The following is a 56,591-nucleotide window of genomic DNA, read 5'->3' as shown; positions in this document are numbered from 1 at the left end:
GGTGGTCACGGTGACCGTGGACAGCCCGAGGAGCTGTTGCAGGGGACCGCGCTTGGTGTCCACGGTCTGGATGCGCGAGACCGGCGCGATGCGCCACTCCTGGTTCAGCCAGCCGGCCAGCGTGTACACCGCGTCCGGGGTGGCCTCCCAGCGGTGCACCCGGTACCGCCACCGCGGCATGACCAGGGTGTGCGCGGTGCCGAGCACGAGGGTCGCGATCGCGGCGGTCACCTGCCACGGCGAGGCGGCGAAGATCAGCGCGACCAGTTGCGGCACGAGCAGCACCGCCCAGCCGATCAGCGCGTGCAGGGTCCAGAGGGTGATCGACTTGCGGCTCACCTGGTGCCGCGGCGCACGCAGGCGCAACACTTCGTTGCTCACGCCGTCCACTGTGCCTCAAGGCCGAGCCCGCGTGCGCGCGAACCCGGCCTCGGGACCGATCAGCTACGGCTGCGGTGCGTAGGGCGCCTGGAACACCCTGGCCGTGGCGCTCTCGCCCTGGACGGCCACGGCGGCGGGCACACCCACGACGACCGCGAGACCGGCGCAGACGGCGAGCGCAGCCATGATCTTGTGCAGGGAGTGCACAACCATCGTCGAACTCCGTTCGATCGTAGCGGCTTGTCGGCAGGGGGGAGCCGGACCAGATCCGCGGACAACGCCCGGAAGCGTCCAAGCGGAGCATGGCACAGGGGGGTCCTCACGGTCATCACCCACTTCTGCCCCTGCCCACTAGGCAATACCCACGGGACGGCGGCCCCGATCGTCGGGGACATCCCACCATTACGGGTAACGAGCCGGAAACCCGGAGGTGACTCAGTCGAGCAGCGGTCGTGCCCGGGTCTCCTCGTCCAGGTCCACCCACCAGACCGCCGCGCCCGCCCGGTCGCGCACGCCGATCGTCCGGTAGATCCGCTGGAGGTGGTTCTGCACGGTCTTCGGCGACAACGACAGCTCGGCCGCGATCGCCGCGGTGCTCTCACCGGCGGCCACGCGCCGCAGCACCTCGATGCCCCGCTTGGTCAGCCCGGACCCCAGCGCCCGCGCGATCCGCCGGTGGTCCTGCTCGGCGGTGGCCGAGCTGCGCAGCGGGTCCGGCGCCGCCCGCTGCTCCCGGCGCAGCCCGAACGTGCGCTCGGCCAGCTGGTCGACCAGCCTGGCGGACAGGTCGTGCTCCCGCATCCGCAGCAGGTCCCGGCCTTCCTGGAGCTCCCACAGCCGGTACTGCTCCAGCTGGGACCTGGCGTGCCGCAGCGCGGAGTCGAGCTTCCCGGCCCGCTCGTGGGCCACGCTCAGCGCGCCGTGCGCCCGCACCGCGACCTCCCGCGCCAGCACGCCCATCGCCAGCTCCGCCGCACGGGTCAGCAGCCGCACCTGGTCGTCGTGCCGCTCCCGCACCCCGCTGATCCGGGCCCGGGCCATCAGCAGCTCGGCCCGCAGCACGGGCCGGTCCTGCCCGGCGAGCAGCCGGTCGGCCCGCTGGCACGAGCGCAGCGCCCGGTCCACGTCGCCCAGGTCCAGCCGCACGTGCGTGAGCAGCAGGTTCAGCCGGGCCATCCGCAACGGCTGGTCGAGGTGCTTCCACCGGTCGCGGGCCTGCGCGCACAACGCCTCCGCGCGCCGCAGCTTGCGCGTGCACGGCTCGCCGTCCGGGCTGCACCGGCTCGCCGCCGTGCGCACCATGCAGTGCTCGTGGTACTGCGTGCGCAGGACGCCGGCCTGCTCGTACAGGATCGAGCCGATCAGCTCGACGTCCTTGGTCAGCTCGGCCAGGCCGAGGGCGCGCGCCAGCGAGTGCAGCGACCGCTCCCGCGAGTCCAGCCGCAGCTCGACCACGGCCTGCGAGAAGCTGCACCACGCCTGGAGCCCGACGTGCCGGTTGGCCGCCGCGATCGCCTGCACCCGGTCGATGGTGTCCAGCGCGCCCGGCAGCAGCCCGCGCTTGCCGAGCGCCACGGACTGGGCCAGCACGCTGTGCGCCACGCCTTCGGCGTCGTCCAGCCACGAGAACGCGGCCACCGCCTTCTCGGCGGCCTCCAGCGCGTCGCCGGGGCGGCCCTCGTCCAACGCCATCCGCGCCTCGCGCAGGTTGGACACCGCGGCCTCGCGCGGGTCGGCCGCCCGCTGGACGGGAATCGTCATCAGTCTGCCCCCGCTGGAGAGGGTACTCACCCCAACTCGCGCTTCAGCACCTTTCCCGTCTCATTGCGCGGCAGGGCGTCGAGGAAGACCACCTCCCTCGGCACGGAGAACCTGGCCAGGTTGCCGCGCACGTGGTCGAGCACCGCCTCCTCGTCCACCGCGCCCGGCTCCTCGGGCACGACGTACGCGGCGAGCCGTTGGCCGAACTGCTCGTCCGGCACGCCGACCACGGCGACCTCGCGCACCCCGGCCAGCCCCGCCAGCAGGTCCTCGACCTCGCGCGGGTACACGTTCTCCCCGCCGGAGACGATCATCTCGTCGTCGCGGCCCGCGACGAACAGCAGGCCGTCCCGGTCGCGGTAGCCGAGGTCGCCGGTCGACATGAGGCCGTCGCGGACCTCCTTGCCCGCGCCGTTGGTGTAGCCGTCGAACAGCATGTCGTTGGCCACGAAGATGCGGCCGGTCGTGCCGGCCGGCACCGGGTCGCCCGCGTCGTCCAGGATCGCGAGCCGGGTGCCGTGCGGCGGCAGGCCCGCCGTGTCCGGGCGCCGGGCCAGCTCCTCGGGCCGGGCGATGGTCACCCACGACACCTCGGTGGAGCCGTAGAGGTTGTAGAGCACCGGGCCGAACTCCTCCAGGCACCGCCGCGCCACCGGCGGCGGCAGCGCCGAGCCGCTGGAGGCGATCACGCGCAGCTTCGGCAGGTGCGGGCGCCCGGTCAGCTCCAGGATGCGTTGCAGCATCACGGGAACGGCGAACAGCGCGTCGCTGCCGTGGTCGCGCGCGTCGGCCAGCGTGAGCGCCGGGTCGAACTTGCGGCGCAGTACGAACGTCGCGCCGAGCACGAGCCCGATCTGGAACGCGGCCAGGCCCCAGGTGTGGAACAGCGGCGCCGGCACGGAGAACCGGTCGCCCGCCCGGAACGGGATGCGGGACAACAGCGCGGCGGCCGGCGCGAGGCTCGCCGGCTCCGGTCGCCTGGCACCCTTGGGCGCGCCCGTGGTGCCCGACGTCAGCACGATCATCCGGCCGCGCGGCGGGCGCCGGGGCAGCGGTGTGGCGGGTGAGCCCTCGATCAGCTGCTCCAGCGTCCTGCTCTTGGTGACGCCGTCGACCCACGCCATCACCCGGCGGACCTTGCGCGGCGCGTTGGCCAGCAGGCCGCGGAACTCGGTGTCGGCGACGACCACGGACACGTCCTGCTCGCGCAGGACCGCGGCGACCTGGGCCGCGCTCAACCCGGTGTTGACCAGCACGGTGTGCGCGCCGAGCTTCACGCACGCCGCCACGGTCTCCACGAAGCCGCGGTGGTTGCGGCACAGCACCGCGACCTTCGACCCCGACCGCACGCCGAGGTCGTGCAGGCCGTGCGCGAGCCGGGTGGTGCGTTCGTCGACCTCGGCGTAGGTGAGCGTGCCCGCGTCGTCGATGATCGCCGGTCGGTCGGGGTGGCGCGCCGCGCCGGTGGCGAACCCGAACGCGACCGTGATGTCCCACTGGAGGAAGGCGTCGACGACGCCGAGCAGCCGGCCGGGGCCCATCGGCCGCACGACGCCGGCGCGCACCAGCGTCGCCAAGGCGCGCAGCGCTCCCAGGACCCGGTTCACCGCGTCGCCCGCAGGACGAGGCGGGTGACGCCCGCGGCGACGGCGGCCAGCGGCGGCGTGTGCGGCGTGCCCCGCTCCGGCATGGCCCGGTAAGCGAGGTGCACCAGCGACCGCACGTGCTTCGGCGCGGTCTTGCGGGCGAGTTCGGCCAGCAGCCCGGACGGGAGGTTGACCTCCTCGGGACGGCGCTCCAGCGCGTGGACGACCCACCGCGCCGCGCGCTCGGGCGTCGCCGCCGGGAACGCGTCGTAGGCCTTCGTCGGCCCGATCATGGGTGTTCGCACCAGCGGCATCCGCACGGAGGTAAACGTGACACCGTCCGCCACCGTCTCGCCGGCCGCCACCCGGCTGAACGCGTCCAGCGCGCTCTTGGAGGCCAAGTAGGCGGAGAAGCGAGGCGTGTTGAGCTGCACGCCCATGCTGGAGATGTTCACGATGTGCCCGGACCTCCGTTCCCTCATGTGCGGCAGCAGGCCGAGGACCAGCCGCAGCGGCGCGAAGTAGTTCAGCGCCATGGTGCGCTCGTAGTCGTGCAACCGGTCGACGGACAGGTGCACGCTGCGCCGGATCGACCGGCCCGCGTTGTTGACCAGCGCGTCGATGCCGTCGTGCTCCGCGAGGACCTGCTTGAGCAGCGCGCCGACGGCTTCCGCGTCCGTCAGGTCGCACGGGTAGGTGTGCGCCGTGCCGCCCTCCGCGCGGATCCGCTCGGCGACCTGCTCCAACTCCTCGGCACGGCGCGCGACCAGCAGCGGCACGGCTCCCTCCCGGGCCACGGCGAGCGCGGTGGCCGCGCCGATGCCCGACGACGCGCCGGTGATCAGCACGGTCCGCCCGGCCAGGCCGTGCTTGCGCGCGGCGCGCAACGGGTCCAGGTGCGCCGACCAGTACTCCCACAGCACGTGCGCGTAGCCGGCGAAGTCGGGCGGTTCCAGGCCGGTGACCGTGCGGGTGGCGGTCGAGTCGAACTCGGCGTGCACCGCGAGGTGCGGCACGACCTGCGGCGGGATGCCCAGCTCGGTGAGCACGCCGGTGACGATCGCGCTCGTCGGCGCGGCGGGCAGCGGCAGTGGCAGGGTGAACCGGACCTTCGGGGCGCCGGCGGCGGCGGCCAGCGCGTTGTGGACCTCGTCCAGCGGCTGCGAGCGGCGCGCGGTGAGGTGGAACGTGCTGCCGGACGGCACGTCGGCGTGGATCAACCGGTCCAGCGCCGCCACCACGTAGTCGACCGGGACCAGGTTCGCGGCCCCGAAGTGCGGCGCGACCAGCGGCAGCAGGCGCGGCAGGCGGGCGAGCGCGGCCAGCGCCGGGAAGAAGTAGTACGGGCCGTCGACCTTGTCGACCTCGCCCGTGCGCGAGTCGCCGACCACGGCGCCCGGCCGGTACACGCGCCACGGCGTGCCCTGGTCCCGGACGATCCGCTCGGCCGCGTGCTTGGTCACGTGGTAGGGCGAGGGCAGGTGCTGGCCGAGGTCGAAGTCGTCCTCGGTGAACGGGCCCCGGTGCTCGCCCGCGACCGCGATGGACGACACGTGGTGCAGCACCCCGCAACCGGTGCGCCCGGCGTACTCCACGACCCGCCGGGTGCCCTCGACGTTGACGGCGTGGTGCGCGTCGGCGGACGCGGTGAAGTCGTAGACGGCGGCCAGGTGGACGACGTGGTCGACCCGGTCGGCGTCGATCGGGGAGCCGAGGTCGCCCAGCACCGGCGTCAGCTTGCCGTGCCGGCCCAGCTTGTCCGCGGACTGCGGCCTGACCAGCGCGAACACCCGTTCGCAGTCCGGTCGCCGCAGGAGCTCGGCGACCAGGCGCCTGCCGATGAAACCCGTCGCGCCGGTGACGAAGTAGGTACTCACGCCCCGATACTGACACTACCTACCCGTGAGTAGGAAGAGCGCGGGGTGAAATCGGAACGCCTGTGATCAGTTTTCCGGGGTGCCGGACGCGTTCACCACCGCGTCGCGCAAGGCCGCGCGCAGGCGGCCCACCTCCAACGGCGTCAGCACGGCCGCCTCACCCGGCGGCACCGTCACCACGACGTGGCCCTGGCTGACGAAAACGGTCATGTCACGGCGACGTGACGCGATGTCGCGGCAGGAGATCTGCCACTCCTTGCCTGTGCTCACGGCCCCCAACCTCCAGGTGTCTCGACACGGGGTGCTCGGACCAATCCGGGCGCTCGTGGGGATGAGACGCACGCGGGTTGGTGCCATGACGGGGCAATCCGCCGGGCGACCGCGCCGAGCTGTCGCTAGCGTCGCATGTGGCTGTCGTCGCAGTCACCTGAAGGGGTGAGAAAATGGCTGAACCGCAACGGATCGTGATAATCGGGTCCGGTCTGGCCGGCGCCTCGGCGGCCGGGGCGTTGCGCGAGCGCGGTCACACCGGTGACGTGGTCGTCTTCGGCCGCGAACGGCACCGGCCCTACGAGCTGCCGGCGTTGTCCAAGCAGGTGCTGCTGGGCGACGCCGAGGAGCCGGTCCGCGTGCACGAGCCCGATTTCTACGACGAGCGCCGGATCGAGCTGCGGCTCGGCGTCGAGGTCGTCGGGGTGGACGTCGACCGGCACGTGGTCGAGGACTCCGGCGGTGGGTCGCACTCGTACGATCGGCTGATCCTGGCAACGGGTTCGACGCCGCGCCGGTTGCCGGTGCCGGGCGGAGAGCTCCCAGGTCTGCGGACGTTGCGCACCGTCGAGGACTCGCTGGCGTTGCGGCGGGAGCTGACCGACGGCCGCGAGGTGGTCGTCGTCGGCGCGGGGTGGATCGGCTGCGAGGTCGCCGCCGCGGCCCGGCGGCACGGCGCGTCGGTGACGGTCGTCGACCCGGTCGACCTGCCGCTGCGGCGGGTGCTCGGGCCGCGGATGGGCGAGGTGTTCCGCGACCTGCACGCCGCGCACGGCGTGCGGTGGCGGCTCGGCGTCGGCGTGGACGGCTTCACCGAGCACGGCGTCCGGCTCGCCGACGGCGGTTCGCTGACCGGTGACGTCGTGGTGGTCGCGGTGGGCGCCGCGCCGGACCTCCGGCTCGCGCGGGACGCCGGCCTGGCGTTGGCCGACGGTGGGGTGGCGGTGGACGCCGCGCTGCGCACCTCCGCGCCGGACGTCTTCGCCATCGGCGACATCGCCGCGCACGAGCACCCCCGCTACGGGCGGCGGGTCCGGGTCGAGCACTGGGCGAACGCCAAGGGCCAGGGCGAGCACGTGGCCGGCACGGTCCTCGGGCACGACGAGCCGTACGAGGCGTCGCCGTACTTCTTCACCGACCAGTACGACCTGGGCATGGAGTACCGGGGGCTCGCCGACGCCGAGCACGACGAGCTGGTGGTGCGCGGTGACGTGGACGCGCGCGAGTTCACCGCGTTCTGGCTGCGCGACGGGCGCGTGCAGGCGGCGATGAACGTCAACCAGTGGGACGACGGCGAGGCGTTGCAGCTGCTGGTCGACGCGCGGGCCGAGGTGGCGCCGGACCGGCTGCGCGGCGGCGACCTGGCCTAGGCGGTCACAGGCAGGAGCCGCTGTCCGGCCCGTGGTCGGCCGCGATCAGGCGCTCCAGCAGGTCGTGCAGGGCGCGGGCCTCCTCCGGCGCGAGCTCGGCGGTGAACTCCCGCTCCACCTGGACGTGCAGCTTCTCGACCTCGCGCTGGACGGCCCGGCCCTGCTCGGTGATCACCGGCACGCGCACGCGCCGGTCGTTGGGGTCGGGCTTGCGCATGATCAGCCCCGCGCGTTCCAGCCGGTCCAGCTCCGCGGTCAGCGTGGTCTTGTCGACGCCGAGCGCGTGGCCGAGGGCGAGCTGGGTGCGCTGGAACTCCTCGCTGATCAACGCGGTCAGCACGATCTGCCCCCGCGTGGTGATGCCGTGCCGCACCGCCGCTTCCTGCGCGACCGTGCCCAGTTTCTGCGCCGCGCGGTGCAGCAGCCAGTTCAGGCCCGCACGGCTCGTGCAGCCGAGGCTGGGGGCGAGGTCCATGCCCGGGATCATACGCCGGCTGTGAGATATTCTTGAGTAAGAACGTCTTGACTCATAACGACTCTGCCCATATGTTCCGAACCGAGAACTTCCGAGAGGGGACTATGGTGCACCTGTTGCACATCGACACCAGCCTGCGGTTCGAGGGTTCGGTGTCGCGCGAGGTCAGCGGCGCTTTCGCCGAGGCGTGGCGGGCCGCGCGCCCGGACGGCGGGTACACCTACCGCGACCTGGCCGCCGAGCCGTTGCCGCACGTCGACCCGGCGGCGCTGGCCACCCGGGAGGCCGACGGCGACCGGCCGTTGGAGCAGCGGCTGATCGCCGAGGTGAAGGCGGCGGACACGATCCTGCTCGGCGTGCCGATGTACAACTACGGCCTGCCGTCGAGCCTCAAGGCGTGGCTGGACTGGATCATCGTGCCGGAGCTGATGGCCGACCAGCAGACCGGCGAAGGCGTGCTGACCGGCAAGCGGGTCGTGGTCGTCACCGCGCGGGGCGGCTCCTACGCGCCCGGCACGCCCCGGCACTCGTTCGACTTCCAGGAGCCGTACCTGCGCGCGGTGTTCGGCATGCTGGGCCTGGACCGGGACCTGGAGTTCGTGCACGCCGAGCTGACGTTGGCCGGCGTCGTGCCGCACATGGCCCAGTTCCGCGACCTGGCGGTCGCCTCGTTGGAGGACGCGCACCGCGTGGTGCGCGAGTTGGCCGTCGCCTGAGGGGGAGATCGGGTGACGGGCCGTGGTCGAGGGGGCGGCCCGTCACCCGATAGTGCAGGCGTCGTCGGCCTGCGACCATGTGGGCCATGTCGGAGTCGATCGCCGCGGTCGTGGTGCGTGCCGCCGAGCTGACCGCCCGCGGGTTGCCGCGCAAGGCGATCGAGCTGCTCCAGCCGGCCCTCGCGGCCAACCCGCTGCACGGTGAGGCGTGGTGCCGACTGGCCGCCGCCTACCTCGACGCGGGCGAGCCCGACCCGGCGCTGAGCGCGGCCAAGCGGGCCCTGGTGCTCGACGGCGACCCGGCGTGGGCGCAGCGGCTGACCGCGCTGGCGTTGAGCGAACTCGGCCGGCACGCCGAGGCGGTCGTCGCGGCGCGGGAGTGCGTGCGGCGCAAGCCCGGCGACTGGCGGTGCCAGGTGGTGCTGGCCGAAGTGCTGGCCGACAGCCCCGACGGGCAGCGCGAGGCCGTGGCGGTGGCGCGGGAGGCCGCGCACCTCGCGCCGACGGAGGCCCGTGCGTTCCAGGTGCTCGGCGACTCCGCGCTGCGCGTGCGCGACTGGGGCACCGCCGAACGCGCCTACCGCACCGCGTTGCGCCTCGACCCGGACGACGGCGACGTGCGCGCGAACCTGGCCACCGTCCGGCGCAAGCGCGGCGGCGCGCCCGTGCCGCCGCCGTCCGGTGAAGCGCTGCACGCCGCGCACGTCCTGGTGTGGCCCGCGCTGTCCCGGCTGGCCGCGCTGCTCGTCGCCGGCGGCCTCGTCCTGATGCTGGCGGGCATGCCCAAGCCGACGCCGCTGCTCGGCTGGTTCGCCGGGCTGCTGGTCGTCGGCTGCCTCGTGGTCGCGGGACTGGCGCTGTTCAAGGCCCGGGGCGGTGTGCGGCGGGCGTTGCTCCGCCTGCCGCTGCACCGGCCCAAGGTGGCCTTCGTCACGACCATGTTCGGGCTGTCCGCGGTGATCCTCGCCGGCTGGGCGGTGGCGCTCCTCCTCGGGGCCACGACGATGCAGCCGCTCGTGATCGCGTGGCTGTGCGCCCTGCTCGGCGGAGCCGTCGTGGTCCTCGCCGGGGGCCGCTAACCTGGACGTCGGGAAGGAGGCCGATGACCCGACGCGCGCTGCTCGCGATCCTGGCGTTGATCGCGGGTTTCGTCGTGTCCGGACCCGGCCCGAGCACGACCGCCGACGTGGCCGCCGTCTCGTCCACCGTGGACGCCGCCCACCTGCCCGGCACGGCCACCCGCGGCACGAACGCCGCGCACCCCGTGCAGGTGCACGTGGGCCAGCCACTGGACGGCGTCCAGCCCGCCGTGCACGTGACGCCCGCGCCGCCGGTGCGGGTGCGCGTCGTCGACCCGACCCACCGCACCCCCGAGCGCAACGGCCAGACCCCGCTCGGCGAACGCGCGCCGCCCACCACCTCCGGTAGCTGAACCCACCCCGTTCACCTCACCCGGAGGTCCTTCCACCATGCCGCGCCCCAGCGCGCGGCGAGCGCTACTCGTCCGTGGGCTGCTGGCCCTCGGCGTGCTCGCCGCGTCCGCGTTCACCCTGCTCACCGTCCAACCGCGCCTCGGCCTCGACCTGCGCGGCGGCACCCAGATCGTGCTCGAAACCCCGTCCGAGGCCACCTCCGACGCCACCGACCGGGCGATGGAGGTGCTGCGCCGCCGGGTCGACGAGCTCGGCGTGGCCGAACCCGTGCTGGCCCGGTCCGGCGATCACCGCATCGTGGTGGAGCTGCCCGGCGTGCAGGACCCGACCGAGGCCATCGAGGTGCTCGGCCGCACGGCCCAGCTGCGCGTGCAGCCGGTGACCGGGCCGGGCGACGTGCCCACGCCCGAGGGCGACGCGGTCGGCCTCGGCGAGGTCGTGATGACCGGCGAGGGCATCGAGGACGCCCGCGCCACGCCCAACCCGCAGGGCGTCGGCTACCTCGTCGGCGTCGACTTCCAGGGCGACGCGCCGCAGGCGTGGCAGCGGGTGACCGCCGAGGCCGCGTGCTCACCGCCGGGAGACCCGAAGCGCCGGGTGGCGTTCGTGCTGGACGGCGAGGTCGTGTCCGCGCCTCAGGTGGACGTCTCGACGGTGTGCGGCACCGGCATGATCGGCGGCAGCACGTCGATCACCGGGCGGTTCGGCCAGGCCGAGGCCGAGGAGCTGGCGCTGGTGATCCGCTCCGGCGCGCTGCCCGTACCGGTCGAGGTGGTGGAGCAGCGGACCGTCGGTCCGACGCTCGGCGCGGAGGCGATCGAGGCCAGCGCCCGTGCGGCGATCATCGGCGTGGCGCTGACCGGGCTGTTCCTGGTGTTCGTGTACCGGCTGGCCGGGCTGGTGGCCGTGTTGGCGCTGGGCGGTTACGCGGCCTTGGCGTACGCGGCGATGCTGGCGATCGGCGCGACGCTGACGTTGCCGGGGTTGGCCGGGTTCGTGCTGGCCATCGGCATGGCGGTGGACGCGAACGTGCTGGTGTTCGAGCGGTCGCGGGAGGAGTACGCGCGGCGCAAGCGCCTGCCGCGGTCGGTGGACCAGGGCTTCCGCGGCGCGTTGAGCGCGGTGGCGGACTCGAACGTGACCACGCTGCTGGCCGCCGGGCTGCTGTTCTGGCTGGCCACCGGGCCGGTGAAGGGGTTCGGCGTCACGCTGTCGATCGGTGTGCTGGCGTCGTTGTTCAGCGCCCTGCTGCTGAGCCGGGTGCTGTTGCAGCTGGTCATGCCGCTGCTGGAACGGCGGCCTCGGTGGAGCGGGCTGCACACGTTGGGGCGGGTGCGCACGTGGCTGACCTCGCGTGGGATCACGTTGTTCCGGCGGCCCCGGCGGTGGCTGCTCGCTGCCGGGCTCGTGCTGCTGGCGGCCGTCGGCGGACTGGTCGTGCGCGGGCTGGAGCTGGGCGTGGAGTTCACCGGCGGTCGGATGCTGGAGTTCACGGCCGCCTCGGTGGACACCGGTCGGGTGCGGGCGGAGCTGGCGGCCGCCGGGTTCGGTGACGCGGTCGTGGTGACGTCGGGCTCGGACGGCGTCTCGGTGCGCACGGGTCCGATCGACTCGGCCGCGGCAGTGCGGCTGGGTGAGGCGGTGGACCGCGCGACCGGTGGGGCGGAGCAGGTCAGCAACGAGCTGATCGGCCCCAGCCTCGGCTCGGAGCTGCGGCGCAACGCGTTGATCGCGCTGGCCATCGCGGTGGCCGCGCAGCTGGTCTACCTGGCCGTGCGGTTCGACTGGCGGCTCGGCGTGGCCACCGTGGTCGCGCTGGTCACGGACGTGGTCGTGCTGGTCGGCGCGTTCGCGTGGCTGGGCAAGACGGCCGACGGCGTGTTCCTGGCCGCGCTGCTCACCGTGATCGGGTACTCGGTGAACGACTCGGTGGTGGTGTTCGACCGGGTGCGCGAGCTGCGGCGGACGCGGGCGCCGTTCCCGGAGGTGATGAGTTCGGCGGTGCTGCAAACCCTGCCGCGGACGGTGAACACGGGTATCGGCGTGCTGTTCGTGCTGGCCGCGCTGCTGGTGCTCGGTGACGGTTCGCTGGCCGACTTCTCCACCGCGCTGCTGATCGGGCTCGTCGCCGGCACGGTCTCGACGGTGCTGACCGCGGCGCCGGTGGCGATCGTGCTGGAGGACCGATGAGCACCGGCCACGCGTTGCTGGCGGTCGGTGGGGCGTTCCTCGCCGCGGGCGTGATCGCGCGCGCCGGCGTCCGGATCGGACTGCCGACGATCCCGCTGTTCATGGTGGCGGGCATCCTGTTCGGGCCGCACACCCCTGGTCTGTCCCTTGTGGACGATCCCGGCGAGCTGGCGGTCCTGTCCAGCCTCGGCTTGGTGTTCCTGCTGTTCTACCTCGGCCTCGAGTTCTCGGTGGACGACCTGGTGTCGGGCGGCCGGCGGCTCGCGGTGGCGGGCGCCGGGTACCTGGTGCTCAACATCGGCGGTGGGCTGGCGTTCGGCTTCGCGCTCGGGTGGGGCACGCGCGAGGCGTTGGTGATCGCCGGCGCGATCGGCATCTCGTCGTCGGCGATCGTGACGAAACTGCTGGTCGAGGCGCGGCGGTTGCGCAATCCCGAGTCACGGCTGGTGATGGGCATCATCGTGATCGAGGACGTGTTCCTGGCGCTGTACCTGGCCGTGCTGCAGCCCGTGCTCAGCGGCACGTCCGGGGTGTCCGCGCTGGTGGACTTCGGCAAGGCGTTCGCGTTCCTGCTGGTGCTGGCCGCGATCGCGCGCTGGGGCGGTCGGGTGGTGACCAGGCTGTTCGGTTCGGCGGACGACGAGCTGCTGGTGGTGTGCTTCGTCGGCGTGGCGGTGACGGGTGCGGCGGTCGCGCACGAGCTCGGGGTGTCCGACGCGATCGGCGCGTTCATGGTCGGCGCGGTGCTCGGCGGTTCCGGCGTCGCACCCCGCGTGCACAAGCTGGTGCTGCCGCTGCGGGACGCGTTCGGCGCGCTGTTCTTCTTCATCTTCGGCCTGAGCATCGATCCCGGCGCCGTGGGGACGGTGGCGCTGCCGATCCTGGCGGCCGTCGCGGTGACGATCGTGCTGAACCTGGGCGCCGGCCTGTTCGCCGCGAAGCTGCACTCGTTCGACCGGCAGCAGGCGGTGGACATCGGCCTGACCGTGTTGACGCGCGGGGAGTTCTCCCTGGTCCTGGCGGCGATGGCCGTGGCAGCCGGCCTGGACTCCCGCGTCGCACCGTTCGTCGCGGGCTACGTCCTCCTGCTGGCCGTAGTGGGTCCGCTGGCCGTGCTGCGCTCGGCCCGGCTGACCTGGCTGCTGCCGAAACGGCTGTTCGCCGAGCGTGTGCGGGAGGCGTGAGGATCGCTCGACAGGCCGCCGGGTCGCCGTCGTTCGGCCGGTCCGGTAGTGCCGCGATCGAGTGCTTGCGGGCGGCGCGGGCGGGAACGAGCATGATCGGCGAACCGACGACGCGGACGGGACCGCAGAGGGCCGGCGACCGGCCCGAGCGGGGGATGAGGGCACATGACTGGTCAGTTCGCCGCCTACCAGAACGAGATCTTCTGAGTGTGGTTCTGACCGACCAGTCCTCTCCGGACTTCGTGCGGCTCTGACCAGCACAGACTCTCTCGTTACTTCTCGGTGGTTCTGGTGACCGCCCGACGTTGTACGGCCTGGTGACGGCCTGGATGTTGATCACCACACGGGCGCTGCCCTTGATGCGAACGACGCGTCAGGGACAGCGCCCGTCGTGCATTCGGGGGCCTGGTGCTCATCGCCGGTGGCCTTCTCGATGGCAAGACGGCGCAGCCGTCGCGGCAGCCGATCGCCGCGCCCAGCCTGACCAAGCCACGTGACCGCGCGATCGTCCCAACCGGTGTCGCCCGCGAGCTGCTTGTGGTCGTGGCCGCCGTGCTTGGCGCGCCGCTACCCGGCCACGTGCACCGACTCCGCGCACGGCCGACGGGCGGAGCGGAGCGGGAGCCCGGCGTGCCGTGATGCGGAAAGTCGGTGCCAACGTGACCCGGACCTGATCGCGCGCCGCCACCGGCGGCGTGCCTTGATCCTATAGAGCCAAGTTCGGCAGTACTATCTGCTATTCCACCTGGTAGTGCCCACCGTCTGAGTTTCCGAGGATGCGATGTACGTACGGAGTTTGAAGATAAATCGGTTCCGGAATATGGAAGAGAGTCATCTCGGCCCTTTTTCGGCTCCGGATAGTTTTGCTGAAACTATTGTTTTAGCTGGTCCGAACGGCAGTGGGAAGTCCTCCTTTCTTGATCTTATAGCGCACGTATTGTCATCCATCCGTGGTCTGAGTTATCCGAGCTTTCGGCAGGGGTTTGACTTCAACGGAGAAATTGAACTTACCTTCACTCCTGGCGAACTTGCGGTTCTACGGAAAGAGACGAGCATATCGGTTCCCCCGGCGATGCTGTCGGACTACTTCGCTGATAATGATTCCCTTGTTATTGAATACGATCACGGGCCAAAGTCGCAAAGTTATCAGGTCGCTAAAGCGGCACATAATGCGCTCAAATCCTACTATGGTCGCCCATTCGGTATTTTCTTCCGCGCAGATCGTCACTATCCGAGTCAGCCGTTCAATCCGAATATGATTTTCTCATATCGGGAAACGCGCCAGGCGTTGTATGCGGAGCAGTTCGCATTCAACTTTTCGGATACGCAATTCAACGACCTTTTCAATCATATCGCACAGCTTGGCTATCATTATAATGCCGATTTGGGTTTGTATTACAAGCGTAAAGAACGGGGTGAGCTTGAGGTCAATGCGACTCCGCCAGTGAATCCGGTAAGTCAGTACAGTGATCTGCTGGGCCGTGTGCTGCCGGGATACTCGATATGGGACAGCGAAGAAGGTGTTCCAACTGACTTGCACATTGTTTTGCCGTCAGGGGAGGTGATTCCTTTCAGTAACCTTTCTTCTGGTGAAAAAGAAGTGTTCTTCATCCTCGCCTCGTTCCTCAGGTACGGTATCAGGGACTCGCTAGTAATCATCGACGAACCGGAACTCCATCTACATCCAGAATTGGCTCGGGTGTTGGTGCGAGAGTTGAAGAGAGTTGCTCCGGGCAGTCAGATATGGATGGCTACTCATAACGCGGAAATTATAGATGAAGCAGGGCGTGATCGCGTATACTACACGTCCCGTAATAATGTCGGCAATTCTGTTAAAATAGCTGCGGCGAGTGACGAGGAAGGTTGGTCTACGCAGCTTCGTACGCTATTCGGCGAAGCTGGCTACGTAGGCGTCGGTCGCACGCTCCTTTTCTCCGAAGGGCTTGCTGCGTCCGTTGACCGCCGCACTTTTACAACGCTCTTTCCCGATCTATCACATGCGCTCAAAATCGTGCCATCCGGTGGTGTCGATACTCACCTAAGGCTTAATTCTGCTGTGTTAAGCCTGCTCGAATCCAATGTCGGATGGCTTCGGTTCTATCTCGTACGCGATCGCGATTTCTTAACTGCGGAGATGGCTGCGCGATACCGGGAAAAGGGAAAGGGGAGGATACATGTGCTCGGCCGATGTCAAATAGAGAATTACCTACTCGACTTCGAGGCGATCGCAAAGGTTATGCGCGACATTTATGGACGTGAAGGTAACGCGCGTTTTTGGCGCAACAAACTACACGCGATTGCGTCTCGGATTTCGGGCGAAGTCACTGCCTCATTGGTAGCGTATCGATTTAATCTACTGGCCGCCCCGCAGGATTATTCGTTGCCTCGTCTTTTTGTCGGAAGATCGATTATGTCCGGCGAGGGTGCGGTCAACTCTTCGTTGCGAGACACACTCGTGGCCCATGCAGTGCAGAAGGCCGAAGAGGTAACCGGCAACCTGACTAGGCTTACCTCACGTACTGATGCGTACCCGCTTATCTCCCAGTGGATGGATGAGGTGGTTGACGCACTTAACGACCCTGGAGATGCTTGGATAGGCCTGTTTCCGGGCAAGGATCTTATTAAACATTTCGTCAAAGACGAGAATTTGGGTCCAGTAGTGGCCTTTGAGAACAATATGCTGCGTATGATTGCAAGCATGAATAGAGTGTCCGAAGAGTTGAAAAACCTCGTCGCCAAAGTGACCGCTGGCGAATTCTTGGAGGCTAATTAGCACTCCGTATATCTACGGTGCCACCTCGGTCACCAAGTGTAGCAATTTTTCTGATATCCCTCTGGTTGCGGCGACTATGTCGGGGGAGTGGGTCGAGTAATGATTCCTGTTCGTGTCGAGGACGGTCGCTCCGGCCTCGCTTGCTATAAGTGCTCCGGCTGCTATATCCAGGAAGCTATTAGAAAGGATTACCGTTCCGTCAAGCTTGCCTTCAGCGACCCACGCGAGATCCAAGGCAGCCGACCCGATCATCCTGACGCGCTCGACTTGTGCAGCGAGTTTGGTGGTAACGGCTATACGTCGGCGGTTCTTAGGAGCCGCGTTTGTTCCTGTGGCGTAGTCGCCGATCGACACCATAGCCTTGGATAGATCGTCTACTCTACTTGCAAAAATTTGTCGTTCATTCGCGAATGCGCCGTGTCCTATGGCGGCCCAGTATTGAACGCCAAGGACGGGGGAATCAATTGCTGCGACGATAGGCTCCCCTTGTTTGATCAGGCAGATTTGTACGGCGTACAACGGGATCTGGTGAACAAAATTCGACGTGCCGTCGATCGGATCAAGGGCCCAGAAAAGGTCTTCTTGTGCCGGGTTGATGCCGCCCTCTTCTTCGCCTGTGAACCCTATTTCGGGAGTGATGGCTTCAAGATGCTTCCGAATCTTTCGCTCAATAGATACATCTACGTCCGTGTAGGTGTCGCGATCGAACTTTTCGGTGACGACTTGAGGTCTGCGGTCGTATAGTAGTTCGCTGCCGATGCCTACGGTTTGACGTGCGATCCGGATAAGTTCATCGAATGGTCGGCTCACCAAGTCTCCTTTGCGCGGTCCCACATGGAGTCGAACACCTGAGAGAAAGTGGCGAACAAGCCTGGCACCGCGTTGTCCTTCTCGATCACGAGGGTAGGGGACTCGACGCCTCGGGCGTCGGGCAAGTAGGGCTGAACCACGCACTTCGCTTGGTCGGTGATGAGGATGTTGTAGCGGAGTGGTTCGTCGTAGACGCGGATGTGGAGCTGGCCACGTGCGTCCGGTGAGACCTTGGCTCCGACTCGGCGTAGGGCTTCGATGTTGAGGCGGGTGAGCATGGAGAGGTGGCCTTCGGGTAGGCCCTCTTCGTGTTCGCGGGCGGTGATGTTGTGGCCGTTGGGGTCGAGGAAGAGGGCCTTGATGGTGGTGCCGGTTTCGATGGAGTCGAGTAGGGCTTTGTCGGAGTACTGCTGACACAGGACGTTGAGGGACAGGCCCGCGATGTCGATGGTCTTCGCGCCCTCAAAGAGGTCGCGTGGGGTGACATTGTGGAGGAACTCGGTCCGGCTGGGGTAGACGGCGGTGACGTCGGCCAGGCGGGCCTGTTGGGGCATCTGGACCGGGCGCGGTACGGGGTGGGTGGAGGCCGCGGGGCGTTGGGGTGGGGTGATGAGGCTGTCGGTGTCGCCCTCGTGTGGTGACAGGAGTTGTTCGGCGGTCCAGCCGGGGAACATCTTCTCCAGGATGCGGCAGTGGTCGGCGTAAGGCAGGCCGAGTAGGTCGCCGGACAGCCAGCGGTAGAACTGGGCTTTGCTGGGGTAGCGGCCGATGAGGTCGGTGTCGAGTTGCTTGGCGACGCGGTCGTACTCCTTGCAGAAGGTGCGGTAGCCCTGCATGTGGCGTTGCCTGAGCAGGACTCTCAAGAGAGTGGACTCTGTGGCCATGTGGTCTCCCCCACGTGGTTCCTTCGGTCGAGGCTAGCACTCAGACGAGACCAAGACGAGACTTGTTGAGATCGACACGCGGCCTGGGCGCGGCAGGTGAGACCGCTGCGGAGCTGGGACGGGACCATTGGCCAACGAATCTGAATGGGCAGGCCGCGACACAGCGGCACCAGTCAGAGGAGTGAAGCCGATGGCGATCAGCAAGGGGTACCGGTTCCCCGTCTCGTTCGATGACGCGTTCCCTCAGGGCCTGGTGATGGTCGGGGAGGTCATGCCGGACACGGAGTACCAGACGCGTGACGAGAGGGCGGCCGGTCGGCCGGTGCGTCAGCGGGTGGACGAGGCGACCGGTAAGCGGCAGTGGAAGGTCACGGTCACCGATCCGCACGAGCCCAACGCCAAGCGCAAGAGCTTCGAGATCACGTTGCTGGCCGATGTGCAGCCGGTGCCGACCACGGTTGAGGTGTTGCCGGGGATGCGGCCGGTTGAGTTGGAGGGGCTGACGGCAGAGCCGCGCATCGCGGGCAACGGGGAGTTCAAGTACCAGTCGTTCCTGTTCCGGGCGACCGGGTTCCGGGCGGCGGGGAGGTCGGCGGGTTCGGCTCCGGCCGGGGGCAAATCGAACGGTGGCAGCGCCGAGGCCAAGGCCGCGTGAGCCGTGTCCGATCTTCAGCAACTGACGGTGCAGTGGCAGGCGGCGTACCGGGCCTACACGCAGGCGCACGAGGCGAACCGGTACGTCGCGGCCGATGATCCAGCGGCTGCGGCTCGGATCGCGCCGACCTATCGGCGGGTGGCGTGGTTGTGGCGGCAGCTCGCGGCGTTGGAGAGCACGCCGTGGTGGGCCAAGGCGTCGGCGCTGCACGCGGCCGAGACGTTCGACCACCAGGCAGACGTCAACGAGCGGGTTGCCGGTGGTGATCGGGCGGCCGGTGGTCATCGCGTGCACGCGCCGGTGGAGGGGGTGAGCGGTCGTGGCGAAGACCAAGCCTGATCGGTGGGCGGCGGCGTATGCGGTGACGTTGCTCAAGGACGCCCACGAGGCGTTGACGCATCTGATGCCCGCGCCGGGTGCCCCGGTGGATGCGTGGCGGGAGTTCTACCTGCGGTCGGCCGAGGTGTACGGGCGGGTCGCGGAGGTTGATCGGGGCCATCACCACGAGGCGCTGTATTGGGCCAAGCGCGAGCGTGCCAAGGCGGAGGGGATTGAGACGGATGAGCGTTGATCGGGATGTGCAGCGGGGCCGTGGCCAGGCCGGCGGCGGGTTGGCTCGTGTGGTGGGAGAGGGGTTGCCCTTGGCCGAGTTGTCCGATGCCGGGTACACGCCGTTCATGTTCGAGGCGGTGATGCGGCACATCGTCAGCTACCCGCACGAGGATTGGTCGGTGCGGGCGTTGGAGAAGGCGGCGAAGATGCCGTACTCCGCAGTGCGTGAGATCTGTCGTGACCTGGTCGAGCTGGGGCACCTGACGGTCGATGAGGAACCTTCGCGGGGTGCGGCGTCCACGCAGCGGCACCGGCTGTCACCCGAAGGACTCGCCTACTGGGGCGGGCCGGTCGTGGCGCACGACTGGTTGCACGACGCGGACATGTGGCGTCATCCCCGTCTGGCTCCAGTGATGGGGTCGCGACTGTCGGATGAGGAGCGGGCGCGTGGCGAGTTGGTGGGCTACTCGTTCCCGGTGCTGTACCGGGTGGCGGATGCGCTGGTGTTGGTGCCGTCACGGGCGTGGGCGATCGAGGACTTGGTGACGGCGGCGGGCGCGGCTGAGGAGATGGTGCGGCTGGCCTGCCTGGACTTGGTCGCGGCCGGTCACGCCACGGCGCACGAGTGGCGGGAGGACGGCGGGGAGGAGCGTGAGGAAACGCGGTTCAAGATCACCCTCGGCGGTCTCGCGGCCTGGTTGCGCTGGATGCCCGACCCGTTGGACTACTAGCTAGCCGGTGATGCGGGCGGGCATCGGATGCGGCGGTGTCCGCCCGCACTGTCGGGTGACAACTGAAGACGATCACTGACCTGTCGGTCGTGGTCGTCGGTGAACGGACCTCAAGTCTTGGCGGGCCTGGAGCAGTTCACCGACGACGCATCGACCGGTCATTCTCGTGCGCTTTTGTTGACACACAAGGGGTTCCGGTCATGTCAAGGCTATCGGTACGTGGGGGCAGTGCGTCAAGTCGGCGCGATGCCCCGTCTGTGTGGAAGCTGTCCAACGGTCGCCCCTGCGGGGCGTGCAAGCGGTTCGGCGTCTACGCGCCCAACCAGCTCGTCTGCTGCGGATGTCTGGGTTGGCTGCCGCTGATCTTCGCCCCTGTGGGGCGTGCGTGATGGGCGGCAAGTGGGTGGACCCGGCTCCGTTCGAGGGTGTGCGGCCTCGGGTGCCGTGGTGGGCGCTGGTGCCCGGTAAGGCGAAGTGGCTGGCTCTGCTGGTGGTCGCGGTGTGGCTGGGCCTGGTCGGCGTCGTGCGCCTGGTGCTCGTTGTCGTCCGGTATCCGGTGGTCACGTTGGTGCCGGTGTCGGCGGCCTGGTGCTGGTGGCGGTTCGGGCTCTCGCCGCTGGTGCTGGCGTTGTTGTCGCTGGTCGCTGCCCTGACCATCTGGGCCGGATTGGATCGTGGGTCGTTCCTGCGCCACGGCTGGTACCGGCTGCTGACCGAGTGGCGACGCGCCACCGTGTACGTGCCCCGGTGGCGGTCGGTGATGCGCCTTGCCGACCTGGCCAAGCGGGACCGGGGGCGTGAGTTCCGGCCGAAACTGCGGCGGGTCCGGTCGGACGGCTGGCGGGACCGGGTCCGGGTGCGGATGGTGCCTGCCCAGTCGCCGGAGGCATGGGAGCTGCGGCGGGACGGCCTGGCGCACTCGTTCGGCGCTCACTCGTGTCGGGTCCGGGTGCTGCGGCCTCGGGTGATCGAGCTGGACTTCGTCCACCGTGACCCGCTGCTGCGCCCCCTGACCGTGCCCGCGCTGACGGAGGCCGAGGTGGATCTCAAGCGGGTGGTGGTGGGCCGGACCGAGACGGGCAAGCCGTGGCGACTGCGGTTGCTCGGGTCTCAGGTGCTCGTGGTCGGCGTGCCGGGTGCGGGCAAGGGCTCGGTGCTCTGGTCGCTGGTCTGGCAGCTCGCTCCGGCCATCCGGACGGGGTTGGTGCGGCTCGTGGGGATCGACCCGAAGGGCGGGATGGAACTCGGTCAATGTCCCGACGCCTTCGATCGGGTCGTGTACGACAACGGACCGGAAGCCGTTGCGCTGCTTGAGAAAATCGCCGCAGAGGTCAAGGAGCGGGCGACGCGGTACCGGGGTGTGCGGCGGCTGTGGGCGCGCTCGACGGGGGAGCCGTTCACGGTCCTGGTGGTGGACGAGCTGGCGGACCTGATCGCCTACCAGCCGGACAAGCAGCTCCGCGAACGAGCCGTGCGGGCTATCCAGACGATCACCTCACAGGGCCGCGCACCCGGCTACGCCGTCGTGGGCCTCGTGCAGGACCCGCGTAAGGAGGTCGTCGGGTTCCGACACCTGTTCAGCACCCGCGTGGCGCTGCGCCTGGACGAACCGCAACAGGTGGACATGGTCCTCGGTGATGGCGTCCGGCAGCGCGGCGCGGCGGCCCATGAGATCAGCGAGTACACGCCCGGCGTCGCGTGGGTCAAGCACGACGGGCAGCGGGAACCGGAACGGGCTCGGGCCTTCCACGTCACCGACGCCGATCTTGTCGAGCTTGGCGTCTACCTGGCTAACGCGACTGTGCACGACTTCCCCAACCAACCGGGCGGCACCGAAGGGAGGACGGCGGCATGAGCGGCGAGACTCGCGCAGAGCGAATGCGTCAGCCCATCGCCCTGGACGTGGCCAAGGCTGCCGCCGAGAAGTACGGCGTCTGCGTCCGGCCCTTCACGATGGAACTGGAGGACCGGGCCACCTTCGAAGTCCGCTACGTGGCAGTGCCCTGCGGGTCGACGGTCGAGAGCGTCTGTGCGCCGTGCGCCAAGAAGGCCAAGGCGTTGCGGATGGTCCAGTGCCGTGAGGGCTGGCACATGGCCGAGGAACCCGACTTCACCCCGACCGCGCCGACTGAAGACCAGAAGGAGCTCCTGACGTTCCGGGCGGACCTGGTCAAGGCATACCGGGAAGCGGTCGAGACCGGTGAGGCGGGCGACGCTGACGAGCTGCGGGAGGAGATCCACAGCGTCGACGCCGAACTTCGGCAACTCGGTGTCCGGGGCCGCTTTCCCTCGCCCGACGCACCTGGCAAGCGGCCGGTGAAGCGGTCGACCAAGCGTCGGCAGGACGCGCCGAACCTGCCTCGGCGGCGCGTGGAGAAGCGCACGGTGGGCCGGGAGTACGCGGGAGGATTCCGGCCCTCGATGTTCGTCACGCTCACCCTCGACACCTACGGGCGGGTGTGGGACGACGGGACTCCGGTCGATCCGGACACCTACGACTACCGGCGGGCGGCTCGGGACGCGGTGCACTTTGCCTCCCTGGTCGACCGGTGGTGGCAGAACCTGCGGCGGGTCGTCGGCTGGGACGTGCAGTACTTCGCCACGGTCGAGCCACAGAAGCGAGCGGCGCCACACCTGCACGCGGCAATCCGCGGTTCGATCCCGCACGGGACCATCCGGCTCGTCACGGCGGCCACGTATCACCAGGTGTGGTGGCCCAACCACGACGAACGGGTCTACAGCGGTGACCACCTGCCGGTCTGGGACGCACGGGCCGAAGCGTTCGTTGACCCCGACACGCGTGAGCCGCTGACGGCCTGGGCGGATGCGGTCGAGGCCATTGACGAACCGGCGCACGTGGTGACCTTCGGGCGTCAGGTGCACTCCAAGGGCATCCTCGGCGGCTCGGAAGAGGCCGGACGACACATCGGCTACCTGACCAAGTACCTCACCAAGTCCATCGGTGAAGTGGTCGAGCAGACCACCGACCGGCAGCGCAGGCACGCCGACCGACTGGCGGACGAGCTGGCCGTGACGCCCTGCTCCGACCGCTGCCCGGTCTGGTTGCTCTACGGCGTTCAGCCACGCGGGGCCGGTTCGCGCACGACACCGGGGCACTGCAAGGGACGGGCGCACCGCCGAACCACCCTCGGCCTGCCCGGTCGACGCGTGCTCGTCTCGCGCAAATGGTCCGGCAAGACGCTCGCCGACCACCGGGCGGACCGGAAGCGGTTCGTCATCGAGGCCCTGAAGGCGGTCGGGATCGAGAAGCCGGAACCCGACATGTCACAGCTCGTCTGGCACAAGGTCCGGCCCGGCGACCCCAACGTGCCACCACGGGCGCACCAACTCATGCACGCCATCGCAGAACGGACGCGGTGGAAGGCGGAGTACGACCGAGCAATGCTCGCGGCCGGTGAACCTCCGGATCTTTCGGCAACTTCGCTAGCAGCTTGACAACCGTGGGGGGAAGTCATGACTGAAATCGAACCGCTCTGGGGTGTGGACGAAGTATCGGCATTCCTCGGCGTTCCGGTCAAAACCCTTTACCAGTGGAAGTGGCAGCGCATCGGGCCGCCCGTGAAGAAGGTGGGGAAGTACCTCCGGTACGTCCCGGCCAAGGTTCGGGCGTGGGCTGACCAAGCGGACGAGAACGCCGCCTGATCTTTCGGCAATTCGATCGACAGGAGAAGACTGTCATGGGGCACATCCAAGACCGCTGGTGGCGGCCGAAGTCGGACGAGTCCGGCAAGCCTGTACTCGACGGCAAGGGTAAGCCGGTACGGGAGAAGACGGAACTCCACGGTGTCGGGATGCGGTACAAGGTCCGCTACATCGACCCGTCCGGGCAGGAACGCAGCAAGAGCTTCCCGGACAGGCAGCGGAGTGCTGCTGATGCTTTCCTGCTCGAAGTCGAGAACCAGAAGCGCACCGGTACGTACCTCGACCCGGAAGCGGGCAAGGTGTCGTTTCAGGTGTACGCGGATTCGTGGCTGAAAGATCAAGCTTTCGACGGCAGTACGCGCAACGCGGTCGAGCGGCGGTTGAAGAAGTTGGTCTATCCGTATCTGGGCGGCAAGGAGATCGGCTCGATTTTGCCGACTCACATCCGTAGTTGGCTGCGTGCGTTGCAGCAGAAGAAGTTGGCCGGTGGAACGCGGGCTGTCGTGTTCGTGCATGTCTCGGCAATCTTCAACGCCGCTATTGACGACAAGATGATCGCCGAGAACCCGTGCAAGGCCAAGAGCGTCACCCGACCACAGCCGGACAAGCGGAAGATCGTCCCGTGGTCGGCGGGCAAGCTGGCGGCCGTCCGGCTCGCGTTGACAGCCAAGTACAAGATCATCGTTCCGCTGGCGGCCGGTTGCGGGCTGCGTCAGGGCGAAGTCTTCGGGCTCTCGATGGACGACGTCGACCGTGACGAGAAGGTGTTGCACGTTGTTCGGCAAGTGCGCGTCGTGGACAACGTGCAGGTGTTCGCGCCTCCGAAGGGTGGCAAGGAGCGGGACGTGCCGCTGCCGGACAGCGTCCTGCGGGACCTTGACGCCTACGTGGAGGAGTTCCCGCCGGTCGACGTCACCTTGCCGTGGAAGGAACCGGACGGGGAGCCGGAGACGGTCTCGCTGATCTTGGTCAACAAGGACGGCAACCCGATCCGGCGGGATGGGTTCAACCAGTACGTGTGGACGCCTGCGCTCGAACGGGCGAAGGTCACGCGGGTGCCGCAACAGGACGGGATGCACGCGCTGCGGCACTTCTACGCCTCGGTGCTCCTGGACGCGGGGGAGTCGATCAGGGCGCTCGCAGAGTGGTTGGGCCACTCCGACCCGGCCTTCACGATGCGCGTCTACACGCACCTGCTGCCGTCCAGCAGTGATCGCACCCGAAAGGCGGTCGATCGTGTGCTTGCGGGCGGCGCGGACGAGGCAGAGCATGATCGGCAGACCGACGACGCGGACGGTTCCGCAGACGGCCTGTAGACGGCCTGAGCGGGGGATGGGGTGCAAAGTGGCTGGTCAGTTCGCCGCCTACCAGAACGAGATCTACCTGCAAGGGCTGGCGGGGAACGTGCCGCCGTTCACCACGGACCCCGAAGCGCTGGAGGCGTCCGCCCGGGAACGGCTCGGGCCGGGGCCGTTCTGGTACGTGGCGGGTGCGGCCGGTGGAGGTCACACGGCCCGGGCGAACCGGGAGGCGTTCGACGACTGGCGGATCGTGCCGCGGATGCTCACCAACGCCACCGAGCGGCACCTCGGGACGTCCTTGCTGGGCACCGACCTGCCCGCGCCGGTGCTGCTCGCGCCGGTCGGCGTGCAGTCGATCCTGCACCCGGACGGCGAGCTGGCGACCGCGCGTGCGGCGGCGGAGCTGGGTGTGCCGTTCGTGCTGTCCACCGCTGCCTCGCACACGATCGAGGAGGTCGCCGAGGCGGCCGGTGACGCGGCACGGTGGTTCCAGCTCTACTGGCCGAACGACCCGGACGTGGCCGCGAGCATCCTCGACCGCGCGCGCAACGCCGGGTACCGGGTCCTGGTCGTCACCCTCGACACGTGGACGCTCGCGTGGCGCCCGCACGACCTCGACCGGTCCTACCTGCCGTTCCTGCGCGGTGTCGGCACGGCGATCCCGTTCTCCGACCCGGCGTTCCGGGCGGGCCTCGCCGCGTCACCCGAAGAGGACCTGCCGATGGCGATCCTGCGGTGGGTGCAGCTGTTCACCGGCACCGACAAGTCGTGGGACCAGCTGTCGTTCCTGCGCGAGCACTGGGACGGGCCGATCGTGCTCAAGGGCATCCAGCACCCCGACGACGCGCGCAAGGCCGTGGACGCGGGCATGGACGGCATCGTGGTGTCCAACCACGGCGGACGGCAGGTGGACGGCGCGGTCGGGTCGCTCGAGGTGCTGCCGGAGATCGCGGACGCCGTCGGCGAGCAGGTCGAGGTGCTGTTCGACTCCGGCATCCGCAGCGGCGCGGACGTCGTGAAGGCGTTGGCGTTGGGTGCGAAGGCGGTGCTTGTCGGCCGTCCGTTCGCCTACGGCCTGGCGCACGGCGGTCAGGTCGGGGTGCGGCACGTGCTGCGCAGCCTGCTCGCCGACTTCGACCTGACCCTCGGCCTGTCCGGGCACCGCAGCCCGGCCGAGCTCAACCGCGAGGCGCTGCGTCGGCGCTGAGCTGCCGCACCCGGTTCTGCAAGGTGGTGAAGTCGGCCGGCTGCACGGTGATCCACGGCGTGCCGTCGCCGCCGGTCGTCTTCGCCGACAGGTAGCGGCCGGTGATCGTGTCGAAGTACGTCAACGGCGCCGCGCACCGCTGCTTGCGCCCGAACCGGTCACGGCGTGCGGCGTACAGCTGGCCGCCGCCGGTGCGCTGCTCGGCGAGGAGCTTGCGGATCTGCTGCACCTCGGTCACGTGCGCCCCGGTCGGTCGGCTGGCCTGCAGGAACGACCCGCCGTCCTCGTCCGGTCGCGGTTGGCGCGGCTTGTCGTTCAACGCGTCGGCGGGCAGCGAGAGCACGCCACCGCGTCCCGGCTTGGCCTCCGGCAGCGCGGACACCAGGGACTGCACCACGTCCTCCGGCCGCACGGGCTCCAGCACGAAGTGCTTGTCCGCCCGCAGCACCACGCGCAGCGCCTCGTCGCCCGACTGCGCCACCAGCGCGGTGCGGGTCTCGTCGTCGCCCTGGTTGAAGAACGCGTAGTACTCGACGCTCGCGTCCGCGATCAGGCGCAGCGACCGGCCGAGGTCGGCGTGCACCTGCCGACCGCGGGCCAGGCCGAGCCGTTCCAGCTCGGCCCACCCGCGGCGGGCGAGGTCGGCCAAGCCCGTGACGTCACCCTCGGCGAGCCGGTCCTCGTCGAAGTCGACCTGGGTCAGCAGCGCGTTGTGCAGCGTCGGCAGACCTTCGGCCTGCCAGGCGTTGTAGAGCGCGACGACCGGGATGGCCACCCTGGTGCGCAGCACGTTCCCCCCTGTTCCAGCTACTGCTACTCACCGATGACCGGTGGGGCGACCATCGTGCCGTCGCCGAAGATGTCCTCGGTCTCCTGGAGGTACGACGCGGCCTTGTGCTCTTTGTCCTCGTCACCCTGACCACCGGCCGCACCGGCGCCCATCCCGCCCATGGCGCCTGCGCCGGGACCACCGCGACCACCCGCGGCCCCACCGGGCCCGAACCCGCCCGCACCGCCGCCGGGTCCGAAGCCACCGCGACCTTCACCGTGCCCCATGACGCCGGCCGCACCGCCGGGCCCGAACCCGCCGCCCATGCCGCCGGGTCCGCCCATGCCGGGGATCCGGCCGGCACCCATGCCGCCGCCACCCCCACCGCCACCACCGCCGCCGCCCCCGCGGCCACCACCGGGCAGCCCGGGGTTGCCGGGCGGCGTTCCCGGCACGCGGTTGCGCGGGTTGTTGGGGTTGTTCGGGTGGTTGGGGTTGCGCGGGTCGTTCGGGTTGCGCGGGTCGTACGGCAACCTCGGGTCATACGGCAACCGCGGGTCGGACGGGAATCGCGAGTCCGGCGGCAGCGGCGGCGGCCGGTACCCGATGTCGGGCTTGGGCTGGTTGGGGTCGGTCTGCACCCACGACGGCTTGGTCGTGTTGTCGCCCGTGCCGATCGGCGGGATCGTCGGCTCGGTCCACGACGGCTTCGTCGTGCCCGTATTGGTGGTGCTGCTGGTGCTGGTCGTGCTGGTCGTGCTGGTCGTGTTGTTGTTGGTGTTGTTCGTGTTGTTGTTGAACTCTTCCTTGACCGGCGAGATGCGCTTTTCCTCTTTCTCGACGCTCCCGTTCATCTCGCCGGGGTCGGGGAAGTAGGGCATCGAGTTGCTGGCCGAGGTCGTGGAGCTGCCGTAGCGCTCCAGCACCTGGACGTTGTGCGTGTTGACCTGCTGGCTCTGCTCGACCGCGTTGTCGTAGTCGGTGTCCCACGGGACCACGCTGTTGTACCAAGGCTTGTCCGGTACCGGGACAGGCTCCTGCACGTTGTCCTTGGCCTCGCGGAACGCACGGCTGATCTCGCCCGTGTTGTCGCCCGCGGTCGTGGCGAGCCCGCTGGTCAAGTCCGACCAACTGGCCAGTGGCGTGGTGTTGGCACGGGCCGAGTCGCCCGCGGCTCCCTCCCACACCGCGCCGGACGCTTGGACCGCCTGGTTGATCAGCTCGCTGATCTGGGCGTGGCCGTCGGAGATTCCCACCCACGCGTCGCGGCTGGTGTCCGTGGTCTGGTCGGGCCCTTTGCCCTCTTGGAACCAGCGGTAGATCTGCTCCGGGGCGACACACATGTTGAGCAGACCCATGCCGTCGCGGTCGATATCACCGGCCATGTCCTACCCCTTCAGGTTCTCGACCACGGTTTCCGCGATCTCGCTCGACACGGAGCACGGGTCGGTGTACTCGGGCAGCTTCTTGTCATTCACCCGAACCTGCACCGAGAAGCCGTTGCCCTCGGCCACACCTACAGCGGTCGCGCACGCGCCATGAGCTGCATCTGTCAGATCGCTGTTGACCGCCGGGTACCCGGCGACCTCGGTCGGCCTGAACACCGGGAGGTCCTCACGGTTGGCGTAGACGCCGTCCAAGCCGCGGGCTTTGTCCAGCAGGGCGACGACGAAACTCGTGCCGAACGCGCGGTCATCCGGGTGCCATTGACAGGCCAGGCCGGTCGGTTCTTGGCGTTGAGAGCCGGCTTTCGTCACTCCGCGGGCGGAGAGCTGATCGTCCTTCAGCATCGCGCAAGGACCGTCGAACTTGGTGAGGTCCAGTTCCGGGCCGCTGATGGCCGGAACCTCACCCACCGCTGACGACGTCGTGGTGGTCTTTGCTGCGGCGGTGCTCGTGCTGCCTGCCGGCGACGGGGTGCCGCCGTCCTTGGTCGTGCAACCCGACGCGACTACGAGGGCCGTTGCGGACAAGACCACTAGCGCTGCTCGCCTCACGACTGATTCCCTTCGCCCGTGAAGGCGTCGGCGGTTGCCTGGTCCTGGTTCTTGTAGGAGTCCAGGGAGGCTTGGATGCTCTGGATCGTACTGTTGAGGGCGTCGATCGCCTTTGAGCTGGCCCACGCGTAGCCGCCGGGGTCGCCCCCAGCGGTCTGTTCGATCACCGCGGCCGCCGACTCGCTGTACGGATCCTTACCAGGCGGCCCCACGAGCACCAGGAAATAGGTTCGGTCGTACAGCTCTTGGAGTCGGTCGCGCGCATCCGCCAAGCCGTCGATCAGCTTCTGCGCCTGCGCCAAGTCGACGGTGAAGGCGGTCTGGCTCGCCGTCAGCCCCGAACCCGCCGGTCCCGCGGACACGGTGTCCGCTACGAACCCGATCCTCTTGACGGCCCCGCCACCCCCGGCGTCCAACATCGCCTTGCTCCCCTCACGCTGAACTGCCCCGGAGGGATGATGGCACAGGGGCTCGGCTCCACTGGGGTCTATCGGATCGGTTACTCCTGCCGGGGGATGGACGTCCGATCTGTTCAAGACGGCGCGACCTCGGCAGGCATACCGTCAGTGGCATGATCGAAGCTGCACGTTCCTTCATCTGGCTCAACGCACGCGTCCTCGAGCAACGGCGGTTCTCGCACCTCTTCGACGACGGGCCCGGGGAGGCCGTCGTGGCCGCGGTGCTGGCGTATCGCAACGACGACGGCGGGTTCGGGCACGCGTTGGAGCCCGACGGGCGCGGTCCGGAGAGCCAGCCGCTGCACACCTATACCGCGTTGTCGCTGCTGGAAGAGGTGGGTGACACCGAGCACGCCGGGCGCGCGTGCGACTTCCTGACCACGATCACCAACGCGGACGGTGGGGTGCCGAACTGCCTCGACAGCGGGCACGACGGCCTGCGGGCGCCGTGGTGGCAGCCCTCCGGCGATAGCGACCTGCTGGTCACGGCCCTGCTGGCGGGCATCCTGCACAAGGCGGGCGCCGAGCACGCCTGGCTGGACGGCGCCACGGAGTTCTGCCGGCAGCGCCTGGCGACGCTCACCAAGACCCACCCGTACGAGGCCGCCGCCTGCGTCCGCTTCCTCGACCACGCGCCCGACCGGCCGTGGGCGGAACGGGAGGCGCAGCGGCTCGGGCAGCTCGTGCGCGAGCAGGGGCTGGTGGACGTCGGCGAGGGCAAGGCGCACGAGGGCTACGCGGAAGGCGAGACGCACAAGCCGCACGACTACGCGCCGACGCCCGACAGCCTGGCCCGGCAGTGGTTCAGCGACGACGAGGTGGACGCCGACCTCGACGCCCTGGCGGCACGGCAGCAGGACGACGGCGGCTGGACGTTCCCCTGGGCCGCCTGGACACCCGTCACGACCTACGAGTGGCGCCCCATCGTGACCATCACGGCACTGCTGGCGTTGCGCGCCTACGACCGGATCAGCTGACCCAGCGGCACGCCCGCCAGGTCGCGCACCTCGCGCGACAGGTGCGCCTGGTCGGCGTACCCGGTGCGGTGGGCGACGTCGGCGAACGGCACGCCCCGCCACGCCAGCTTCACCGCCCGGTCGAACCGCAGCACGCGGTGCAGCACCTTGGGCCCGTAGCCGAACGCGGCCAGGCTGCGCCGGTGCAGCTGCCGGGTGCTGAGCCCCAGCGACCAGGCCAGGTCGCCGACGCTCCCCGAGGACGACGCGATGACGCTCACCACGGGATCCGGCGGCGTCTCCCGCAACCGGACCAGGGCGGCCGACGCCAGCACCTCGCACGGGTCCTCGGCCGCACCGAGGGCGTCCTCCAGCCGGGCCGACGCACCCCACAGCTCCGCCAGCGGAACGCGCTGGTCACGAAGCTCCACCGCGGGCACGCCGAACGCCGAGGGCCCCACGCCCGGACCGAACCGGACGCCGAACAACGTGCCCGGCCTCGCCCGCGTGACGTGCCCGACCGTGTCCGGCCCGGCCACGAACACCTCGCCCGTGCCCGCCGAGTACATGAGGTCGGTGCACCCGTCCGGCACGACCAGGCCGGGCGCGCCCGACGTCGTGGTCCGGCGCCACGCGCAGGCCAGACCGGGGAACGGGCGTTCCGCGTACACGTGAGGAGATGGTAGTGGCGGGCCGCGCCGGAGGAGGAACGCGCGGCCCGCCACGAGCGCTCACGTGCCGAAGCGGATCCAGTTCACGCTCACGTACGGCGCGGGCTGACCGCTGGTGAACGTGATGTAGACGTCGTGCGTGCCGGTGACGCCCGAGATGTTCGCGGGCACCGTCCGCCAGCTCTGCCAACCGCCGGTGTCGGCGATGGCGAAACTGCCGACGGGCGCCGCCGTCGGGCTGTCCAGCCGCACCTCGACCAGGCCGCTCACCCCGCCGGACGCGCCGGACGCGACCCTGGCGACGAACTGCGTCGCGGTGCGCGAGCCGAACCTGACGCCGGAGAACCGCAGCGAGTTGCCGTTGGCCAACTGCGCCACCGCCTGCCCGCCGTCACCCGACACGATCGAGCCACCGGACCGCGACGTGGCCTGCTCGGCCTGGATGTCGCTGAACGCGTCCCACCCGCTGCCACCGGGCGGGTTGGTGGTCGTCGTGGTCGTCGGCTGCGTGCCGCCACCCGTCGACCACACCGCCACGTAGTCGACCACCATCGAGTGGCCGGACTGGGTCGCCGAGGTCGGCGTGCCGAAGCCCGCCACGCCGTTGGGGAACGCGCCGCCCATGGCCAGGTTCAGCAGCAGGAAGTAGCCCGCGTGGCTGGTCATGTTGTTCCACGTGGTCGCGTCCAGCTGGTTCTGCGTGACGCTGTGGAACTGCTGCCCGTCCACGTACCAGCGCAGCGCCTTGGGCGAGGAGCTGTCGTCCCACTCGAACCGGTAGGTGTGGAACGCCGACTGGCACGTCGAGCCGGGGCACGCGCGGCTCGCGCCGAGGCCGTTGGTCTCGTTGCACGGCCCGCCGGGGTTCACGCCGCAGTGCAGCACGCCCCACACGGAGTTGATGCCGTTGACGTTCTCCATGATGTCGAACTCGCCGATGGCGGGCCAGTTCCAGTAGTTGCCCCGGTACGGCGAGCCGAGCGCCCAGAACGCGGGCCAGTAGCCGAGCGCGGCCTGGCCGGTGACGTTGGGCATCTGGATGCGGCCCTCGATGGCGAGCTTGCCGCCCGCCGGCGGCTTGAAGTTCGACCGCTGGGTCTCGATGCGGGCGGACGTCCAGTTGCCCGAGCCGTCGCGCAGGGCGGTGATGCGCAGGTTGCCCGAGCCGTCCAGCTTGATGTTGTTCGTGCTGTTGGTGTAGTTCTGGATCTCGCCGGTGCCCCAGTTGCCCGGACCGCCCGGGTAGCCGTGGCCGAGGTCGAAGATCCAGTTCGAGGACGACGGCAGGGTGTTCGCGGCGCCGTTGAAGTCATCGCTCCACTGCAACGTCCAGCCCGGCGGGGTGGACGGCACCGAGGCGTCGGCCGACATCGTGGCGACGACCGCCAGCGGCACGGTGGTGATCAGGGCGGCAGCGGTCGCGAGGACGCGCCGTCGTCTGCTCCGGCTGAACTCCATGAGCGGTGACCTCCTTGTCACTGTTCCCCAGCGTTCGGCACGACAACGAATTGCCTTCCGACTCATGAGAGCGCTCTCATGATGATCGATCAAGGGGCCGAACGGCGCAAAAGCCCTATTTCGCGTCGGCGTAGGAGTCGACCGGCACGGCTTTGAGCGGGAAGCGGACCGGTGTCGCGCCGAACACCAGCCGTGACGCCTCCTCGCCCGACGCCGTCACCTCCGCGCACACCACCTCGGCCTGCTCTCGCGGGCAGTGCACCAGCACCTCGTCGTGCTGGAAGAACACCAGGTGCGCGCCCGGCGCCGACCGGTGCAGCCGCCGCCGCAGCACGCCGAGCAGCGCCGCCGTCCAGTCCGCCGCGCTGGCCTGCACCACGAAGTTGCGGGTGAACCGGCCCCAGTCCCGCGCGGCCCGCCGCGACTGCCGCACCGCGTCCTCGCCGTCGTCGGCGTTGCCGGTCGTCTCGTGCCACGCGGCCGACGGCGGCGGGCTGGTGCGGCCCAGCCGGGAGCGGACCATCCGACCCTGCTCGCCCGCCAGCGCGGCGGCCTCCACGTACCCGACGGCTTCGGGGAAGCGGCGGCGCAGCACCGCCATCGCGGGACCGGCCCCACCGCCGGTGCCGCCGTACATCGCGGACAGCATGGCGAGCTTGGCCTTGCCCCGGTCGCCGTCGAACGCCTCCGCGGCCAACGTCGTGTAGAGGTCGTCGTCCGTGGAGACCTCGGTGAACTTGTGGTCGTTCGACAACGCCGCCAGCACGCGCGGCTCCAGCTGCGCCGCGTCCGCCGCCACCAGCTTCCACCCCGGATCGGCCCGCACCGCCGTGCGCAGCGTGCGCGGGATCTGCAACGCCGCCCCGCCCCTGGTCGCCCACCGCCCGGACACCACGCCGCCGACCACGTAGTCCGGCCGGAACCGCCCGTCCGCCACCCAGGCGTCCAGCCACGACCAGCCGTGCGCCACCCACAGCCGGGCCAGCTCCTTGTACTCCAGCAGCGGCTCGACGGCCGGGTGGTCGACGCCCTTGAGCACCCACGCGCGGGCCGACGGCACGTCGATGCCCTCCCGGGCGAACGCGCGCACGATGCCCGGCGGGTGGTCGGGGTTGACCTGCTTGCCGCCGAACGCCGCCGTGATCCGGTCGACCAGCTCGGCGAGCCTGGCCGGGCGCACGCCGTTGGCCGGCCGCGGTCCCAGCGTGTCCACCAGGAGCTTCTCGTGCACGTCGACCCGCCACGGCAGGCCGAAGTGCGTCATCTCGGCGGCGGCCAGCGCGCTGGCCGACTCGGCCGCGAACAGCAGCCGCAACCCGTCGGCGTGGGCGAGCGCGGCGACCAGCCGCTGCTGCTCGACGTGCACCGCGATCACCGCGTCGAGCGGGTCGACGTCGCCGGGCAGCCGCCGCTGCTCGGGCTCGAACAGGGTCGGCTGGGCGTCGCGCTTGCGGGGCCCGTGGTCCTCCGGCACCGGCAGCCCGCGCAGCCGGGCGACCGCCGCACCCAGGCCGCGCGGCTCGCCGTGCCTGCCCTGGTAGGCCAGCAGCAGGTACTCGACGTGCGCCAGGTCCTGGCACCGCTCGACCCGCACCCCTCGTGCCAGCAGGTCGGGGTAGACCTCCGCCGTCTCGGCCCACAGCCACCGGGGTCTGTGCCGGTCCTCCAGCTCGGACACCGCCGCCGCCAGGTCCGCCGTCGCCACCGCCGGTCCTTCGGGCACCCCGGTATCGGCGAGCACGCGGAACCGCCCCGCGTTCTCGCCGTCCGACACCAGAGCTACGAGCACGCGTCGATTGTGGACGACACCACCGGCAGTGTTGGATTGCCGCTGCTCCGCAGACGGCTGGCGAGGTCGCCGGGAAGTCGGTCGTTCGCGCCCTGATTCGCCGACGATCGAAATGCGTGATCGCCGGCGAATGAGGACACGAACGACCGACGCGACCTCGCGGGGAGGGGGCGGACCGGACCGGTCGCCTGATCGTGGCGCGAGGCGGGGAGCAGGATGTGCCGGTGGACCGCACCCTGTCGCCCGGTGAGCTGCTGGATCCGCGGCACGAGGTGGTGCCGTTCCACGGGCGCGTGGACGAGTTGGCCGAACTGGCGCGCTGGCGCGACGGCGACGACGCGTGCTCCGCCCTGCTCCTGCACGGTCCGGCGGGCGTCGGCAAGACCCGGTTGGCGCGGCACTTCGCGGCGGGCTCGGACGTCCTGGTCGTGGACGACGCCGACCTCGTGGACCACCTCGACTTCCGCCACCCCCGCGTGCTGCTGGTCGCCCGGACCACGGGCTGGTGGTGGTCGGCCCACCGGCAACGTGCCGCCGACCGGGGCTACCGCACCGCGGACCTCGCCGTCACCGCCAACCCGGACGAGCACGAGACGTCCTACGCCACCGCGTGCGCCCACTTCGCCTACGCCCTGGGCCTCCCGATCCCGACCACGCCACCGCCGGACGCGCCGACGCTGCACGACCTGCACCTGGCCGCCCTCACCGCCGTGCACGGCTCACCCGTCGAGCCGCCACCGACCCGCGGCCGGCTCGCGGAGGACGCGCTGGCCGCCACGCTGCTGGACGACCGGATCACCCCCGACCGCACGCCGGAGGCCCTGGAGCTCCTGCTCCGCGCCGCCGCACGCCTGCCGCACGCGCGCCGCCGCGCCGAGGAGCTGTTCACCGCGCACCCGGACCTCGCGGACACCGCCACCGGCGCGACCCTGAGGATCCTCGCCGAGTGGCCCGCACCGGCCAGGGCGATCGCCCGCCGCGTCTTCGACGCCCCGCGCTTCCACGGCGACCCGCTGCCCGCCATCCTCACCCGGACCCTCGCGCGGGACGCCGCGGACGAGCTGGAACGGGCCGAGCTGCACGGCCTGCTGGCCGCCCGCGCCGCCCTGGCGTCGCTGCACGAGGAAGCGCTGGCGGCGGCACGCGAAGAGGTCGCCCTCTACCGCGGACTGGCCGAGGAGGACCCGGCCGAGCACCGCCCCGCGCTCGCGGACGCCTTGGGGGACCTGGGCTTGCGGTGCGTGGCGGCAGGGCGGCCCGAGGACGCCTTGGCGGCGTGCCGGGAAGCCGTGGAGCTGTGCCGGGTCGTCGCCGCCCAAGACCCCGACTGCACGCCGCAGCTCGCCGGCGCGCTCGACCGGCTGAGCAGGCGCTGCGCCGCGCTCGGTCGCCGTGACGAGGCGCTGGCCGCGATCGACGAGGCCGCCGACCTCTACCGCGACCTCGCGCAGGCCCACCCGAGGTTGTTCCGGGTGGACCTGGCGAAGGTCACCGACCAGCGGCTCGGGCTAGCCCGTGGTGACCAGTGAGCGGAGGAAGAACGCCACGTTCGCCGGGCGCTCCGCCAGCCGCCGCATGAAGTAGCCGTACCACTGGTCGCCGTACGGCACGTAGACGCGCATGCGGTTGCCCGCGCCGGCGATGCGGCGCTGCTCGTCCGGCCGGATGCCGTACAGCATCTGGTACTCGTAGGTCTGCGGCGACCGGTCCCCGGCCAGCTCGCCCGCGATCGCGATCAGCCGCGGGTCGTGCGAGGCGACCATCGGGTAGCCCTCGCCCGCCATCAGCACCTTCAGGCACCGCACGTACGACCGGTCGACGTCGGTCTTGTCCTGGAACGCCACCGAGGCGGGCTCCCGGTACGCGCCCTTGCACAGCCGCACGCGCGACCCGGCGTGCGCCAGGTCCCGGCAGTCCTGCTCGGTCCGCTTCAGGTACGCCTGGAGCACCGCGCCGACCCACGGGAAGTCCACCCGCAGCTCGCGCAGGATGCCCAGGGTCGAGTCGGTGGTGGTGTGGTCCTCCATGTCGAGGGTGACCGTGGTGCCGACCGCGCCCGCCGCCGAGCAGATGCGGCGGGCGTTCTCCAGCGCGATCTTCTCGCCGTCCACGGGCAGGAACTGGCCCACCGCGGACAGCTTCACCGACACCTCGGCCCGCTCGGTGTGCCCGGCGAGCTCCAGCCTGCGCAGCAGGTCCAGGTACGCCTCGACGGTGGCCGAGGCCTGCGCCGCGTCCCGGGTGTCCTCGCCGAGGTGGTCCAGCGTGACGTACCGGCCGTCGGCCAGCACCTCGCCGGTGGTGGCGACGGCCGCGGCCACGTCGTCGCCGGAGATGAAGCGCTTGACGACCGGCCGGGTCAGCGGCGTGCGTTCGACGAGCTCGCGGACGGCCCCGGAGCGCGAGGCGGCGAGCAGCGCGGTGCGGAGCATGATCACCCCTGGTGCGGGTAGCGGTAGGAGGTCGGAGCCGCGAACGTCTCCTTGATCGAACGCGGGCTCACCCAGCGCAGCAGGTTGTGCACCGAGCCCGCCTTGTCGTTCGTGCCCGACGCCCGACCGCCGCCGAACGGCTGCTGGCCCACGACCGCGCCGGTCGGCTTGTCGTTGACGTAGAAGTTGCCCGCGGCGAACCGCAGCTCCTGCTGCGCGTGCACGATCGCGGCGCGGTCCTGCGCGATGATCGCGCCGGTCAGCGCGTACGGCGCGGCGCTCTCCATCTGCCGGAGCACGGTGTCGTAGTCGGAGTCCTCGAACACGTGCACGGCCAGCACCGGCCCGAAGTACTCGGTGGTGAAGACCTCGTGCTCCGGGTTGCTGCCCACCAGCACGGTCGGCCGCACGAAGAAGCCCTCGGAGTCGTCCGCCGTGCCGCCGGCGACGACCTCCAGCTGGTCGTCCGCGTGCGCGGCCTTCAGCACGCCCGACAGCTTGTCGAACGAGCGCCGGTCGATGACCGCGCCCATGAAGTTCGACAGGTCCGTGACGTCGCCCATGGTCAGCGACTCGACGTCGGCCAGGAAGTCGTCCTTCACCCGGTTCCACACCGAGCGCGGGACGTACGCGCGGGACGCGGCCGAGCACTTCTGGCCCTGGTACTCGAACGCGCCGCGGACCAGCGCCGTGCGCAGCACGTCCACGTCGGCCGACGGGTGCGCCAGCACGAAGTCCTTGCCGCCGGTCTCGCCGACGATCCGCGGGTACGACCGGTAGCCGGCGATGTTCGCGCCCACCTGGCCCCACAGGTGCTGGAACGTGCGGGTGGACCCGGTGAAGTGGATGCCCGCGAGGTCCGGGTCGGCCAACGCCACCTCGGACACGGCCAGGCCGTCACCGGGCAGCAGGTTGATCACGCCCGGCGGCAGGCCCGCCTCTTCGAGCAGCCGCATGGTCAGGTGCGCGGCGAAGCTCTGCGTCGGCGACGGCTTCCACAGCACCACGTTGCCCATCAGGGCGGGTGCGGTGGGCAGGTTGCCCGCGATGGCGGTGAAGTTGAACGGCGTGATCGCGTAGACGAAGCCCTCCAGCGGGCGGTGGTCCGTGCGGTTCCACACGCCGGGGGACGACTGCGGCTGCTCGGCGAGCAGCCGACGGCCGAAGGAGACGTTGAAGCGCCAGAAGTCGATCAGCTCGCACGCGGCGTCGATCTCGGCCTGGATCGCGGTCTTCGACTGGCCGAGCATGGTGGCCGCGTTGAGCGTGGCCCGCCACTTGGTCGCGAGCAGGTCGGCGGCGCGCAGCAGGATCGCGGCGCGGTCGTCGTAGGACATCGCGCGCCACGCGGGCGCGGCCTGCTTCGCGGCGGCGATGGCGTCCCGCGTGTCCTGCTGCGTGGCGCCGTGCAGCGTGCCGAGGACGGCGCGGTGGTTGTGCGGCTGCACGACGTCGAAGCGCTCGCCGCCGCCGACCCGCTGCTCACCGCCGATGGTGAGGGTCAGCTCGGTGGGCTCCTTGGCCAGCTCGGCCAGCTTCGCCTGCAGCTGCGCGCGCTCCGGGGTGCCGGGGGCGTAGCCGAGGACGGGCTCGTTCACCGGTGCGGGGACCGAGGTCACGGCATCCACAAGCAGCTCCTTCGCCACAGGGTTGGGGTTGACCCAACGGTAGGACTTCCAACCATGCGTCCCGTTGTCCGCGCGTCTAGGCTTGGCCACCCCTCGTTGTGGAACTGGACAAAGATGAGCCTGCGGCAGGTCCTGATCGCGCTCGGCGATCCGCTGGTCGAGGTGCGGGTCGCGCCGCACGGGCTGGAGGCCGACGTCCTCGACGTGGTCATCCTCGACCCGGACGACACGCCCGACGTGCGGCCCGGCGACCTCGCGCTGATCATCGGCGCCCGCGGGCGGGCGGCGTCACCGCTGGTCAGGGCGGCCGGGGCCGGGGGAGCGGTGGCCGTCGCGGTCAAGGTCGACGCGCCGTCGACCGCGCTGCGGCAGGCGGCGGCGGACGCGGGCGTGGCGCTGCTGGCCGTGCGGCCCGAGGTCCGCTGGGAACACCTCGAAGCGCTCGCCCGCGGTGTCGTGCGCAACGCCCGCGTGACGGCCGACGCGGGCGCGGGCGAGGTGCTCGGCGACCTGTTCGGCCTCGCCCAGACCATCGCCTCGCTGACCGGCGGCATCGTCAGCATCGAGGACACCGCCAGCCGCGTGCTGGCCTACTCCCGTTCCACCGACGAGGTGGACGAGCTGCGCCGGCTGTCGATCCTCGGCCGCCAAGGGCCGGAGCCGTACCTGAAGATGCTTCGCGAGTGGGGCGTCTACCAGCGCCTGCGCTCCGGCGAGGAGGTCGTGCGCATCGACGAACGCCCCGAGCTGGGCATCCGCCGCCGCCTCGCCGTCGGCATCCACGCGGGCACGCAGCCGCTCGGCACGATCTGGGTGCAGGAGGGCGACACGCCGCTGGCCGAGCAGGCCGAGCGCGCCCTCCTCGGCGCGGCCCGCGTCACCGCCCTGCACCTGGTCCAGCAGCGCGAGCCCGCCGCCGCGTTCCGGGAGAACCTGCTCGCGTCCCTGCTCGACGGCCGGATGGACGCCGAGGCGATCGCCGAGCAGATCGGCGCGGACCCGGACAAGCCCGCCGCCGTCGTCGTCTTCGCGCTGCGCGGGCAGGAGCACACCGACCGCACGCAGCACGAGCTGCGCCGGGCCGAGATGACCAGCCTGATCTCCGTGCACGCCGCCGCGTACCGGCGCAGCGCGCTCGTGAGCCAGCAGAGCGGTCGCACGTACGCCCTGCTCACCGACCTGCCGCCGAAGGCGCCGCTGCTGACGTTGACCAAGGAGATCGTGGCCGCCGCGCGCAAGCACATGGGCCTGCGGGTGCAGGGCGCGATCGGCTCCACCGTGCCGACGGTGGACGAGGTGATGCTCTCCCGCGACGAGGCCGACCGCGTGCTCGACGCGATGTCGCGCGACCTCGACGCCGACGTGGCGACGCTGGAGGACGTCCGGTCCCGGGTGTTGATCAGTGAAACCCTCGCGCTTTTGGCCGAGCACCCGCGCATCCGGGATCCGCGACTCGCGAAGCTCGATGGGGAACTGGCCCGTTCACTTTTGGTCTACCTGGACGAATTCGGTGACGTGAAACGCGCAGCCGCGCAACTGCACGTTCACCCCAACACGCTCCGATACCGCCTCCGACGTGCGGCGGAGGTCGGCGGATTCGATCTCGACGACCCGCTGATCCGGTTGTTCGCCCAGTTGCAACTCAGGCTGGGCTGAAGCCCGGCGCCCGCGCGCCGTACCCTCCGGGAGTGAGCACCCAAGCCCGCGGCAGCGACTTCGCTGAATTGTCCAGGTTGGTCAAGCAGCAAGGTCTGCTCGACCGGCGCATCGGTTTCTACATCACGTTCCTGGTCGCAGTGCTGGCCGCCTTCGGCCTGACCGGGGTGGCGATGGTGCTGATCGGCGACTCTTGGTGGCAGCTCGTGCCGGCCGCCGTGCTCGCCGTCGTCTTCACCCAGATCGCGTTCCTCGGGCACGACGCCGGCCACCGGCAGGTGTTCGCGGAGCACAAGGCGAACCAGACCATGGGCCTGCTGCTCGGCAACCTGCTGATCGGCGTCGGCTACGGCTGGTGGATGGGCAAGCACACCCGCCACCACGCCAACCCCAACCACGAGGACGAGGACCCGGACGTCGACATCGCCGTCCTCGCGTTCAGCGCCGAGCAGGCCGAGCGCAAGCGCGGCTTCTTCCGCTGGGTCGTCAAGCGCCAGGCGTACCTCTTCTTCCCGCTGCTGCTGCTCGAAGGCTTCAGCCTGCACGTCATCAGCACCGCCGCCGCGGTGCGCCGCGACGTCAAGAGCTGGCGGCTGGAGGTCGCGCTGCTGACCGTGCACGTCGCGGTCTACCTGACCTCGGTGTTCCTGCTCATGTCCCCGCTGAAGGCGATCGCGTTCATCGCGGTGCACCAGGGCCTGTTCGGCGTCTACATGGGCATCTCGTTCGCGCCCAACCACAAGGGCATGCCGGTGCTGCAGGCCGGCCACCAGCTCGACTTCCTGCGCAAGCAGGTGCTGACCTCCCGCAACGTCACCGGCGGCTGGTTCACCGACTTCCTGCTCGGCGGCCTGAACTACCAGATCGAGCACCACCTGTTCCCGAGCATGCCGCGACCGAACCTGCGCAAGGCGCAGGCCCTGGTCCGCGACTTCTGCCACCGGCAGTCGGTGTCCTACGCCGAGTGCGGCCTGTTCACGTCGTACGGGTACGTGCTGAAGTACCTGCACGAGGCGGGAGCTGAACTGCGCGGTACAGGAACGCTCGCTCCAGCAGGGTCCAGGTAGTCGTCGTCACCAGGTAGATCCCGGCCGCCAGCGGCAGCACGGCGGCGATCAGCACGGTCCCGAACGGCAGGAGCCGCAGCAGCCCGGCGAACGGCGGCTGCGGCCCGCCGTTCCTCAGGGCGACCGCCGCCTGCCACCGCGAGGTGGCGAACGCGACCCCGGTGAGCAGGGCGAACAGCGCCAGGAACACCGGCGTGTGCGCCCACACGCCGAACCAGTGCGTGCCCAGCGGCACGCCGAGCAGCGTGCCGTCCAGCAGCGGGTTCGGCGTGGTGACCAGCCGGTACATCACCATGAAGAACGGCACCTGCACCAACGCGGGCAGGCAGCCGGCCAGCATCGACGTGCCGTTGGACCGGTAGAGCTCCAGGGTCTTCTCCTGGAGCTTCACCCGGTCCTTGCCGTACTTCTTGGACAGCTCGCGGACCTCGGGCGCCAACGCGGCGCGGGCTTTCTCGCCGCGCACGGCGGCACGGCTGAGCGGGTGCACGAGCAGCCGCACGACGACGGTGAAGGCGACGATGGCCAGGGCGGGCGTGGCGAACGCGGCCAGGGTTGAACCCAGGGCGTGGAACAAGGGGGACTCCGTCCTCAGAGCAAGGGGAACTGCGGGCCTCAGGAGTGCAGGCCCAGTCCCGGAGCTCGAGGACGGGGACGGCCCGCCGCGTCGGGGTCGCGCAGCCGCAGGAACGCGGCGCGCAGTGACTTCTCGCGGATCGACAGCGACCGCACCCAGGCGGGCGCGGCCTGCACCACCGGCGTGGCGGTGAGCAGCAGCACGACCAGGGCCACGGCCGTCACGGCGGCGAGCACCTCGGTGGGCGTGCTGAGCAGCGTGAGGGCGTAGAGGGCGGGGAGGTACAGCGCCAACAGCAGTTGCAGCCTGGCCATGCCCTCACCTCCCCCTTGATCTCAGTCCACTGTACCCACGAGCGCGGGCCGCGCGGGGTGGTCGTAGCGCACCGTCACATCGGCCCGCGGCTCGTAGGAGGCGTACGCGGGCAGCGTCCAGCGCCACTCCTCGGCCGACTGCCGTTCGAGCGCTCCCGGCGACAGCCACAGGTGCACGGCCAGCTCCGCGGGCAGCCACTTGTCCAGCAACACCGTGCCGTCGAGCAGCAGCACGCCACCCGCCCCGAGCGTCACGTAGTCGGCCCGGTGCGCCCGGTCCGTCGCCGCGTTCCACAACGCCGGCAGCACCCGCCCCGACCCGCCGGGGTCGAGCGGCTCCAGCACCTCGCGCAGCAGCCCGCCCACGTCCAGCCACGAGTCGCGGAACGAGTCGGGGTCCTCGTGCCCGTACTCCAGCCGCACGGACGCCGGCCGCAGGAAGTCCCACGCCGACACCCGCAGCACCGGACGTCCCAGCGCGCGCAGCGGCTCCACCAGGGCGTCCGCCAGTTCACCGGGCTTGGTCGGCGGGGCGCCGTCGACCAGCACCCTGGCCCACGTCGTGCGCGGCAGCGCGTCGATCCGCCCGACCAGCTCGTCCACGAGGGTCTGCGGCGAGAGGGGGACCACCTTCACGGCAGCGGGTCGTCCTGCCAGCCGGCGGGCAGCACGGGCACCGGCCAGTCCGGGTCCGGCTCCCACGCGCCCCACGCCGGGTCCCACCACGTGGCCCCGTCGGTCAGCATCGCCTCGACCTCCTTGGCGGTGCGCTCGATCCGCTCGGCCTCCTCGGCGTCGTACTTGCCGTCGGCGACCATCTCCTCGAACTCGTCGCGGTCCAGCTCGCGCCAGTCGCCGTCGACCGGCACCCAGAAGTCCAGCGCGTGGTCGAGCGTGTCGAAGCCGAGGGCGGTGCGGCGGAACGGCGCCTGGAGGTTCAGGTAGTAGCCCGCGAACCGGCGCTCCTCGCCCTGCCAGTACAGGTCGACCGAGTAGGCGTCACCGGGCCGGTGCAGCTGGAGCTTGCCGATGCCCTTCCAGCGCGTGCGGCCCAGCTCCTGCCAGTGGTGGGTCCGCGGGTGGGGGAAGAAGCCGAACTCGGTGCCCGGCGCGGTGAAGACGACCAGCAGGTCGGGCCCGTCCCGCACCACCCTCGTCGGGGTCACCACCCACGGCTTGCCGTGCAACACCTCGCGGCGCAACGCCACGTCCCCCGGCCGGAAGTACCCCATGGTGGATCAGGCTAGTGCCGGTTCGCGCCGCGTCCGGCGTCGCGGTCACCCCAGCGCCCGCCGCAACCTGGTCGCCGCCACCTCGCGGCGCGGGTCCGTGCGCGGCAGCAGGCGGACCAGCCGTTCCAGCACGGTCACGTCCTCCGCCACCAGCCCGAACGCCCACAGCGCCTCGACGTCGCCGCGCTCCAGCACGCCCCGCCGCACCGCCGCCGCCAGGTCTTCGCGCTCCTCGCACACCACCGGCGCCTCCGAGCGGGGCAGCAGTTCGCCCCGGTACGCCGCCGCGGCCGTGCCCACGTCACCGGCGTGGAGCGCGTCGCGCACCGCCAGGAAGTCGCCGCGCACGTCCGCCGACAGCCGGTACGGCCTGGTCAGCAGCACTCCGCCGAGCTGGGCGCGCAGCCGGTGCAGCTCGGCGCGCACGGTGGTCGGGTTGCCGCGCTCGCCGTAGAGGTGCAGCGCCAACCGCTCGGCCGTCAGCCCGCGCGGGTGCAGCGCGAGCGCCGTCAGCAGCTCCGCGTGCCGCAACGACAGCGGCAGCGCCCGACCGTCCAGCGACCCCTTCGGATCACCCAGGAACCGCAGCGACAGCACGGGTCTTCGCGTGCCCCGTCGTGGCACCCGGAGCAGATACCCCTCGTCCAACGGCTCCAGGAGCGCTTCCCGTCCATCGGCCAGCCGCACGGTCTCGCCGGTGACGTCCACCCGCGTCTGGAGCAGGCCGTGCGGTTCGGCGGCCAGCACCCGACCGCTCGGGCTCAGCAACGCGCCGGGCTCGCCGCGCAAGCCGATCAGGTGCCGCATGTTCACCGACCGCAGCCGCTCGTCCCGGGTCTCCGACCGCACCCGCAACTGGCCCTCGGCCAACCGGGCCGCGGCGGACACGAGCGCGACCAGCGCCGGGTGCGTGCTGCTCAACGGCCCGCTCACGTCCACCACGCCGATCGTGCGGCCGGTGTCCGGGTCGCGCACCGGGCTCGCCGCGCACGTCCACCCGTGGTAGGTCCGCACCAGGTGCTCGGCGGAGTGCACGGTCACCGGCTTGCCCACCGCCAGCGCCGTGCCCATCGCGTTCGTGCCGATGGCGTCCTCGGCCCAGCACGCGCCCTCGGTCAGCCGCACCCGTTCGGCCAGGAAGCGGACGGCGTTCGCGCCCTCGCACCACAGGATGTTGCCGTCCGCGTCGGTGATGATCATGACGTGCTCGGCCTCGTCGGCGAAGCCCAGCAAGGTCTCGCGCAGCACCGGCATCGCCGCCGCGATCGGGTGCGCGCCGCGCCGGTCGACCACCTCGGCCCGGTCGAGCACCACGGGCGGCTCGTGCCGGTCCGGGTCGACGCGCGCGGCCAGCGACCGCCGCCAGGACTCCAGGATCAGCTCGCGCGCGCCGTGCGCCGGGCCACCGCCCAGCACCGCCTCGTGCACGTGCGCGAGCCGTCGCGGGTCCGGTTGCATGGGCGCCTCCCCGACCAGGATGACCCGCCCGCGCCGGTCGCGGCAAGCGAAACGCTGATCCGTTCGGGTGCAACGCGGTTGCAACGTCGTGCGTCCCACGCTGCTGCCCCACGACCAACGCGAGGAGGGGCGGACATGGCGAGGTACGCGGCGCCGGGTGCGCAGGGCAGCGTGGTGTCGTACCGGGACCGGTACGACCACTTCATCGGGGGCGAGTACGCGCCGCCGGCCGAGGGCGGCTACTTCGCCGACCGCACCCCCGTCACCGGCGAGGTGTTCACCGAGGTGGCCCGGGGCACGGCCGAGGACGTGGACCGGGCGTTGGACGCCGCGCACGGCGCCGCCCGCCGGTGGGGCCGCACGTCGGCCGCCGAACGGGCGAACGTGCTCACCGAGATCGCCGACCGGGTCGAGGACCACCTCGAAGCCCTCGCGGTGGCCGAGACCTGGGAGGGCGGCAAGCCGATCGCCGAGGTGCTGGCCGCCGACCTGCCGTCGGCGGTGGACCACTTCCGCCACTTCGCGGGCGTGGTCAGGGCCCAGGAGGGCGGCATCTCGCGGCCCGGCGAGGGCCTGACGGCCTACCACTTCCCGGAGCCGCTCGGCGTGGTCGGCCAGGTCGTGCCGTGGCACCGGCCGCTGCTCATGGCGGCGGAGAGGCTCGCGCCCGCGCTGGCGGCCGGCAACGCCGTGGTGCTCAAGCCCGCCGAGCAGACCCCCGCGTCGATCCACGTGCTCGTGGGCCTGATCGCCGACCTGCTGCCGCCCGGTGTGGTCAACGTCGTGAACGGGCTCACCCGCGGGCCGTCGGAGACCGGCAGGCACCCGCACGTCTTCTTCGCCGACGTGGCCGCGCACCGCGACGCGTTCTACGACAAGGCGTTGCGGGGCGTCACCACCTTCGCCCTCGACCAGGCGCTGGTGCAGAGCCCGGCCTACGACCGGTTCCTCGCCGACGTCACCGAGCGCACCTCGCAGATCCGGCCGGGCCACCCGCTGGACACCGCGACCACGATCGGCGCGCTGACCAGCCGTGAGCAGGTGGACGAGTTCCTGGCGCGCGTCGAGACCGCCCAGCGGGAAGGCGCCCGGCTGGTCCGCGGTGGCGAGCGCGCGGAGCTCCCCGGCGAGCTGGCCGGCGGGTACTACGTCACGCCGACGGTCCTGGAGGGCCGGACGTGCCTCGACCAAGCCGACGTCGGCGGCCCGCTCGTGTCGCTGACCAGGTTCGACGACCTCGACGACGCGGTGAAGGCGGCGAACGAGACCACGCGCGGCGTCGGCGCGGGCGTCTGGTCCCGCGACACCGCCGTGGCCGATCGCGTCGCACGGCGGATCCACGCGCGACGCGTGTGGCTGAACACGTTCCGGTCCGACCTCGGCAGCCGCGCCGTGATCGACCACTACCAGCAGACCAAGACCGTCCTGGTGGAGAAGCCGTGGTGAGGGAGGCGGCGCCGGGCCGCCTCCCCCGACCGGGGCACTACCTCCAGGGCACCTGCGGCGACCGGTAGTAGTTCACGCCCATCACGTCCCACCGGTCGGCCTGCGCCGCCAGCCGGACCTTGAACTTCTCCCAGTCGTGCGTCGACCACGGCGACCAGCCCAGCTCCGCGATCGCGGGCAGGCGCGGGAACGCCAGGTACTCCAGGTCGGCCGTGTTCGTGATGGTCTCGCTCCACAGCGGCGCCTCGACGCCGCGCACCGCCTCGGCCGGCAGGCCTTCGAGGTACGCGCCGGGGTTCCAGTCGTACGCGTCCTGCACGTCGGTGTACCCGGCCCAGCTCAACCCGAGCTTGGTGTTCGCGTCGTACTTCATGTCCAGGTACGCCTTGGTCGCGGGCGACAGCACGATCTCGCTGCCGCGCGCGGCGGCTTCGACCATGTCCGGCGCGACCGTCTTGGTGCCCCAGAACTGCGGCACCGCCGACGCGGGCGGGCCCGCCTTCACGAACTCGTGCCAGCCGGTCGCGGTCTTGCCGTGCTTGGCCACCAGCGGCAGGACCTTGTCCATGAACAGGTCGAAGTCCGGGTCGGTGGTGGCGTGGGCCTCGTCGCCGCCGATGTGGAGGTACTCGCCCGGCGTCAACGCGGCCACTTCGCGCAGCACGTCGTCCACGAACCGGTAGGTGATGTCCTTGTCGATGCACAGGGAGCTGAAGCCGACCTCGATGCCGGTGTAGAGCGGCGGCGCGACGCCGTCGCAGTTCAGCTCCGGGTACGACGAGAGCGCGGCGTTGGTGTGGCCCGGCAGGTCGATCTCCGGGATCACCGTGATGTGCCGTGCGGCGGCGTAGGCCACCAGGTCCCGGTACTGCTCCTGGGTGTAGAAGCCGCCGGGACCGCCGCCGACCTCCGTGCTGCCGCCGTGCGCGGTCAGGTTGGGCCAGCTCTTGATCTCCAGCCGCCAGCCCTGGTCGTCGGTCAGGTGCAGGTGCAGCCGGTTGACCTTGTAGAGCGCGATCTGGTCGATGTACCACTTGACCTCGTCGACGGAGAAGAAGTGCCGGGCCACGTCGAGCATCGCGCCCCGGTGGGCGTAGCGCGGGTGGTCCAGCACCCGGCCGCCGGGCGCGGTCCACGGCCCGGGCTGCCTGGTCTTCGCCTCCACCTTCGCGGGCAGCAGCTGCCGGAACGTCTGCACGCCCGCGAACAGGCCCGCCGCGGTGCGCGCCCGGATCAGCACGCCCCGCTTCGTCACGTCGAGCTGGTAGCCCTCCGCGCCGACGCGGGCGTCCGCGCCGACGAGCAGCAGCGAGATGTGCCGGCCGGACGCGCCGGGCACGACGGGCAGGCGGTAGCCGGTCGACGGGCGCAGGACGCCCGCGAGGAACTCGCCGACCTCCTTCGCGTCGGCCGAGCCCGGGTGGGTGTAGATCCTGGTGTCCGCGCTGAGCGTGAAGGTCACGCCCGGCCGCGGGGTGACACTGACGGGAGCGGGCACGATGTGCTGCAACGGCGTCTCCGGAGCTGCTTGGGCGGGAACCGCCGCGCCCACCGCGCCCACGAACAGCAGCGCGACGAGCGCTCGACCGAACCCGCGCCGTCCGGCGCCTTCTGTGAGAAGCACTGACGTCCTCCTGGCCGGCGTGGATCACCGAGCGGCGGCTCACGCCACCGTTTCAGCCGGCCCAGGAGCTGTCAAGGTCCAGACCAATTACCGCAGCTTCGGCTTGCCGAGACGACGCCACGCGGCGGGGAACCGGTCCTCCACCCGTTGCGCCGCGGCCGTCTCCAGACCGTGCAGCAGGCCGAACGTGAAGCCGTTCTCCCCGTCGAGCTGCGCCTTCGCGCCGAGCTCGCGCAGCACCGGCCGCGCCAGCACGCCGTCCTGGTGCTCGCCGAGCAGCTCCTGCACCGCCTTGACCTTCTTGCGGTACTCCTTGGCCCGCTTGCCGATCCGCGGTTCGGACACCTCCACCGCGTACCGCAGCCGCTTGGCGGCCTTGCGCGCCTCGTGCAGCGCGACGTCGTCGTGCGCGCCCTCGGCCCGTTTCGCCAGCCTGCGGTAGGTCCTGTCGACCAGCTCGGGCAGCGCCTTCGCGGCCTTGGCCTGCGCCGCCGGCGTGAACGGCGGTTCGGCGACCAGCGCGTCGACCGCGTCCAGCAGGGCGAAGTACCGCTCGCTGTCCAACGCCGCCACGGCCGCCTCGTGCGCGGCGGCCTCCAACGGCGCGAAGTGCCGGGTGAGCTGGGCGTGCACCGGGCCGAGCACCAACCCGTCGTCGAGCCGGGCCAGGTGATCGGTGAACCGGGTCCGCAGCACCTCCAGGTCACGGGCCTCGCCGAGCACGCCCGCGAGCCACTTCAGCTCGTCGGTCAGCTCACGCGTGTCGTCGCGTTCCACGATCGTGCCGAACGCCTGGAGCGCGCTGCGCATCCGGCGCGTCGCCACCCGCATCTGGTGCACGGCGTCGTCCTCGCCCCGGCGGACCCTGGGGTCCTGGTGCTTCAACGCGTCGGCCTGCTCGCGCAGGTACGCCAGCACCACGTCGCCGGCGGACTTGCCCGACGTGGTCGGCGGCGTGGTGGTGGCGATCCGGTCGGCCAGCAGGCGGCCCAGCTTGGCCGACGAGGTGGACCGGGTGATGCCCGCGTCCGCCAGCCGTGCCTCGACCCGGTCCAGGAGCGCGACGTCTCCGCGTTCGCCCAGCTCGACCTCGATCTCGCGCCACGAGTCGACCGGCGAGCCGTCGGCCAGGGACTGCCCGGAGACCAGGTCCTCGACCACCTCGGTGAGCAGGCGGCCCTTGTCGTCCACGAGCTGCCAGCGCTGCCGGGTGGTCTGGATGCGCGCGACGGGCGACAGCTCGTGGCCGCGCGCGTGCACCTGGACCAACGAGCCGAGCTGCTTGGGCGGGTGCTTGGCCGCGCGGCCGGGCGGCAGCCGCACCTCTTCGCGCGTGTCCACGCCCGCCGGCAGCTTCAGGTGCCAGCCCGCGTCGTCACCGCCCGTGCGCCGGCGCATCGTCAACCCGGCCCGGGCGAGCCTCAGGTCCGCGGTGTCGTAGTAGACCGCTTCCAGGCGTTGTTCCTCGGGTCCCGCCACGGCCGCCACGCCGGGCAGGTCGGTCAGGTCCGGCAGCGCGGCGCCACCGGGGGCCTCGTACTTGCGTTCCGTCTCGTGCACCGACCTCGACATGTACCAGACATACACCGTTTGGTGCGGGTTCAAGCTGGTGTCACGGTGTGTGATCGAACGTTAACCAGGCCGGGGGTTTGTGTCGGCCCGTACGCGTGGTTTTCCGGTTCTGTCCCTGGACGCGGCCGCGCGGTGCGGTTGGCTGGTCCGCGTGCCCACTGAGAAGGAACGGCTCGACGAGGTCGAGCCGACCGTCGCTGATCTCGTCGCCACCACCCATGCGCTGACGGCCGAGCTCGGTCGGGTGAGCGCGCGCCTGCACGTGCTGGAGCGCAGGCTGTCCGGCGCCGGTTCGGGCCCGGACGAGGACCTCGACTCGACCGAGGGCATCGCCGAGACGGTGAACGCGCTGCGGGCCGCGTGGGACGCCGAGCAGGAGCTGCTGGCCGACTCCGTGCGCGCCGACCTGCAGGCCGAGGTCGCCGAGTACGAGTCGCTGGCGCAGCAGCGGGACGCCGGGCTGGCCAAGCTCTCGACCGGCCGCATGCCGCGCTTCGAGCGCGACGCGTTGCAGCACGAGGTGCAGAACCTGGAGTGGCGGGTCAACGCGCAGGAGGCGGGCGCGCGTGCCGCCTCCCACCGGCTGGCCGCCGACCGGCTGGCCGCCGAGGAGCCGTGGCGCGCGGAGGCCGTCGTGGCGGGGGAGAAGGCGCGCCAGGAGGTCCTGGACATCGCCCGCCGCCGCCTGAACCGAGCCCTGTCCGCCGACACCCGCCTGCCGCTGTGGTTCCGCGTCGGCCTGGGCGAGATCACCACCCCCGACCCCTCCCGCTGGGTCGAGGCCGCCGTCGCCCTGGTCGCCTACCGCCTCGAGTACGGCGTCGCGGACCCGATCTCACCACTGGGCGAGATCCCCTCGGCCACCTCCGGCTTCGCCGCGTGGGTCCGCCGGGCCGAGGCCTACACCGACATCGTCGACCAGCTCGAGTCCCTGCGCCCCTGAACCCCGCGCAAGTCCCTGCGCCCTTGAACCCCGCGCATGTCCCTGCGCCCTTGAACCCCGCGCGAGTCGTCCACAACCGGCCCTCGCCGCCGCCGTCTTGTCGGTCCCTCGTGGCAGGATCGAAACCGGGGATCGCCTGCTACCGCCACGGCACTCGGTGTCCTCGAGCCGATCGGGTGGTGGGGAGACCCTGCCGGAGCCCTCGGCTCGCACACCCCGACGACCCGGCGACGCCGACACCGTCGAGACGGGTTGCCCAGCGGCGGCCCGCCCAAGTCGAGTGGGGGTGCGCCGAAGATGCCGTTGTCGGCCTGGAACGCCGCCCTCGCCCCGGCCCGGTCACGTTGATCGTGACGGGGCCGTTGGCGACACCGGCCTGCACCACGTTCGTGGCCGGCCCGCCCACCTCGTTCTCGACCCGCTCGACCTTGTCGCCCGTGAACCCGTGGCTGGACCCACCGCCAACCCCGACGCCACGCGTCGAGCGACCCGGTTAGCAGGTCTTGAGCATCGCGCCCAACGCGTCGCGCTCCGCCTCGTCCACGGAAAGCGCGTACAGCGTCTTCACCGACACCACGGCCCGCGCGTACGTGCACCAGTAGGTCTGCACCGGGGGCTTCCACTTGGCCGCGTCCTGGTCGCCCTTGGACCGGTTGCTGGCCGCCGTCACCGCGATCAGCTGCAACCCGCCGAGGTCGTTGGCGAACTTCTCCCGCTGCTCGTCGGTCCACTTGTCCGCACCCGAACGCCACGCCTCGGCCAGCGCCACCGTGTGGTCGATGTCGAGCTCGCCCGCGTCGGTCACGACCTTGCCGTCGTAGACGCTGGTCCAGGTCCCCGAGGTGATCTTGCAGCTGTCGCCGACCCGCACGTCCGCGCCCTGCCGCTGCAGCACCACCTCCCGCGTGTCGCACCCGTCGCCCTGGGCGCTCCAGTGCGGGAACCGGTCGCGGCTGTAACCCGTCATCTTCCCCTCGGGCGCCAAGGTCAACGCCGCCAACTGCGCCGCCGGGTCGTCGCCGGGCGAAGCCGGACCCGTCGGCACCGGGGCGGTGGTGGGGGTGTTCGGCGTCAGGATGTCGCTGCCGCAGCCGGCGATGATCACGAGGAGCGCCAGGACACCGCTGACAACCGCTGTCGACCGCTTGCCGCTCATGCACCCCATGATCAGCGATGATCGCGCCGAGCGGAACACCGGGGCCGAAATCGTCCGGAATAATCCCGAACCGTGCGCCGCATTCGACAGTCGTTCGACGTGTTCGTGCCGGCCTCGGTCGCGGTGCTCGTCGCGTTCATGGTCGTCGGGACGTCCACCTCCACCACCGCGATCACGGTGTCCGCCGCGCTGGTCGCGGTCGTGTCCGGTGTCGCGCTGTGGTGGCGACGTCGCAATCCCGTGCCGGTCATGGGCATCGCGCTGGTCGGCGGCCTGGTCGTGCAGCTGGTCGCGCCGATGACGGTCTTCCCGCTCGCCGCGCTCGTCGCCATGGGCTCGCTGGCCGCCGCACGCGCACCGAAGTTCTCCTTGCCCGCCTTGGTCCTGCTGCTCGGCGTGATCTCGCTGAACTTCCGCACCACGACCCCCGAGGACACGCAGTTCGTGCTGGCCGTCGCCGTGGTCGTCGCGGCGGTGGGCGAAGCCGTGCGCAGTCGGCGGGTCGCGCTGGCACAAGCGGCGCAACGCGCGGTCGGTGAGGAGCAGGCCCGGATCGCCCGCGAGCTGCACGACGTCATCGCGCACGGCGTCTCGGTGATCGTGGTGCAGGCCGCGGCGGCGGACGACGTGTTCGACCGACGTCCCGACCGCGCCAGGGAGGCGTTGCGCTCGATCGACGCGACGGGCCGGGCGACGCTCGAGGAGTTGCGCAAGCTCCTCGGCGCCGTGCGGCCGGAGGAACGCCCGGGCCTGGACCGGCTGGCCGACCTCGTGGAGCCGTTGCGCGCCGCCGGCCTGCACGTCGAGGTGACCCGGGAACCCGTGCCGCTGCCCGCCGGTGTGGACCTGTCGGCCTACCGGATCGTGCAGGAAGCCCTGACGAACACCCTCCGCCACGCCCGCGCGAGCCGCGCGGAAGTGCTGGTGCGCAACGATTCCGGCGTGCTCGAACTGGAAGTGCGCGACGACGGCCGGGGCGGCGTGCCCGCGTTCGGGCGCGGCATCACCGGGATGCGCGAACGCGCCGCGCTCCTCGGCGGCACGGTCGACGCGGGCCCGTTGCCCGACGGTGGTTTCCGCGTGCACGCCCGCCTGCCGCTGGCGGTGACCGCGTGATCCGCGTCCTCGTCGCCGACGACCAGGCGTTGGTGCGCGGCGGTTTCCGCATGATCCTGGAGGCTCGCGACGACCTCGACGTCGTCGGCGAGGCGGCGGACGGCGTCGAAGCGGTGGACCTCACCGCCTCCCTGAACCCGGACGTCGTCCTGATGGACGTCCGGATGCCCACCGTGGACGGTCTGGAAGCGACCCGCCGCATCGTCACCTCCGGCAGTCCCGCCCGCGTCCTGGTCCTCACCACCTACGACGTGGACGACTCCGTCTACGCGGCCTTGCGCGCCGGCGCGAGCGGCTTCCTGCTCAAGGACGTGCGGCCGGCGGAACTGGTCGAAGCCGTCCGCGTGATCGCACGCGGCGACGCCCTCCTCGCACCGTCCGTGACCCGCCGCCTGCTGGACCGCTTCGTGGACACCTTCCCGGCGCCGTCCCCACGTGCGCTGGACGCGTTGACCAGCCGTGAGGTCGAGGTGCTCCGCCTGGTCTCACTGGCCCTCTCGAACGCCGAGATCGCCGAGCACCTCGTCCTCACCGAGGCCACGATCAAGACGCACGTGTCCGCGATCCTGCGCAAGCTGGGCCTCCGCGACCGCGTCCAAGCCGTCGTCCTGGCCTACGAAGTAGGACTCGTCCGCCCGCGCTCAGCCTAAGGACGGAGCCCGGACACCGATCTCAGGCCCGATGTGCCGGGCCAGGGCCGCTCCTAGCGTTGCCTGGCATGTCCCGCAACCTCCGCGCCGCCCTGATCCTGTTCCTCCTCGCGCCCTTGATCGGCGAGTACGTCCTGGGCAACCTCCCGGTGGCCGAGATCGGCGCGCTGATCGTCCTCGCGCCGATGTACGGCGGGGGAGCGCTGCTGATCCGCGAGGTCGTCCGGCGCACGGGTCGGGGCTGGCCGACCATCCTCGTCCTCGGCTTGGCCTACGGTGTGCTGGAAGCAGGACTGCTGGACCAGTCGCTGTTCAACCCGGCGTTCGAGGAGTACGAGTTCCAGGCCGTCACCCCGATCCCGGCGCTGGGGATCAGCGCGCTGAACGGCTACTCGTTCGTCGTCGGCCACGCCGTCTGGAGCATCGGCGTGCCGATCGCCCTGGTCGAGTCACTGGCCTGGCGACGACGCGGCACTCCGTGGCTCGGCCGGAAGGGCTTGATCGTCCTCGCGCTCGTCTTCGTCGCCGGCTCGGCGCTCGTCTTCCGGATCCTCCTCGCCCAGGAGGGCTTCATGGCCACGCCGGCTCAACGCCTCGGCGCCGCCGTCACCGTCCTGGCACTGATCGCCATCGCCTTCCTGATCCGGCCGCGCGCCACCACCGACCGACGCGCGCCCCGCCCGGGACCACTCGGCATCGGCGCGTTCCTGGTGTCCTCGATCTTCGTCGCCGTGCCCGAGGACTGGACCGGCTTCGGCCTCAAGGTCGCCCTCACGGTCCTCGCCGCCACCGCCTTGACCTGGTGGGGCCGGAGCACGACCTGGGGCGCCGCCCACCGGTACGCGGTGGCGGCCGGCGCCCTGGTCACCTACACGTGGGTCGGCTGGGTCCTGGTGGAGAAGTCCCCGGGGCCCCTCATCGCCCACGCCGTCCTGATCGTCCTCACCTGGGCGTTCCTGTTCGTCGTGCGCCAGGCCTCGCTCAGGGTCGACTCGTGAGGTACCCGCCCATGTGCGTGAAGTACTCCGTCGCGCCCAGCTCGACGCCGTCCTCCGTCCGCACCCGCTTGACCAGCAGGGCGTGGTTGCGGCCGCGTCGGGCCTCCGCGCCCGCGACGATCGCGACACCGTCGCCCTCGCGGTAGAAGATCCGACCGGGCGTGCCGCCGTAGCGCTCCTTGGACACCTCGGCCTCCACGATCTCCAGCCGCTTGCCCTTGTGGAACGCGAACGCGCTCGGGTACGGCGCGCACTGCGCCCGCACCAGCCGGTCCAGCTCCTCCGCGCCCCACGTCCAGTCGATGCGCAGGTCCTCCTCCGCGCGCTTGTGGAAGAAGCTGGCCTTCGACCGGTCCTGCTTGGTGAAGTCCGTGCGGCCCTTGGCGATCTCGGCCAGGCCGTCCACGGTGATCGGCCCGAACAGCTCCAGCGTCTTGTGGAACAGGTCCGCCGTCGTGTCGCGCGGGCCGACGGGGACGGCGCGCTGGAGCACGATGTCGCCCGCGTCCAGGGTGTCGTCCATCAGGTGCGCGGTGACGCCGACCTCCTTCTCGTCGTTGATCAGGGCCCAGATCAACGGCGAGAAGCCCGCGTAGGCGGGGAGCAGCGAGTCGTGCACGTTCAGCGTGCCGTGCTTGGGGAGGGTGAAGATGTGCGGCGGGATCCACGTGCGCCAGTTCGTGGCGACGATGACGTCCGGCTCGACCTCCTTGAGGCGCTGGAACAGCTCGTCGTCGTCCGGCCGGTTGCGGATGATCGTCTCGACGCCGTGCTCGGCGGCCAGGTCCGCGACCGAGTCGCTCCAGATGCGCTCGTAGGCGTGGTCGCTCTTGGGGTGCGTGACGACCAGCACCACCTCGTGCTCGGAGTCCAGCAGTGCCTGGAGCGTGCGGTGACCCCAGGTCTGGTAGCCGAACATGACGACCCGCATGGAGCTCCTCCTTGGATAGGCTCGCCTAAGTTATCCAACCCTAACCTAAGTGCTCGTGGGCTAGCCTTTGCGGGTGATCCTTGACCTCAAAGTGGTTGGCGGGCAGGTCGTGACCATGGACCCGGCCCGGCCGGTGGCGTCGGTGATCGGGGTCTGGGCGGGGAGGGTCGTCGGCCTGGACGACGACGTCGCGGACCTGCCCGCGCGCCGCGTGGTCGACCTCGACGGCGCGGTCGTGCTGCCGGGTTTCGTGGACGCCCACAACCACCTCGCGTGGGCCGGACGTGCGGCGAGGACCCCGGACGTCTCCTCCTGCAAGACCGTCGCCCAGGTCTTGGAAGTCCTGCGCGGCGCACCGCGCGCCTCGGGCTGGGTCGAGGCGGCGGGCTACGACCACCGCGCCCTCGACCGCCCGCTGACCTCGCGCGACCTGGACCTGATCGGGCCGCGCGTCTACGTGCAGGACCTGTCCGGCCACGCCTGCGTCGTCAGCGGTGACGTGCTCGCCGTGCTCCCCGCCTCGGCCTTGCGCGACGCCCAACGTGACGAGGCCGGCAACCCGACCGGCTTCCTCGCCGAAGCCGCCCAGACCGCCGTGCGCGCTCTACGGCTCCCGTACTCGTTGGACGACATCGCCGCCGACGTCGAGTCCGGGGCGAACCAGTGCCTCCGGGAAGGCGTGGTCCTGGCCGCCGAAGCCGGCGTGGGCGGCGGCCTGATCGGCAGCAGCCCGTTGGAGGTCGAGGCCTACCAACGCGCCACCCTGCCCATCCGCATCCAACTGATGATCTCCGCCGACCGCCTGGAACCAGTGGCCGCCCACGCCGACGACGGCATCCGCCGCGCCGTGCCCCTGGGCCTGCGAACCGGCCTGGGCGACGACCGCCTCTCCATCGGCCCGCTCAAGCTGTGGACCGACGGCGGCATGATGGCCCGCACGGCCGCGTTGACCTGGCCGTACGAAGGCATGTCGACATCGGGCCAACTGCAGGACGACCCGGACCTCATGCGTGCCGCGATCATCGACGGCCACAAAGCCGGCTGGCAACTGGCGGTCCACGCCATCGGCGACCGCGCCGTCGACTTCGCTTTGGACGCCCTCTCCGAAGCCCTGCAAACCACACCCCGCCCGGACGCCCGACACCGAATCGAGCACTGCGGCCTGGTCCGACCCGAGCAACTGGCCCGCATCGCCGAACTGGGCGTCATCCCGGTGATCCAGCCGACCTTCCTGTGGGCCTACGGCGACGACTACGCCAAGATCATGGGCCCCGAACGCTCACCCTGGATGTACCGGGGCAAGTCCTTCCTCGACCACGGAATCCCCCTGGCCGGCAGCTCGGACCGCCCGGTGGCCGACGGCAAACCACTGCGCGCCATCCAGTTCATGGCCGAACGAAGGTCCAGGGAAGGCAACCCCATCGGCCCGGACGAAGCCATCACCGTCCACCAAGCGCTCTCCGCCTACACCATCGGCGCCGCTTACGCGTGCCGCCAGGAAAACGCCCTCGGCACCATCGCCCCGGGCAAGCTGGCCGACTTCGCCATCCTCGAATCCAACCCCCTGACCAGCGACATCTCCAAGATCGGCGACATCGCGATCGCCGCCACCGTCATCGGCGGCCACTTCACCCACAACCCCGCCACCTTCCCCGCCTAGCCCCCACAACGGACCCGCACACCTGCACCGAGACCACCCGACCCCACCCACCCACAACGGACCCGGAACCACCCCACCTAGGCCCGATTTGACATGGGTTCGGGTGCCATAGGCTGGTCGAAGCCGGGCAGGCCTGGCGGACGCTTTTCCCGCCAGGCCTGCCCCGCGTTTGGCGGCCAGGGGTGGCCCGTAAGGGCCCCAGTCAAAAACAGCC

Annotated in this window: 54 protein-coding genes (1 of these 54 running past the window's edge); 27 read left to right on the top strand and 27 right to left on the bottom strand. The window is 70.8% G+C overall.

Annotated elements, in window-relative coordinates:
* From ABTZ99_RS22705 to ABTZ99_RS22680, 6 genes are all read right to left on the bottom strand, one after another.
* On the bottom strand, nt 1–381 hold the 5' portion of the coding sequence (locus tag ABTZ99_RS22705; protein WP_498783803.1) for a PH domain-containing protein. Its footprint begins 111 nt before the window's first position; 381 of the gene's 492 nt are visible here — the first part of the coding sequence; the start codon lies at nt 379–381; the stop codon falls past the left edge of the window.
* A 63-nt stretch (nt 382–444) separates the two neighbouring features.
* Nucleotides 445–594 (bottom strand): hypothetical protein, encoded by a 150-nt coding sequence (locus ABTZ99_RS22700; protein WP_230565996.1) that lies wholly within the window; start codon nt 592–594, stop codon nt 445–447.
* A gap of 222 nt (nt 595–816) precedes the next feature.
* Complete coding sequence (locus tag ABTZ99_RS22695) at nt 817–2,142, bottom strand: LuxR C-terminal-related transcriptional regulator (RefSeq protein WP_498783801.1); 1,326 nt, start codon at nt 2,140–2,142, stop codon at nt 817–819.
* A gap of 26 nt (nt 2,143–2,168) precedes the next feature.
* A complete protein-coding gene (locus ABTZ99_RS22690) occupies nt 2,169–3,749 on the bottom strand; it encodes an AMP-binding protein (RefSeq protein ID WP_499613657.1) in 1,581 nt (526 codons plus the stop codon).
* A complete protein-coding gene (locus ABTZ99_RS22685) occupies nt 3,746–5,605 on the bottom strand; it encodes an SDR family oxidoreductase (RefSeq protein WP_499613654.1) in 1,860 nt (619 codons plus the stop codon). The genes ABTZ99_RS22690 and ABTZ99_RS22685 overlap by 4 nt, the downstream gene beginning before the upstream one ends.
* Nucleotides 5,606–5,671: 66 nt before the next feature.
* Nucleotides 5,672–5,875, bottom strand: a complete 204-nt coding sequence (locus tag ABTZ99_RS22680) for a hypothetical protein (RefSeq protein ID WP_053722955.1) — start codon at nt 5,873–5,875, stop codon at nt 5,672–5,674.
* Nucleotides 5,876–6,048: 173 nt separating this feature from the next.
* Between ABTZ99_RS22680 and ABTZ99_RS22675 the strand changes: the two genes are divergently transcribed.
* Entirely contained in the window at nt 6,049–7,245 is a 1,197-nt protein-coding gene (locus ABTZ99_RS22675; RefSeq protein WP_499613651.1) for an NAD(P)/FAD-dependent oxidoreductase, read from the top strand.
* Nucleotides 7,246–7,249: 4 nt separating this feature from the next.
* Here ABTZ99_RS22675 and ABTZ99_RS22670 read toward each other — a convergent pair whose 3' ends face one another.
* Nucleotides 7,250–7,720, bottom strand: a complete 471-nt coding sequence (locus tag ABTZ99_RS22670; protein WP_499613648.1) for a MarR family winged helix-turn-helix transcriptional regulator — start codon at nt 7,718–7,720, stop codon at nt 7,250–7,252.
* Between the two features lie 107 nt (nt 7,721–7,827).
* On the opposite strand from ABTZ99_RS22670, the gene ABTZ99_RS22665 reads away from it, so the two are divergent.
* The 7 genes from ABTZ99_RS22665 to ABTZ99_RS22635 all read left to right on the top strand — a co-directional run bounded on the left by ABTZ99_RS22665 (nt 7,828) and on the right by ABTZ99_RS22635 (nt 16,016).
* The gene (locus ABTZ99_RS22665; protein ID WP_499613698.1) at nt 7,828–8,436 is read left to right on the top strand and encodes an FMN-dependent NADH-azoreductase; all 609 of its coding nucleotides are present in this window, start codon (nt 7,828–7,830) and stop codon (nt 8,434–8,436) included.
* Between the two features lie 86 nt (nt 8,437–8,522).
* Complete coding sequence (locus tag ABTZ99_RS22660) at nt 8,523–9,515, top strand: tetratricopeptide repeat protein (protein ID WP_499613646.1); 993 nt, start codon at nt 8,523–8,525, stop codon at nt 9,513–9,515.
* 23 nt (nt 9,516–9,538) lie between these two features.
* Nucleotides 9,539–9,868, top strand: coding sequence for a hypothetical protein (locus tag ABTZ99_RS22655; protein WP_498783786.1), 330 nt, complete (start codon nt 9,539–9,541; stop codon nt 9,866–9,868).
* A gap of 37 nt (nt 9,869–9,905) precedes the next feature.
* Nucleotides 9,906–12,059, top strand: a complete 2,154-nt coding sequence (gene secD / locus ABTZ99_RS22650; RefSeq protein ID WP_499613643.1) for a protein translocase subunit SecD — start codon at nt 9,906–9,908, stop codon at nt 12,057–12,059.
* Complete coding sequence (locus ABTZ99_RS22645; RefSeq protein ID WP_499613641.1) at nt 12,056–13,243, top strand: cation:proton antiporter; 1,188 nt, start codon at nt 12,056–12,058, stop codon at nt 13,241–13,243. The genes secD and ABTZ99_RS22645 overlap by 4 nt, the downstream gene beginning before the upstream one ends.
* 408 nt (nt 13,244–13,651) lie before the next feature.
* On the top strand, nt 13,652–13,882 hold the full coding sequence (locus tag ABTZ99_RS22640; protein ID WP_499613638.1) for a hypothetical protein: 231 nt from the start codon (nt 13,652–13,654) through the stop codon (nt 13,880–13,882).
* A gap of 181 nt (nt 13,883–14,063) precedes the next feature.
* Nucleotides 14,064–16,016, top strand: a complete 1,953-nt coding sequence (locus tag ABTZ99_RS22635; RefSeq protein WP_499613636.1) for an AAA family ATPase — start codon at nt 14,064–14,066, stop codon at nt 16,014–16,016.
* A gap of 12 nt (nt 16,017–16,028) precedes the next feature.
* Here ABTZ99_RS22635 and ABTZ99_RS22630 read toward each other — a convergent pair whose 3' ends face one another.
* Both ABTZ99_RS22630 and ABTZ99_RS22625 read right to left on the bottom strand, forming a co-directional pair.
* Nucleotides 16,029–16,826 carry an inositol monophosphatase family protein gene (locus ABTZ99_RS22630; protein WP_499613633.1) on the bottom strand — a complete coding sequence of 266 codons (798 nt, stop codon included), beginning with the start codon at nt 16,824–16,826 and terminating at the stop codon, nt 16,029–16,031.
* Nucleotides 16,823–17,710, bottom strand: coding sequence for a DUF5919 domain-containing protein (locus ABTZ99_RS22625; protein ID WP_499613630.1), 888 nt, complete (start codon nt 17,708–17,710; stop codon nt 16,823–16,825). The genes ABTZ99_RS22630 and ABTZ99_RS22625 overlap by 4 nt, the downstream gene beginning before the upstream one ends.
* A 190-nt stretch (nt 17,711–17,900) precedes the next feature.
* Between ABTZ99_RS22625 and ABTZ99_RS22620 the strand changes: the two genes are divergently transcribed.
* The 9 genes from ABTZ99_RS22620 (at nt 17,901) to ABTZ99_RS22580 (ending at nt 25,819) form a co-directional block, all read left to right on the top strand.
* On the top strand, nt 17,901–18,365 hold the full coding sequence (locus ABTZ99_RS22620; RefSeq protein WP_499613628.1) for a hypothetical protein: 465 nt from the start codon (nt 17,901–17,903) through the stop codon (nt 18,363–18,365).
* 3 nt (nt 18,366–18,368) lie between these two features.
* Nucleotides 18,369–18,704, top strand: coding sequence for a hypothetical protein (locus ABTZ99_RS22615; protein ID WP_499613625.1), 336 nt, complete (start codon nt 18,369–18,371; stop codon nt 18,702–18,704).
* On the top strand, nt 18,685–18,936 hold the full coding sequence (locus ABTZ99_RS22610) for an AMED_5909 family protein (RefSeq protein WP_499613622.1): 252 nt from the start codon (nt 18,685–18,687) through the stop codon (nt 18,934–18,936). Before ABTZ99_RS22615 ends, ABTZ99_RS22610 begins: the two co-directional genes overlap by 20 nt.
* A gap of 70 nt (nt 18,937–19,006) precedes the next feature.
* On the top strand, nt 19,007–19,648 hold the full coding sequence (locus ABTZ99_RS22605) for a hypothetical protein (RefSeq protein ID WP_499613619.1): 642 nt from the start codon (nt 19,007–19,009) through the stop codon (nt 19,646–19,648).
* Between the two features lie 388 nt (nt 19,649–20,036).
* Complete coding sequence (locus ABTZ99_RS22600; RefSeq protein ID WP_499613616.1) at nt 20,037–21,503, top strand: FtsK/SpoIIIE domain-containing protein; 1,467 nt, start codon at nt 20,037–20,039, stop codon at nt 21,501–21,503.
* 23 nt (nt 21,504–21,526) lie between these two features.
* The gene (locus ABTZ99_RS22595; RefSeq protein WP_499613613.1) at nt 21,527–23,104 is read left to right on the top strand and encodes a replication initiator; all 1,578 of its coding nucleotides are present in this window, start codon (nt 21,527–21,529) and stop codon (nt 23,102–23,104) included.
* A gap of 18 nt (nt 23,105–23,122) precedes the next feature.
* Nucleotides 23,123–23,311 (top strand): helix-turn-helix domain-containing protein, encoded by a 189-nt coding sequence (locus ABTZ99_RS22590; protein ID WP_360789187.1) that lies wholly within the window; start codon nt 23,123–23,125, stop codon nt 23,309–23,311.
* 35 nt (nt 23,312–23,346) lie between these two features.
* On the top strand, nt 23,347–24,627 hold the full coding sequence (locus ABTZ99_RS22585; protein ID WP_367131577.1) for a tyrosine-type recombinase/integrase: 1,281 nt from the start codon (nt 23,347–23,349) through the stop codon (nt 24,625–24,627).
* 28 nt (nt 24,628–24,655) lie between these two features.
* On the top strand, nt 24,656–25,819 hold the full coding sequence (locus ABTZ99_RS22580) for a lactate 2-monooxygenase (RefSeq protein ID WP_499613610.1): 1,164 nt from the start codon (nt 24,656–24,658) through the stop codon (nt 25,817–25,819).
* Here the strand turns inward: ABTZ99_RS22580 and ABTZ99_RS22575 are convergent.
* The 4 genes from ABTZ99_RS22575 to ABTZ99_RS22560 are packed head-to-tail and all read right to left on the bottom strand — an operon-like array spanning nt 25,791 to nt 29,004.
* Nucleotides 25,791–26,609, bottom strand: coding sequence for an ESX secretion-associated protein EspG (locus ABTZ99_RS22575; protein ID WP_498783672.1), 819 nt, complete (start codon nt 26,607–26,609; stop codon nt 25,791–25,793). The genes ABTZ99_RS22580 and ABTZ99_RS22575 overlap by 29 nt on opposite strands.
* 23 nt (nt 26,610–26,632) lie before the next feature.
* Nucleotides 26,633–27,973: a hypothetical protein gene (locus ABTZ99_RS22570; RefSeq protein ID WP_499613607.1), complete on the bottom strand. Its 1,341-nt coding sequence runs from the start codon at nt 27,971–27,973 to the stop codon at nt 26,633–26,635.
* Nucleotides 27,974–27,976: 3 nt separating this feature from the next.
* Nucleotides 27,977–28,567: a DUF3558 domain-containing protein gene (locus tag ABTZ99_RS22565; protein ID WP_499613604.1), complete on the bottom strand. Its 591-nt coding sequence runs from the start codon at nt 28,565–28,567 to the stop codon at nt 27,977–27,979.
* Between the two features lie 14 nt (nt 28,568–28,581).
* Nucleotides 28,582–29,004, bottom strand: coding sequence for a hypothetical protein (locus ABTZ99_RS22560; RefSeq protein WP_499613601.1), 423 nt, complete (start codon nt 29,002–29,004; stop codon nt 28,582–28,584).
* Nucleotides 29,005–29,156: 152 nt separating this feature from the next.
* On the opposite strand from ABTZ99_RS22560, the gene ABTZ99_RS22555 reads away from it, so the two are divergent.
* Entirely contained in the window at nt 29,157–30,020 is an 864-nt protein-coding gene (locus ABTZ99_RS22555; protein ID WP_499613599.1) for a prenyltransferase/squalene oxidase repeat-containing protein, read from the top strand.
* On the opposite strand, the gene ABTZ99_RS22550 is transcribed toward ABTZ99_RS22555, so the two are convergent.
* The 3 genes from ABTZ99_RS22550 to ABTZ99_RS22540 all read right to left on the bottom strand — a co-directional run bounded on the left by ABTZ99_RS22550 (nt 30,002) and on the right by ABTZ99_RS22540 (nt 33,917).
* Entirely contained in the window at nt 30,002–30,670 is a 669-nt protein-coding gene (locus ABTZ99_RS22550; RefSeq protein WP_499613596.1) for a helix-turn-helix transcriptional regulator, read from the bottom strand. The genes ABTZ99_RS22555 and ABTZ99_RS22550 overlap by 19 nt on opposite strands.
* A gap of 60 nt (nt 30,671–30,730) precedes the next feature.
* The gene (locus ABTZ99_RS22545; protein WP_499613594.1) at nt 30,731–32,128 is read right to left on the bottom strand and encodes a carbohydrate-binding protein; all 1,398 of its coding nucleotides are present in this window, start codon (nt 32,126–32,128) and stop codon (nt 30,731–30,733) included.
* Nucleotides 32,129–32,243: 115 nt separating this feature from the next.
* Nucleotides 32,244–33,917, bottom strand: a complete 1,674-nt coding sequence (locus ABTZ99_RS22540; RefSeq protein ID WP_498783658.1) for a bifunctional 3'-5' exonuclease/DNA polymerase — start codon at nt 33,915–33,917, stop codon at nt 32,244–32,246.
* Nucleotides 33,918–34,141: 224 nt separating this feature from the next.
* Here ABTZ99_RS22540 and ABTZ99_RS22535 point away from each other — a divergent pair, with 224 nt between their 5' ends.
* Nucleotides 34,142–35,446: a hypothetical protein gene (locus tag ABTZ99_RS22535; RefSeq protein ID WP_499613591.1), complete on the top strand. Its 1,305-nt coding sequence runs from the start codon at nt 34,142–34,144 to the stop codon at nt 35,444–35,446.
* Here the strand turns inward: ABTZ99_RS22535 and ABTZ99_RS22530 are convergent.
* The gene (locus ABTZ99_RS22530; RefSeq protein ID WP_498783654.1) at nt 35,426–36,349 is read right to left on the bottom strand and encodes a proline dehydrogenase family protein; all 924 of its coding nucleotides are present in this window, start codon (nt 36,347–36,349) and stop codon (nt 35,426–35,428) included. The genes ABTZ99_RS22535 and ABTZ99_RS22530 overlap by 21 nt on opposite strands.
* A 2-nt stretch (nt 36,350–36,351) precedes the next feature.
* Nucleotides 36,352–37,977, bottom strand: coding sequence for an L-glutamate gamma-semialdehyde dehydrogenase (gene pruA, locus ABTZ99_RS22525; protein ID WP_499613588.1), 1,626 nt, complete (start codon nt 37,975–37,977; stop codon nt 36,352–36,354).
* Between the two features lie 114 nt (nt 37,978–38,091).
* Between pruA and ABTZ99_RS22520 the strand changes: the two genes are divergently transcribed.
* Complete coding sequence (locus ABTZ99_RS22520; RefSeq protein WP_498783650.1) at nt 38,092–39,633, top strand: PucR family transcriptional regulator; 1,542 nt, start codon at nt 38,092–38,094, stop codon at nt 39,631–39,633.
* A gap of 32 nt (nt 39,634–39,665) precedes the next feature.
* Nucleotides 39,666–40,700, top strand: coding sequence for a fatty acid desaturase family protein (locus ABTZ99_RS22515; RefSeq protein ID WP_498783648.1), 1,035 nt, complete (start codon nt 39,666–39,668; stop codon nt 40,698–40,700).
* Here the strand turns inward: ABTZ99_RS22515 and ABTZ99_RS22510 are convergent.
* The 5 genes from ABTZ99_RS22510 to ABTZ99_RS22490 are packed head-to-tail and all read right to left on the bottom strand — an operon-like array spanning nt 40,609 to nt 44,281.
* Complete coding sequence (locus tag ABTZ99_RS22510; protein WP_498783646.1) at nt 40,609–41,277, bottom strand: YidC/Oxa1 family membrane protein insertase; 669 nt, start codon at nt 41,275–41,277, stop codon at nt 40,609–40,611. The two genes, ABTZ99_RS22515 and ABTZ99_RS22510, sit on opposite strands and share 92 nt — an antisense overlap.
* 38 nt (nt 41,278–41,315) lie before the next feature.
* Complete coding sequence (locus tag ABTZ99_RS22505) at nt 41,316–41,591, bottom strand: DUF6412 domain-containing protein (RefSeq protein ID WP_499613584.1); 276 nt, start codon at nt 41,589–41,591, stop codon at nt 41,316–41,318.
* A gap of 21 nt (nt 41,592–41,612) precedes the next feature.
* Complete coding sequence (locus tag ABTZ99_RS22500) at nt 41,613–42,227, bottom strand: nucleoside/nucleotide kinase family protein (protein WP_498783642.1); 615 nt, start codon at nt 42,225–42,227, stop codon at nt 41,613–41,615.
* Nucleotides 42,224–42,823, bottom strand: a complete 600-nt coding sequence (locus ABTZ99_RS22495) for a DUF402 domain-containing protein (RefSeq protein WP_498783641.1) — start codon at nt 42,821–42,823, stop codon at nt 42,224–42,226. Before ABTZ99_RS22495 ends, ABTZ99_RS22500 begins: the two co-directional genes overlap by 4 nt.
* A gap of 45 nt (nt 42,824–42,868) precedes the next feature.
* Nucleotides 42,869–44,281: a GAF domain-containing protein gene (locus ABTZ99_RS22490; RefSeq protein WP_499613580.1), complete on the bottom strand. Its 1,413-nt coding sequence runs from the start codon at nt 44,279–44,281 to the stop codon at nt 42,869–42,871.
* A 135-nt stretch (nt 44,282–44,416) separates the two neighbouring features.
* On the opposite strand from ABTZ99_RS22490, the gene ABTZ99_RS22485 reads away from it, so the two are divergent.
* Complete coding sequence (locus ABTZ99_RS22485) at nt 44,417–45,727, top strand: aldehyde dehydrogenase family protein (RefSeq protein WP_499613578.1); 1,311 nt, start codon at nt 44,417–44,419, stop codon at nt 45,725–45,727.
* A 37-nt stretch (nt 45,728–45,764) separates the two neighbouring features.
* On the opposite strand, the gene ABTZ99_RS22480 is transcribed toward ABTZ99_RS22485, so the two are convergent.
* Together ABTZ99_RS22480 and ABTZ99_RS22475 are read right to left on the bottom strand one after the other, a co-directional pair.
* Nucleotides 45,765–47,351: a beta-N-acetylhexosaminidase gene (locus ABTZ99_RS22480; RefSeq protein ID WP_499613575.1), complete on the bottom strand. Its 1,587-nt coding sequence runs from the start codon at nt 47,349–47,351 to the stop codon at nt 45,765–45,767.
* 87 nt (nt 47,352–47,438) lie between these two features.
* Nucleotides 47,439–48,923 carry a CYTH and CHAD domain-containing protein gene (locus ABTZ99_RS22475; RefSeq protein WP_499613573.1) on the bottom strand — a complete coding sequence of 495 codons (1,485 nt, stop codon included), beginning with the start codon at nt 48,921–48,923 and terminating at the stop codon, nt 47,439–47,441.
* A 151-nt stretch (nt 48,924–49,074) separates the two neighbouring features.
* Between ABTZ99_RS22475 and ABTZ99_RS22470 the strand changes: the two genes are divergently transcribed.
* The gene (locus ABTZ99_RS22470; protein WP_499613569.1) at nt 49,075–49,866 is read left to right on the top strand and encodes a hypothetical protein; all 792 of its coding nucleotides are present in this window, start codon (nt 49,075–49,077) and stop codon (nt 49,864–49,866) included.
* Nucleotides 49,867–50,359: 493 nt separating this feature from the next.
* Here the strand turns inward: ABTZ99_RS22470 and ABTZ99_RS22465 are convergent, their stop codons facing one another.
* Nucleotides 50,360–51,022 (bottom strand): HNH endonuclease family protein, encoded by a 663-nt coding sequence (locus ABTZ99_RS22465; RefSeq protein WP_498783629.1) that lies wholly within the window; start codon nt 51,020–51,022, stop codon nt 50,360–50,362.
* 72 nt (nt 51,023–51,094) lie between these two features.
* Between ABTZ99_RS22465 and ABTZ99_RS22460 the strand changes: the two genes are divergently transcribed.
* The 3 genes from ABTZ99_RS22460 (at nt 51,095) to ABTZ99_RS22450 (ending at nt 53,786) form a co-directional block, all read left to right on the top strand.
* Nucleotides 51,095–52,138, top strand: coding sequence for a sensor histidine kinase (locus tag ABTZ99_RS22460; RefSeq protein ID WP_498783627.1), 1,044 nt, complete (start codon nt 51,095–51,097; stop codon nt 52,136–52,138).
* Nucleotides 52,135–52,788 (top strand): response regulator, encoded by a 654-nt coding sequence (locus ABTZ99_RS22455; RefSeq protein WP_499613565.1) that lies wholly within the window; start codon nt 52,135–52,137, stop codon nt 52,786–52,788. Before ABTZ99_RS22460 ends, ABTZ99_RS22455 begins: the two co-directional genes overlap by 4 nt.
* Nucleotides 52,789–52,856: 68 nt before the next feature.
* The gene (locus ABTZ99_RS22450) at nt 52,857–53,786 is read left to right on the top strand and encodes an AF_0692 family protein (protein WP_499613562.1); all 930 of its coding nucleotides are present in this window, start codon (nt 52,857–52,859) and stop codon (nt 53,784–53,786) included.
* On the opposite strand, the gene ABTZ99_RS22445 is transcribed toward ABTZ99_RS22450, so the two are convergent.
* The gene (locus tag ABTZ99_RS22445; protein ID WP_499613559.1) at nt 53,770–54,717 is read right to left on the bottom strand and encodes a methionyl-tRNA formyltransferase; all 948 of its coding nucleotides are present in this window, start codon (nt 54,715–54,717) and stop codon (nt 53,770–53,772) included. The genes ABTZ99_RS22450 and ABTZ99_RS22445 overlap by 17 nt on opposite strands.
* A 73-nt stretch (nt 54,718–54,790) precedes the next feature.
* On the opposite strand from ABTZ99_RS22445, the gene ABTZ99_RS22440 reads away from it, so the two are divergent.
* Nucleotides 54,791–56,377, top strand: a complete 1,587-nt coding sequence (locus ABTZ99_RS22440; protein ID WP_499613556.1) for an amidohydrolase — start codon at nt 54,791–54,793, stop codon at nt 56,375–56,377.
* Nucleotides 56,378–56,591 lie beyond the last annotated feature (214 nt).

The organism is Actinosynnema sp. NPDC002837, assembly GCF_040295345.1.
Taxonomy (GTDB): domain Bacteria; phylum Actinomycetota; class Actinomycetes; order Mycobacteriales; family Pseudonocardiaceae; genus Actinosynnema.
The sequence above is the reverse complement of the archived record's forward strand: the minus strand, read 5'-3'. Positions and strand labels throughout refer to the sequence as shown.

Bases quoted from the DNA above. Each gene is read 5' to 3' on its own strand.
- ABTZ99_RS22700 (WP_230565996.1), bottom strand. From the start codon at position 594: ATGGTTGTGCACTCCCTGCACAAGATCATGGCTGCGCTCGCCGTCTGC.
- ABTZ99_RS22695 (WP_498783801.1), bottom strand. From the start codon at position 2,142: ATGACGATTCCCGTCCAGCGGGCGGCCGACCCGCGCGAGGCCGCGGTG.
- ABTZ99_RS22675 (WP_499613651.1), top strand. From the start codon at position 6,049: ATGGCTGAACCGCAACGGATCGTGATAATCGGGTCCGGTCTGGCCGGC.
- ABTZ99_RS22670 (WP_499613648.1), bottom strand. From the start codon at position 7,720: ATGGACCTCGCCCCCAGCCTCGGCTGCACGAGCCGTGCGGGCCTGAAC.
- ABTZ99_RS22660 (WP_499613646.1), top strand. From the start codon at position 8,523: ATGTCGGAGTCGATCGCCGCGGTCGTGGTGCGTGCCGCCGAGCTGACC.
- ABTZ99_RS22655 (WP_498783786.1), top strand. From the start codon at position 9,539: ATGACCCGACGCGCGCTGCTCGCGATCCTGGCGTTGATCGCGGGTTTC.
- secD (WP_499613643.1), top strand. From the start codon at position 9,906: ATGCCGCGCCCCAGCGCGCGGCGAGCGCTACTCGTCCGTGGGCTGCTG.
- ABTZ99_RS22645 (WP_499613641.1), top strand. From the start codon at position 12,056: ATGAGCACCGGCCACGCGTTGCTGGCGGTCGGTGGGGCGTTCCTCGCC.
- ABTZ99_RS22635 (WP_499613636.1), top strand. From the start codon at position 14,064: ATGGAAGAGAGTCATCTCGGCCCTTTTTCGGCTCCGGATAGTTTTGCT.
- ABTZ99_RS22625 (WP_499613630.1), bottom strand. From the start codon at position 17,710: ATGGCCACAGAGTCCACTCTCTTGAGAGTCCTGCTCAGGCAACGCCAC.
- ABTZ99_RS22620 (WP_499613628.1), top strand. From the start codon at position 17,901: ATGGCGATCAGCAAGGGGTACCGGTTCCCCGTCTCGTTCGATGACGCG.
- ABTZ99_RS22600 (WP_499613616.1), top strand. From the start codon at position 20,037: ATGGGCGGCAAGTGGGTGGACCCGGCTCCGTTCGAGGGTGTGCGGCCT.
- ABTZ99_RS22595 (WP_499613613.1), top strand. From the start codon at position 21,527: ATGCGTCAGCCCATCGCCCTGGACGTGGCCAAGGCTGCCGCCGAGAAG.
- ABTZ99_RS22590 (WP_360789187.1), top strand. From the start codon at position 23,123: ATGACTGAAATCGAACCGCTCTGGGGTGTGGACGAAGTATCGGCATTC.
- ABTZ99_RS22585 (WP_367131577.1), top strand. From the start codon at position 23,347: ATGGGGCACATCCAAGACCGCTGGTGGCGGCCGAAGTCGGACGAGTCC.
- ABTZ99_RS22570 (WP_499613607.1), bottom strand. From the start codon at position 27,973: ATGGCCGGTGATATCGACCGCGACGGCATGGGTCTGCTCAACATGTGT.
- ABTZ99_RS22560 (WP_499613601.1), bottom strand. From the start codon at position 29,004: ATGTTGGACGCCGGGGGTGGCGGGGCCGTCAAGAGGATCGGGTTCGTA.
- ABTZ99_RS22555 (WP_499613599.1), top strand. From the start codon at position 29,157: ATGATCGAAGCTGCACGTTCCTTCATCTGGCTCAACGCACGCGTCCTC.
- ABTZ99_RS22545 (WP_499613594.1), bottom strand. From the start codon at position 32,128: ATGGAGTTCAGCCGGAGCAGACGACGGCGCGTCCTCGCGACCGCTGCC.
- ABTZ99_RS22530 (WP_498783654.1), bottom strand. From the start codon at position 36,349: ATGCTCCGCACCGCGCTGCTCGCCGCCTCGCGCTCCGGGGCCGTCCGC.
- ABTZ99_RS22520 (WP_498783650.1), top strand. From the start codon at position 38,092: ATGAGCCTGCGGCAGGTCCTGATCGCGCTCGGCGATCCGCTGGTCGAG.
- ABTZ99_RS22505 (WP_499613584.1), bottom strand. From the start codon at position 41,591: ATGGCCAGGCTGCAACTGCTGTTGGCGCTGTACCTCCCCGCCCTCTAC.
- ABTZ99_RS22495 (WP_498783641.1), bottom strand. From the start codon at position 42,823: ATGGGGTACTTCCGGCCGGGGGACGTGGCGTTGCGCCGCGAGGTGTTG.
- ABTZ99_RS22490 (WP_499613580.1), bottom strand. From the start codon at position 44,281: ATGCAACCGGACCCGCGACGGCTCGCGCACGTGCACGAGGCGGTGCTG.
- ABTZ99_RS22485 (WP_499613578.1), top strand. From the start codon at position 44,417: ATGGCGAGGTACGCGGCGCCGGGTGCGCAGGGCAGCGTGGTGTCGTAC.
- ABTZ99_RS22475 (WP_499613573.1), bottom strand. From the start codon at position 48,923: ATGTCGAGGTCGGTGCACGAGACGGAACGCAAGTACGAGGCCCCCGGT.
- ABTZ99_RS22465 (WP_498783629.1), bottom strand. From the start codon at position 51,022: ATGAGCGGCAAGCGGTCGACAGCGGTTGTCAGCGGTGTCCTGGCGCTC.
- ABTZ99_RS22450 (WP_499613562.1), top strand. From the start codon at position 52,857: ATGTCCCGCAACCTCCGCGCCGCCCTGATCCTGTTCCTCCTCGCGCCC.
- ABTZ99_RS22445 (WP_499613559.1), bottom strand. From the start codon at position 54,717: ATGCGGGTCGTCATGTTCGGCTACCAGACCTGGGGTCACCGCACGCTC.